The sequence below is a fragment of the Streptomyces sp. yr375 genome (genome assembly GCF_900110755.1).
Lineage (GTDB): Bacteria > Actinomycetota > Actinomycetes > Streptomycetales > Streptomycetaceae > Streptomyces.
In genome coordinates this window covers 57,672-113,985 of sequence record NZ_FOFF01000015.1, presented here as the reverse complement: position 1 = coordinate 113,985, position 56,314 = coordinate 57,672, and the positions used below count along the sequence as shown (strand labels likewise).

Below are 56,314 nucleotides of genomic sequence, written 5' to 3'. Positions count from 1 at the left end.
CGAGCGCGCCGCCGAGGATGCCGAAGACGACGCCCGTCCACGGACCCCACTGGTAGCCGGCCCAGGCGCCGAACCAGGTGCCGAGGATCATCATGCCTTCGAGGCCGATGTTGACGACGCCCGCGCGCTCGGCCCACAGACCGCCGAGACCGGCGAGGCCGATCGGCACGGCGAGGCGCAGCGCGGTGGACATCTGGCCGGTGGAGGTGATGCCGTCGGCGCCGGTGATGAGGCGGACGCCCGAGGTCAGGACCAGGACGCCGGCGATGATCAGCAGGAGGACGGGGAGCGAGAATCGGCGGCCGCCCTTGCCGGGCTGCTTCGCCTTCGGCTTGGCGATGGTCGTGGTGCTCATCAGACCGTCACCTCCTTCTTGGTGTTCTGGGCGGCGGCGGCGAGCTCCGCGCCGACGCGCTTCTGCTGGCGGCGCAGCCCCCACTGGCGTACGGCCTCGTACGAGATGACGACCGCGAAGACGATCAAGCCCTGCATGATCGTGGCGATCTCCTTCTCGTACGCCACCGGGGTGGCGTAGTCGAGGGCGGGAGAGGCCTTGTCGAGGAAGGCGATCAGGAGCGCGGCGAAGGCGATGCCGACCGGGTTGTTGCGGCCGAGCAGGGCGATGGTGATGCCGGTGAAGCCGAGTCCGGTGGGGAAGCTCAGGCTGTAGGTGTGGGCGTCGCCGAGCAGCAGGGGCAGGCCGGACAGGCCCGCGATGCCGCCGGAGATCAGCATGGCGGTGAGGACCATCTTCTTGGCGTCGACGCCGGAGGCCGCGGCGGCGGTCTCGGACTCGCCGGTGGCGCGCAGGTCGAAGCCGAAGCGGGTGCGGTTGAGGACGACCCAGTAGACGATGCCGAGGGCGACGGCGAGGAAGACCAGGCCGTAGATCTCGCCGACGTCCGCGCCGAGGTTGATGCCGGGGACCCAGCCGGAGTCCTTCATGACGCCGGTCGTGTTGTTGTTGCCGACCTGCACGCCCCAGATGTTGTCGAGGGTGAGGTAGCCGATGACGCTGGTGGCGATCGCGTTCAGCATGATCGTCGCGACGACCTCGCTGACGCCCCGGGTGACCTTCAGGACGCCCGCGATGCCGGCCCAGAAAGCGCCGGTGAGGACGCCGACCAGGAGCAGCAGCGGGATCTGGAGGAAGGACGGCAGGGCGATGTTCGCGCCGACGACGGCGGTCATCATCGCGGCGAGGCGGTACTGGCCGTCGACGCCGATGTTGAACAGGTTCATGCGGAAGCCGATGGCGACCGCGAGGGCGGCGACGTAGTACATCGAGGCCTGGTTGACGATCAGGACCTGGACGTCGGAGTAGCCGATCTGCTCCAGCATGAGCGTGTACGGCTCGATCGGGCTCTTGCCGGAGGCGATCAGCACGACCGAGGTCAGCAGGATCGCCGCGACGAGCGCGATGACCGGGCCGGCCACCGCGAGGAGCACGCGCTCCCTGTCGAACTTCTTCATCGGGCCTCGTCCTCCGGACCGGCTTCGGTGCCTTCTTCGGCGCCGGCTTCTTCGACGTGTTCCAGGTGACCGGTCGTGGCGCCGGTCATGGCGGAGCCGAGCTCCTCCGGGGTGATGGTGGCGGGGTCGGCGTCCGCGACCAGCGTGCCGTTGTAGATCACGCGCAGGGTGTCCGACAGGCCGATCAGCTCGTCGAGGTCGGCGGAGATCAGCAGCACGGCCAGGCCCTCGCGGCGGGCCTCGCGGATGCGGTCCCAGATCTGGGCCTGCGCGCCGACGTCCACACCGCGGGTGGGGTGGGCGGCGATCAGGAACTTCGGGCTGTGGCTCATCTCGCGGCCGACGATCAGCTTCTGCTGGTTGCCGCCGGAGAGGGAGGCGGCGGTGACGTCGATACCCGGGGTGCGGACGTCGAACTCCTCGACGATCCGGCGGGTGTCGGCCTGCGCGCCCTTGATGTTCAGCCAGAAGCCCTTGGCGTTGGGGGCCTCGGTGACATGGCCGAGGATGCGGTTCTCCCAGAGGGGGGCCTCCAGGAGCAGGCCCTGGCGGTGCCGGTCCTCGGGGATGTAACCGACGCCGGACTCACGCCGCTTGCGGGTGGACCAGGGGGTGATGTCCTCGCCGAGGAAGGCGATGGTGCCGGAGTCGGCGTTCTTGGTGCCGATCAGGGCGTCGATCAGTTCCGTCTGGCCGTTGCCCTCGACGCCCGCGATGCCCATGATCTCGCCGGCGTGGATGGTGAAGCCGACGTCGTCCAGGGCCTTCTTGACCTCGCCGGCCGCCTCGACCATCGAGCCGGGGCCGACCGGCTCGGCCTCGACACCCAAAGACGCGCCGCCGCTCGCGTACACGGTGAGGTGCGCGACCTGGATGACGGGCCGGTCGGTGACCGTGGACTCGGCGGTCGCCGGGGTGGGCAGCTCGCTGCCGACCATCATCTCGGCGAGCTGACGCGGGGTCGTCTCGGCGGGGACGGCGGTGCCGACGGTCGTGCCGCGCCGGATGACGGTGATGTCGTCGGCGACGGACAGCACCTCGCCCAGCTTGTGCGAGATGAAGATGACGGACAGGCCCTCGGACTTCAGCTCGCGCAGGTTGTCGAACAGCGCGTCGACCTCCTGCGGGACGAGCACCGCGGTCGGCTCGTCGAGGATGAGGGTCTTCGCGCCGCGGAAGAGGACCTTGAGGATCTCCACGCGCTGCCGGTCGGCGACACCGAGGTCCTCGACCAGGGCGTCGGGGCGCACACCGAGCCCGTAGCGGTCGGAGATCTCCCGGATCTTCTTACGGGCGTTGCCGCCGATGCCGTACAGCTTCTCGCTGCCCAGCACCACGTTCTCCAGCACGGTCAGGTTGTCGGCCAGCATGAAGTGCTGGTGGACCATGCCGATGCCGCGCGCGATGGCGTCGGCGGGGCTGGCGAAGGTCACCTGGTCGCCGTCGATCGCGATGGTGCCCTCGTCCGGCTTCTGCATGCCGTAGAGGATCTTCATCAGCGTCGACTTGCCGGCGCCGTTCTCGCCGACGAGGGCGTGCACGGTGCCCTTGCGGACGGCGAGGTGGATGTCGTGGTTGGCGACGACACCAGGGAAGCGCTTGGTGATCCCCGCCAGCTCTACCGCGATCGTCGACTGTGCGGTGAGCGGAGGGCTGCTGGACGCGTCGATGGCGCACTCTCCTTGGGAAAGGGGCCGCTCTACGCGCGTAGCGCCCCTGCTTTAAATAGTGCCCGGATCGAATCGGTCTTCAAATGATCTTGATAGCCGCCGCGAGGGGCGATCCCGATCGGATCTCGATCCGTTCCGAGCATTCTGCCGCGCGAACGGGGCGCGGGGAGACATGCTCTCCGCGCCCCGTTCCGGGGCCGTAACGCTGCCATTACAGCGCACCTTTGGCCAATGCCGCCGACCGGTGCGGCGCCGTACGGTCCGTAGCGGTCCGTACCGTCCGTGCGGTCAGGAGGTCTTCACCTTGATGGTGCCGCTCTTGATGCCCTCTTCGGCCTTCTTGATCGCGTCCTGGATGGCGGCGTTGCTGGCGAAGGCCGGGTTGGAGTCCGACACGCTCACGCCGCCGTTGGCGAGGGAGCCGCGCACGACGCCGGTCTCCGGCTTGCCGTCCTTGACGGACTTGGCCAGCGTGTAGACCGCGCCCTCGACGTTCTTCATGGCCGAGGTCAGGATCGAGGCCTGGTAGGCCTTCAGCGCGTCCTGCTTGTACTGGTCGGAGTCGACGCCGATGGCCCAGACCTTGTGGGCGTTGGCGGCCTTGATGACACCCTGGCCGGACAGACCGGCGGCGGCGTAGACGACGTCCGCACCGGCGTCGATCTGGCCCTCGGCGGCGCTCTCGCCCTTGTCGGGGCTGGAGAAGCCACCCTCGGCGGCGGTCTCGGTCAGGTACTGCGACTTGACCGTGACACCCTTCTTGGTGTCCTCGACGCCCTGCTTGAAGCCGGCCTCGAACTTGTGGATCAGCGGCACGTCCACACCGCCGACGAAGCCCACGGTGTTGGTCTTGGTGGCCTTGGCGGCGGCGACACCGGCGAGGTAGGAGGCCTCCTCCTCGTGGAAGACGAGGTCCGCGACGTTGGCGGCCTGGACCTTGTCGTCGTCGACGATGCCGAAGGTGACCTTCGGGAACTTGGCCGCGACCTCCTTGACGGCCGGCGCGTAGGCGAAGCCGACGCCGATCACCGGGTTGTAGCCCTGCTTGGCAAGGCTCTCCAGGCGCTGCACCTTGTCCGCGTCGGACTCGCCGTCCTGCGGCTCGACCGCGGTCGACTTGTAGCCGAACTCCTTGTCGGCCTTGTCCAGGCCGGCCGTCGCGGCGTCGTTGAAGGACTGGTCGCCCTTGCCGCCGACGTCGTACGCGAGCGCGAGGCCCAGGTTCTTGGCGCTGCTGTTGGAGGAGGAGGACGACGTGGACGAGCTTCCACAAGCGGAAACAGTCACGGCGAGGGCTGCGGTGGCAACACTCGCGACTGCGATTCGGGACACCCGGCGCATGGAACGAGACTCCTTTGTGCAAGCGCCCAAACCAGGCGCTGGTTCCGCCGCAGAGTAACGCGCGTAGACCATGCCGAGGAAGCCACCTCGCCAGAGCGTTATCCGACCGTTTTGAACCCTTGAGGCAAACGACGAAGGGCGGGCGTGCCCCTCCCTCGCCCGACACCCCGAAACCACCCACCGGGTGTCATGTACCGCACATCCATCGAGCGAAGATCAGACTCAAGTTTGATCTTTCCGTCGACGCCTTCCGGAAGACTCTCCCGCGGAATTAGACGTTGCCCCAGGTCAGACCACCCTGCGGCAACTTGCTGATCTTAGGGGAGGATCATTGAAACTCAGTAAGCTCGCTTCTGCCACAGCCGGCATCGGTATCGCCCTTTCGGCAACCGTGGTCGGCATCGCGACGCCCGCCGCGGCGGCGACGACGTGCACCACCTCGATCTCCAGCAACCAGGCGATCGGCTACGCCAAGTGCACGGGCGGCGACACGCGCTTCGCCGTTCACCGCGCCAAGGTGACCTGCGTCGGCCCCCGCGGCACGACGAGCCTCGTCTACGGCAAGTGGGTCAGCACCCGCTCGGGCGAGACCTCGAGGGGCGTGTGCACCACCAACCCGGTCGTGTCCGGTGTCGGCGTGCTCAAGGTTCAGGTCGAGACCGAGGAACCGGTTAGCTGACCCACGGATCCCGCCGGGCGCATCGACGCACGTGACGGGTCCGACGGAAGGAGCTCCCGGCCCATGCGGGCAGGGAGCTCCTTTGTCGCACCGAGTGGACTGGTCAGTCGGATTTGACCGTGACCATGCCGTCGACGATGGCTTTCTTCGCCTTGTCGACGGCGGCGACGACGTCCGGCATGGCCTTGTACTTCGGGTTGGTGTCGGCGAAGCCGACGCCGTCGTTGGAGAGGCTGCCGCGGACCACGCCGGACAGCGGCTTGCCGTCGACGACGGACTTCACGAGGTCGTAGACCGCGCCGCCGACGTTCTTCAGCGCCGAGCCGAGGATGTAGTCCTTGTACGCCGCCAACGAGCTCTGGCTGTACTGGTCGGAGTCGACGCCGATGGCCCACACCTTCTTTGCGGCGGCCTCGGAGATCACGCCCTGCCCGGACAGTCCGGCCGCGTGGTAGAGGACGTCCGCGCCGGCCTCGATCTGGCCGCTCGCCGCGTCCTTGCCCTTGTCGGGGCTGGAGAAACCGCCCTCCTGGGGGGTCTCCGTCAGGTACTGCGACTCGATCTTGATGTTCGGGTTGACCGACTTGGCGCCCTGCACGTACCCGGCCTGGAACTTGTGGATCAGCGGGATGTCCACGCCGCCGATGAAGCCGATGTGCGCCTTCTTGCTCGCCTTGGCGGCGGCGACGCCGGCCAGGTAGGAGGCTTGTTCCTCATGGAAGACCAGGTCGGCGACATTGGCGGCCTTCACATTGTCGTCGTCGATGATCCCGAAGGTGATGTTCGGGAACTTGGCGGCGACCTCCTTGACGGCCGGGCCGTAGACGAAGCCGACGCCGATCACCGGGTTGTGGCCGGACTGGGCGAGCTGGGTCAGGCGCTGCACCTTGTCCGCGTCGGACTCGCCGTCCTGCGGCTCGATGTCCTGGCCGCTGATCTTGAATTCCTTCTCGGCCTTCTGCAGACCGGCGTAGGCGGCGTCGTTGAAGGACTGGTCGCCCTTGCCGCCGATGTCGTACGCGAGGCCGATGCCCTTGCCGGTGTACGTGCCGGACTCCGTGTCACTGGCCTTGGAGTCGGTGCTGGACTTGCCGCAGCCCGCGGCGGCGAGTGCGACGACCGCGACGGTCACCGCGGTCCGGGAGAATCTCGTCCTTCGAGCGATACGACGCATAGCAAGCACCCTTCGTCCCCACGGTGCCGTGACCGGCCCGCTTTCCCCTTTGGTGGCGCCGTTCCGGAAGGCTTCCCCGACGAGCCCTTCCCGGTGGCGATTCCGGCGCACAGTAACGCGCGTAGAAGGGGAGGGGAACGGGGTTGCGCGGCCGTTATCGATTCGTGCCGGGGCTGGGTTACAAGGCGCGGCCCCGGGGTTACGGGCGGGTGACACAAGGGGATGAAGGGGCACCTTTCCGGCACCCCTTCATCGTCACGTTGAGCGAACTCGGTTCACTGGTCGCCGGTCACTGGTCGCGGGTCGCCGCGTCCAGCAGGGCCGCCGCCGTGAAGAGTTCCACGCCTACGGTGATGGCCGACTCGTCGGCGTCGAAGTCGCCCTGGTGGAGGTCGCGGACTGTGCGCTCGCCGGGGGTGCGGACGCCGAGGCGGGCCATCGCGCCGGGCACCCGCTCCAGGTACCAGGAGAAGTCCTCGCCGCCGAGGCTCTGCTCGGTGCCCTCGACGCCCGCCTCGCCGCGCCGGGCGACCATGGCGTCCCGCAGCAGCCCGGTGACGTCGGCGTCGTTGACGACGGGCGGGACGCCGCGCACGTAGTTGATCTCCGACTTGGCCCGGTGCAGGTTGGCGACCTCGTCGATCGCCGCGACGACGATGTCCGGGGCCATCCGCCACGCCTCGAGGTCCAGGCAGCGGACGGTCCCGGACAGCTCGGCGTGCTGCGGGATGACGTTCGGCGCGTGTCCGCTCTCGATCCGGCCCCAGGTGACGGCGAGCCCGGCGCGCGTGTCGACACGCCGTCCGACCAGCGCGGGGACGTCGGTGACGACCCGGGCGGCGGCGGTGACGAGGTCGGTCGTCAGGTGCGGGCGGGCGGTGTGGCCGCCGGGGCCGTCGAGGGAGATCTCCAGCCGGTCGCAGGCGGAGGTGATGGCCCCTTCGCGCAGCCCGATCCGGCCCGCGTCGACGCGCGGGTCGCAGTGCACGGCGATGATCCGCCCGACGCCGTCCAGCGCGCCGCACTCGATGGCGTCGGCTGCGCCGCCGGGCAGCACCTCCTCGGCGGGCTGGAAGATCAGCCGCACGGGCCGGGGCAGCCGCCCCTGCCGGTGCAGTTCCGCGAGGACGAGACCGGCGCCGAGGACGACGGTGGTGTGCACGTCGTGGCCGCAGGCGTGGGCACGGCCGGGCACGGTGGACCGGTACGCGCACTCGGTCTTGGTGTCCGGGATGGGCAGCGCGTCGATATCGGCGCGCATCGCGAGCACGGGAACGCCGTCGGTCTCGCCGCCTGCTCCGCCCTGTCCGCCCACCGCCCCGATGTCGCAGATGAGGCCGGTCCCGATGGCGAGCACACGGGGCTTCAGCCCCGCCTTCTCGAGGCGGGCCTTGATCGCGGCTGTCGTACGGAACTCCTGGTTGCCCAGCTCAGGGTGCATGTGCAGGTCGCGGCGGAAGGCCACGAGCTCTGCGCGCAGCGCCTCGGGCAGGGTGCCGGGAAGGGCAGCCGGCTGGGCACCGGGGAGCGCGTCTTCACCGGAAGGATCGGCCTCGGACTCTCGGGACATGAGTTGCTTCACCCTCTGAAGGGTAGGACGCCGGAGCGGTCAACCGTCCTACGATCAACAAAACTTCAACCCGTCAGGTGAAGAAAAGTTGGCCGCGCGGCGCATGGCTGCTGTTGAGGGTGGGTAAACTCCGCCGGTTTTCCGACCGGCACCCACACTTCTTCCTTCCTTTCACGGATACCACGGACCACACCTGGCACGCCGTGCCTGTCCAAGGGGCGGGACCGGGGGTGCGCCGTGGGTGATCGCCCGGTGGCGGGAGCAGGGGCGGGACCGGGGCGCGAGCAGGGGCGCGCCGAGCCCGGGGAAGGCTTCTTCGCCGGGTTCGGCCGTTGGGAGGAGGGGGAGCCTTTGTGGCTGCTCAGATCGTGGTCACCGTCGCCAGGCGGTGGACGTCCGTCGCTGTTCCCGTCACGCCGGACAGGAAGCCCTGGGCTCTCGGGGAGGCGTGGTCCGTGAGCCAGGCGGGGTCGATGTCGCAGACCGCCACGCGGACGTCCGTACCGGAGAGGGCGAGGGGGAGGGTGTGGACGACGGTGGACGGGAAGCTCAGTACCGTCCGGCCTATGGGGCCTCGGCGGGCGATCAGTTCCAGGGGGAGGTCCGGGCGGACGATCTCCAGGCCCGTCTCGACGGCCAGCCGGTGGAGTTTCTCCGCGCTCTCGCGGCGGTGCGCGAAGTAGCGGGTGGCGCCGTGGGTTGCGGCGAGCGTCTGGACGGCCGTCAGGTAGCGGTCGGCGTCCACCACGCCCGTCTCGACGAGCGAGGTGCCCACCATGTCCGCGGTCTTCGTCACGCGCGGCGGGCCGAAGCGGTCGCGGGTCCAGGCGAAGTCGTTGGCGGTGAGGGTGACGCCGTCGGGGGCCTGGTCTATCGGCATGGCGGAGAAGACCTCCACCCGGCGGTCCGCGTTCGGGGCGAGGCGGCGGCGGGCGGCGGCGGAGACCGGGGCGAAGAGGATGTCGCGGGGGCCGGTCCTGCCGCCCTTGCGGTGCCAGCGTACGAGGCGTTCGCCGCGCGCCAGTTGGCCCACGAACTCCATGGTCGCCGTGCCGTCGTCGACCACGACCAGCTCGCTCGCCCTGGTGATCGTCAGCAGCAGTTGGACGTAACGGGAGAAGGGGTCGCCCATCACCATGCGTTCCGCGCGGCGCAGCAGCCGGGTGAGGCCGCCGATCGTGCGGAAGGGGGCCATGGTGCCGCCGCGGGCCTCCTCCCAGCGGACGGTGTGGCCTTCCTTGCGGGCCAGTTCGGCCATGCGGCGCAGTTGGCCGCGGGTCATCGGGTCGGTCGGGGACAGGACGACGAGTGTGAACCCCGCGCCGGGCTCCGGATTCCGGGCACCCCGAACACTCCGGTGGTCTTCCCGGTCTTCCCAGTCGTCCCGGTCATCCCGGTCATCCCGGTGGAGATTCCGGGAGTGTGCCCACTCCAGGACGTTCAGGAGCTGTACCGGGCTCTCGACGAAGGCGAGGGTGTGGGGGGTGGGGCCGGTGTTGCTCCCGGCGCGAGGATTCATCGTCGGACGACCATCCCGTAAGGCGTATGGCATGAGACGTAAGGCATAAGGCGTGCGGTATGCCGTATGCGGCGTGCAGTGGGGACTGTCCGGTCACACCGCGATCGGTTCGCCCGCTGCCGCCGCGATCTCGGCCGCCGCGACGGCGCCCGGCACGCGGCGCAGCTTCTTCATGGGGCCGAGCTCGGAGTCGTAGACCTTCTTGACGCCGTCGCCGAGGGAGGCCTCGATGGTGCGGATGTCGCGGACGAGGCGGGTGAGGCCGCCCGGCTCGACGGAGGCGGCCTGGTCGGAGCCCCACATCGCGCGGTCGAGGGTGATGTGGCGCTCGACGAAGAGGGCGCCGAGGGCGACGGCGGCGAGGGAGGTCTGGAGGCCCGTCTCGTGGCCGGAGTAGCCGATCGGGACGTTGGGGTACTCCTTCTCCAGCGTGTTGATCACGCGGAGGTTGAGCTCCTCGGCCTTCGCCGGGTAGGTCGACGTGGCGTGGCAGAGCAGGATGTTGTCGCTGCCCAGGACCTCGACCGCGTGGCGGATCTGCTTCGGGGTCGACATGCCGGTGGAGAGGATGATCGTCTTGCCGGTGGCGCGCAGGGCGCGCAGCAGCTCGTCGTCCGTGAGGGAGGCGGAGGCCACCTTGTGCGCGGGGACGTCGAACTTCTCCAGGAAGGCGACCGCCTCGGTGTCCCACGGGGACGCGAACCAGGCGATGTTCCTGGTCTTGCAGTACTCGTCGATCCGGCGGTAGTCGTCCTCGCCGAACTCGACGCGGTGGCGGTAGTCGATGTACGTCATCCGGCCCCAGGGCGTGTCGCGCTCGATGTCCCACTGGTCGCGCGGGGTGCAGATCTCGGGCGTGCGCTTCTGGAACTTGACGGCGTCGCAGCCGGCTTCGGCGGCGGCGTCGATCAGCTTGAAGGCGTTGTCGAGGTCGCCGTTGTGGTTGATGCCGATCTCGCCGGTGACGTAGACCGGGTGGCCGGGGCCGACGGGGCGTGAACCGAGGAAGCGGAGGCGGGAGTTGATGCTGGTGGGCGCGGTGGTGGTGGGAGAGGTGGTGGTGCTCATCGTGGAACGTCCTTACTGGGGGAGGGTGGTGTCGAGGGAGGGGCCGAGGAGCCAGCCGGCGATCTCCCGGATCGCGCCGTCGCCACCGGGGAGGGCGGTGACCGCGCGGGCGGCGCCCCGTACGACGTCGTGGGCGCTCGCGACCGCCACCGGCCAGCCGACGAGGGCGAAGCAGGGGAGGTCGTTGACGTCGTTGCCGACGTAGAGCACGCGCTCCGGCGCGATGCCCTGTTCCTCGCACCACTGCTTGAGTGCGAGGTCCTTGCGGTCGATGCCGTGCAGGACCGGGAGTCTGAGCTTCCGGGCGCGGGCGGCGACGACGGGGTTCTGTTCGGTGGAGAGGATCAGCATCCGCAGGCCGCTGCGGCGCAGGGCGGCGATGCCGAGGCCGTCGCCGCGGTGGACGGAGACGAACTCCCGTCCGTCGGAGTCGATCAGCACCCGGTCGTCGGTCTGGGTGCCGTCGAAGTCGAGGACGACGGCGTCGATGTCGTCGAAGGCCGGGAGGGCGCCGGACCGGTCGGCGTCGAACATCGGGGCCAACGCCCTGGCCCGCGCCAGGTCGTGCGGGTCGTCGATCTCCAACACCCGGGCGGGGTCGGTGCGGACGAGTTCGGTGCGGCCGAAGAAGCGGTGCCGGTGCTCGCGGAAGCCGGCCGCGTCCATCGCGTAGGCGGCGCCGGTCTCCAGGAAGTCCTGGGGACGGTCCTGGCGGCGCGGACGGTACGACTTGTCGTGGTTGACGCCGAAGCCTCCCTCGCCCGCCGCACCTGTCTCGTCCGTCTCGTCCGCGTGGCGCCAGACGAAGCCGTGGAAGGGTGCGACGGTGACGGCGGTGTCGGCGCCCTGCTCGGCGACCGCGCCCGCGACGCCGTCGACGTCCTCGCGGACGAGGAACGGGCTGGTGCACTGGACGAGCAGGACGACGTCCACGGGCGCTCCGTGCAGGGCCTCGTGGGCGTCCATGGCGTGCAGGACGGCCGCCTCGGAGGTCGCGGTGTCACCGGCGATGGCGGCGGGGCGCAGCACGACCTCGGCGCCCGCCTCGCGCGCCGCCGCCGCGATGGCCTGGTCGTCGGTGGACACCACGACGTCCGTGACCAGCCGGGTCGCCCGGCACTCCCGCACCGCCCGGGCGACGAGCGGCACCCCGCTGACGGGGGCGAGGTTCTTCGCGGGGACCCCCTTGGATCCGCCGCGCGCGGGAATCACGGCGAGCACGCGGCGCGCCCCCGCTGATGAGTCGGACATGGGCACCTCTCGTCGGCGCGGAAAGGGACGGTGGCTCACAGTTCGCCCATCCGGCGGATCACCGGAGCGACCCGCTGCACCCCGTGCCGGTAAGCGCCCCGCGCCGCCCGGCGGACCATCTGGCGCACCGGGCCCGGGTCCTTGTCGCCGGTGGGGGCGCCGGGCAGCGGGCTGCCGTCGGTGCCCAGGTGGTGGCGGGCGAGGATGCCGGGGAGGTAGCCGGGGGCGGTGGCGGGGCTGTAGTAGGGGGTCAGGGGCGGCAGACCGCCGGGGCGGGCGAGGAGCTTGGCGATGCGCTCGCCGACCGCGTCCCACGCGGAGGCGTACGAGCCGCCGCCCGCGACGACGCCCTGCCGGGACACCCAGTCCTCGTCGGGGGCCGGGCGGTGGCCGGCGTCGAGCTGGTCCCAGGAGGCCAGGCAGCCGGAGCCGACGAAGTGGTGGTTGCCGAGCGCCTCACGCACCCCGAGGTCGGTCAGGACGACCGTGGGCACGCGCCGGTGCAGGGACTCCAGGGCGGCCGTCGAACTGACCGTGACCATGAGGTCGGTGCGGTCGAGGACCTCGCCCATGTTCCCGTACACCAGGCGGAAGTTGGCCGGCAGCTCATGCTTCTGCGCCAGCTTCTGGTACGGCAACTCCTCGATGTGGGTGGTGTGTTCACCCGGCTTCGAGCGGAGCTTCAGCAGCACCTCGCGCTCGGGGTTCAACCGCGCGTGCTGGATCAGCCGGTTCAGCAGGTACGTACGGTCCCTGCGGCTGTCCGGTACGGAGGGCTGCGCGGCGAAGACGACCGTGTACGGATCGTGTTCGCCCGGGTAAGCGGCCCCGCCGAGGAACGGCAGGGCGACCTCGGTCACCGCCGAGGCGTCGGCGCCCACCCCCTCGTACACGGCGCGGAACCGCTCCGCGTCCTGGCGGGAGTTGGCGAGGACGAGGTCCGCGCCGTGCCGCAGCAGCAGACCGTCGGCGAGCTTCTCGTATACGACGCCGACATAGCCCGTGACGACGACGGGACGGTCCGGCTCGCCCTCCCAGACCCGCTTGAGGCCGTGCAGGATCGCCTGGACGCCGCCGCCGACCAGCGCGAGGACGAGGACGTCGTACGAGGTCCGGGTCATCGCGCGCAGGAACTCGACGGCCGTGACCTCGCGCAGCGAGTCCGCGTGCACGCTCTCCCGCGACCGCGTCCGGGAGGAACTCGCCGCCTCCGACGTCTTCTTCCTGTCCAGCGTCGACGACCCGATGCCGCTGTCGGTGGTCGAGGCGGTGCAGCAGCGGCTGCGGACGGTGACGTATCACCGGGTCGGGTCCCGGGAGGTGCTGGAGGGCGTCGCCGGGTACCGCTCGTTCGCCGAGTACACGCCCGAGGCGGCCCTCGACGCGCTGCGCCGGGTGCTGGACGAGGAGGTCTCGGAGACCGACTACCGGGACGTCCAGGAACTGTTCGACATCCCCGCGTTCGCCGCCCGGATGACGGCGGCACTGGGCCTGGAGACGAGGGGCGGCCGGCCGGACGGGGATGGTACGGGCTCCGGGTCCCCGAACGAGCGGTTCTCCGCCGTCCTCGCCCGGCACGGCACGTACCTCGCCGAGGACTTCGTCCGGCACTTCACGGCGGGCCGGCACGACGACGCGCTGCGGGTCGGCACCGAGATCCTGCGCCGCCGGCAGCCGGTGGACGTCCTCGTCGGGATGGCGGAGATACGGGCCCGGCGCGGCGAGCCGGAGGAGGCGTGCCGGCTGCTCGCCGCGGCGGCGATCGCGGGCGGCGACCGCGCCCGGGTCTGGACCGAGGTCGCGCGCGTCGCGGACCTGCTCGGCGCGCGGGGCCGGTCGATCCGGCAGCTCGCACGCAAGGAGGCGGTCCGCGTCCAACTCGGCAACCACTCGTCCCGGCTCCTGAAGTCGGACTAGACGTACGAGAAGGGTTACCACCATGACCGAGACGGTCGTGAGCACGTCCGAGGCACCAGCGCACCGGGAAGACCGCGAGGTCGGTGAGGTCCATGGAGTCCCTGAGGTCCGTGAGGTCCGTGAGGTCCGTGAGGTCCGGCTTCGGGCGCTGGACGGGCTGCGGCTGCTCGCCGCGCTGATGGTGGCGGTGTACCACTACGCGGGCCGCGGCGGCGACGTCACCCGGGCGTGGGGCAGCTCGCCGCGGCTCCAGTTCCCGACGCTGCACCAGTTCGCCGCCTACGGCTGCCTCGGCTTCCAGGTCTTCTTCGTGATCAGCGGGTTCGTGATCTGCATGAGCGGCTGGGGCCGGACCCTCCAGTCGTTCGTCGCGTCCCGGGTGTCCCGGCTGATGCCGGCGTACTGGGTCGCCGTCCTGCTCGTGACGGCGGTGTTCGCCCTGCCCTCGGTCGTCTACGAGGCCGTCGCGCCGAGCGACGCGCTGGTGAACCTGACCCTGCTCCAGCAGCCGCTGGGCGCGGACCGGGTGCTCGGCGTGTGCTGGACGCTGTGGGTGGAGATCCGCTTCTACGCGCTGTTCGCGGTGTGCGTCGTCCTGCCGGGGGCGAACCGCCGGCGGGTCGTGATGTTCTGCGCGGGCTGGACGCTGGCGGCGGCACTCGCGCAGGCGGCGCACGAGCCGCTGCTCGACCTGGTGCTGATGCCCGAGTACGCGGCGTTCTTCATCGGCGGCATCGGCCTCTATCTCGTCCACCGCGACCGCCGGGACGCCTACGCCTGGGCCATCGTCGTCGTCAGCTTCCTGATCGGCCAGCACTACGCGGTGCGCGACCTGTGGAACGCGTCGGACCCGGACGCCTTCGCCCACCGCACCACGCTCGGCATCGTCGGCGTGGTCGCCTTCGGCTTCGTGGCCGTGGCGGCGATCGCGCTCGGCCGGCTGAACCGCGACAACCGCCCGAACTGGCGCCGGCTGACGGTCGCCGGGGCCCTGACCTACCCCTTCTACCTGGTCCACGAGCATCTCGGCTGGGTGGTCATCCGCTCCCTGCACCGCGGCCTGCACCTGCCGTCGGCGGCGACCTTCGCCCTGACCCTCACGTCGATGCTGCTGCTGGCCTGGCTCCTGAACCGCTTCGTGGAGAAGCCGCTGACCCCCCGCCTACGGACGGCCCTGTCCCGCACCAAGTAAGGCTCACGACCCCCCGAAACGCACGGCGATCCCAGCCAGGACAAGCTCCAGCCCCTCCTCGAAGTGCCGGTCGTAGTCGGCGAAGATCTCCGCGCCCGCCCGTGCGGCCAGCGGGAAGTCACTCATCCGCCGGGCCCGTTCCGCGACGTCGTACCCCTCGCGCCGCTCGTCGGGCAGCGGCTCGACGCCCTGTTCCTCGGTGACGAAGCCGAGCGTGTAGAGGTACGTCGTCGCGGTCGCGCGGACCGCCTGGGCGAGGGTGAAACCGGCGGCCGTGAACAGGCGCAGGGTGTCCTCCATCTGCTCGGCGTGCTCGATCCCCGTGAAGCGCGAGCCGCTGAACACCTTCGCGCCGTCGCGGTAGCCGCGCAGCTCCCCGCGCAGGCCGTGGCTGGACTTGCGCAACCGCTCCTGCCAGGTGTCACCGGGGTCGAGAGCGGTCCCGGCGACCATGCGCCGGTACATCTCGGTCGCCATCTCGTCGAGCAGGGCCTGTTTGTCCTTGAAGTGCCAGTACAGGGCGGGTGCCTTGACGTCCAGCTCACGGGCGATGGCCCGCAGGCTCAGCCCGTCCAGACCGACGTCGTTCAGCAGCTTCAGGGCGGTGTCCGCGACCCGCTTGCGGTCGAGGGGCGCACGTCGTTCGGTACTCACACTTGACAGCTTAACGCCGTTAAGTCCACTGTCATGAGAGACGGAACTTAACGACGTTAAGGAGCGGCTGATGAATTCAGAGACAGACGTACTGATCGTCGGCGCGGGCCCCACCGGACTGACCCTCGGCATCGACCTGGCCCGGCGCGGTGTGCCGGCGCTGGTGGTGGAACGCGGCGAGACCCTCACCCCCGGCTCCCGAGGCAAGGGCCTCCAGCCGCGCACCCTGGAGGTCTACGAGGATCTCGGCGTCCTGGACGAGACCCTCGCCGCCGGCGGCCCGTACCCGGCGGGCATGATCTGGGCGGACGGCAGGCAGCGCGGCGAGCAGGCGATGTTCGACCCTGCGCGGGACGGCGAGGAGGGCTCCCGCTTCACCGCCCCCTGGATGGTCCCGCAGTGGCGCAACCAGGAGATCCTGCGGGCGCGGCTGGAAGAGCTGGGCGGCACGGTCGCCTTCGGCCGGGAGGTCGTACGCGTCGACCAGGACCCGGACGGCGTGACGGCGCACTTCGCCACCGGCGAGCCCGTCCGCGCGCGGTACGCCGTGGCGGCCGACGGTGGCCGCTCGACGATCCGCCGGGCGCTCGGCATCGCCATGACGGGCGAACCGGTCGACCCGAACCCACTCCTGGTGGCGGACGTACGAATCACCGGACTGCCCCGGACCTGGTGGCACATCTTCCCTACGACCGGCACCGACACCGGCACCGGATTCCTGGCGATCTGCCCCCTGGCGGGCACGGCGGACTTCCAGTTGGTGGCGCAGTTCCCGGAGGGCACGGACATCGACCTCTCCCTCGCGGGCGTCCGGAAGGTGGTCGCCGAGCGCACGCACCTCGCGCCCGAGGACGTCACCGAGGTCCGCTGGTCCTCGGACTTCCGCCCCCGCGCCGCCCTGGCGGACCGCTACCGCGCCGGCCGCGTCTTCCTCGCCGGCGACGCCGCCCACGTCCACTCCCCCGCCGGCGGCCAGGGCCTCAACACCGGCGTCCAGGACGCCTACAACCTGGGCTGGAAACTGGGCGCGGTACTGACGGGCCGGGCACCGAAAGCCCTGCTGGACACCTACGAGGAGGAGCGCCGCCCGGTGGCCGCGTACGTCCTCGGACTGTCGACGGCGATCCACCACCAGCGGGCCCGCCGCGGCCCGACCACCCGCCAACTGGGCCTGAACTACCGCGAGTCGTCACTCACCCAGGAAACAAGGCCGACCCCGGCCACCCTGCACACCGGCGACCGCGTCCCCGACCTGACAACCAACGGCACCCGCCTCTTCGACCACCTCAAGGGCCCGAACTGGACCGAACTAACCCTGGAGGACGACTTGTTCCTGATCCGCCCGGACGGCTACGTGGGCTGGGCAGGCAAGCCAGGAATGGCAACCGAGCTGCTGGAGGAGTACAAGGCACGCGTCGGCTTCTAACCGGCCCCTCAGGCGCTCGCCAACGTCAGCTTCACCGCGAAGCCGAGGAAGAGCGCCCCCGCGGCGGAGGTGGCGCCGGCCGCCAGGCGGGTGCGGCGGCGGAAGGCGCCCGCCAGGCGGGTGCCGCCGAATATCAGCGCGGTGAGATAGAGGAAGCTCGCGAGCTGCGCGAACGCGCCCAGTACGACGAACGAGACCGCTGGGTACGCGTACCCCGGGTCGACGAACTGCACGAAGAAGGCGACGAAGAACAGGATCGCCTTGGGGTTGAACAGGCTGATGACGAGGGCCCGCCGAAACGGCCGCTCCACAGCCCCGGCACCGGACCCGGCACCCGGCGTCTCCTCGGCACCGCCCCGCTCCCCGTGCTCACCCCGAGACCGCCACATCCCCCACGCGGCCCGCAGCATCCCGATCGCCAGCCAGGTCAGATAGCCGGCCCCCGCGTACTTCACGACCCCGAACAGCAGGGCGTTGCCCTGGAGCAGGGAGGCGACGCCGGCGGCGGACAGGGTCATCAGTACGGCGTCCCCGCACCACACTCCGGCCGCGGCGGTGTACCCGGCCCGTATCCCGCGCCGGGCGGCGACGGAGAGCACGTACAGCGAGTTGGGCCCGGGGAGCAGGACGATCAGGACGAGCCCTGCGAGATAGGTGGGGAGATCGATGACGCCGAACATGGAAACGAGTGTCGCACGGGGGTACGACAGTCAGTCGTCGCCGTCCAGGAGGGTGTCCACGGAGAGATCGAGGGCGACGCCGACGGACTCGGGGACGGGGACGTCCTGACCGCGCTTGAAACGCTGGGGTACGTCGTACTTCCCGTCGGTCGGGTTCTGGTAGACCAGCACTTCGTCGTGCTTCCGGTCGACCACGATGTAGACGGGGACCCCGGCCTCGGCGTAGCACTCGGCCTTGGGGCCGAGATCGTCGGACCAGTTCGAGGACGTCACTTCCACGACCAGGCGGAAGACGTTCGGGGCGTAGCAGTTCTTCTGGACCAGGGCGTCACGGAAGTCGTCGTCCACGACGGAGAAGTCGGGGATCGCGTAGTCCTCGGCCAGCGTGGGCAGCCACAGGCCGATGCCCTGGACGTACCTGAGCCCGGCTTTCCGGGCCCCAGCCCCCCCGAATGCTTCGACGAGCCAAGTCAACGACAGCGCATGCGAGCCGTCCGGTGGCGGTGTCACAGTGAGCCTCCCCTGGAGAATCTCCACGCGGTGCCCAGGCAGTGCACGGGAGAGCAGGTCGGCGGCTTCGCCCAACGTCAGCTCGTGTTGCAGTACAGCCACGGCTCCTCCTTTTCAGGGGTCACTCTTCATGAGCGTAACCGGGGGCGGGCGATTTCCGCCCCCGATCACCCGTACGGAGGAATTGCCCAGGTCAGAATATGTCCGACGGCTCATAGACCCCCCAAACCGCCCGCAACGCGTCGCACACCTCGCCCACCGTCGCCCGGGCCCGTAGGGCGGTCTTCATCGGGTACAGGACGTTGGCCTCGCCCTCCGCGGTCTTCTTCAGGGCGTCCAAGGCGGTGGTCACCGTCGGCTGGTGGCGTGTCGCGCGTAGGTCGGTGAGACGTTGTGTCTGGCGGGCCTCGATGGCCGGGTCCACGCGGAGCGGCTCGTACGGTTCCTCCGTGTCGAGGCGGTAGCGGTTGACGCCGACGACGACCCGCTCGCCTGAGTCGGTCTCGCGGGCGATCCGGTACGCGCTGTGCTCGATCTCGTTCTTCTGGAAGCCGTGCTCGATGGCCGCCACCGCGCCGCCGAGTTCCTCCACCTTCCGCATCAGCGCCAGGGCCGCCGCCTCGACCTCGTCGGTCAGCCGCTCCACCGCGTACGAACCGGCGAAGGGGTCGACGGTCGCCGTCACGTCCGTCTCGTGGGCGAGCACCTGCTGTGTGCGCAGGGCGAGGCGCGCGCTCTTGTCCGTGGGCAGCGCGATCGCCTCGTCGAAGGAGTTCGTGTGCAGGGACTGGGTGCCGCCGAGGACCGCCGCGAGACCCTGGACGGCGACCCGGACCAGGTTCACCTCCGGCTGCTGGGCCGTCAGTTGGACGCCCGCCGTCTGCGTGTGGAAGCGCAGCATCAGCGACCTGGGGTTTCGCGCGCCGAACTCGTCCCGCATCACCCGCGCCCACATCCGCCTGGCCGCACGGAACTTGGCGACCTCCTCGAGGATCGTCGTGCGCGCCACGAAGAAGAAGGACAGCCGGGGCGCGAAGTCGTCCACGTCCATCCCCGCCGCCACCGCCGTACGGACGTACTCGATGCCGTCCGCCAGCGTGAAGGCGATCTCCTGCGCGGGGGACGCGCCCGCCTCCGCCATGTGGTAGCCGGAGATCGAGATCGTGTTCCACCTCGGGATCTCGGCCCGGCAGTACTTGAAGATGTCGGCGGTCAGCCGCAGCGAGGGCTTCGGCGGGAAGATGTACGTCCCGCGCGCGATGTACTCCTTCAGGACGTCGTTCTGGATCGTGCCGGTCAACTCGCCCGCGCCGACGCCCTGTTCCTCGCCGACCAGTTGGTACATCAGCAGCAGCGGAGCGGCGGGCGCGTTGATCGTCATGGACGTCGACACCGTGCCCAGCGGGATCCCGCCGAACAGCGCCCGCATGTCCTCGACCGAGTCGACGGCGACGCCCACCTTGCCGACCTCGCCGTGCGCGATCGGGGCGTCGGAGTCGTGGCCCATCTGGGTGGGCAGGTCGAAGGCGACCGACAGTCCCGTCGTACCGTCGGCGATGAGCTGCTGGTAGCGGGCGTTGGACTCCGTCGCCGTACCGAAGCCCGCGTACTGGCGCATGGTCCAGGGCCGGCCGGTGTACATCGACGGGTGGACGCCCCGGGTGTACGGGTACGCGCCCGGCTCGCCCAGTTTCTCGGCCGGGTCCCAGCCCGCCAAATCCGCCGGCCCGTACACGGGCTGGATGGGCGGTCCGGACTCCGACTCACGTGCCATGGGTGTCATGCCTCCTGCCTCCCGCCGGGCGAACCTGTGGTCACGGTCCCGCTCACCACCATGCCGGTCCGTTCGCGAAGCGTCATCCGGGGGGAACATCTCAGGCATGCGGATGCGGAGATCGATCGCCGTCCCGGCCACTGCGGCGGCCCTGGTGGCAGCCCTGGTGGCGGTGTGCGGCGGCTGTAGCGTGCAGGCCCCCACGACGGACGGCACGAACGGGTACCTACGCCCGCCGGGCGGGAGCGTCACCCGGGCCACCACCGACGACCGGCCCAGCAGCCCCCCGGCGGCCGCCGTGCTGTGGTCCCGTGGCGACACCGGGCGCGCGGTCCGTGAGCTCCAGGCCCGGCTGCGGCAGGTCGCCTGGCTCTACGCCGGCCCCACGGGCGCGTACGACGGCCCCACCGAGGAGGCGGTCAAGGGCTTCCAGGGCAAGCGCGGGCTGCCGCGAACCGGGCAGGCGGACACCGTCACCTGGCAGCGGCTGCTGGCGATGACGCGTGAACCGGGCGAGTGGGAGCTGTATCTGATGGGTGGTCAGCCGGCCGCCGCGCCCGATCCCCGGTGTCTGACCGGGCGGGTGCTGTGCATCGACAAGACGACCCGGACCCTGCGCTGGATGATCGACGGCCGGACGGTGTCGACGGTCTCGGTCCGCTTCGGCTCGCAGTACACGCCGACCCGGGAGGGCGTGTTCCACGTCTACTGGAAGTCCCGCGACCACGTGTCGACGCTGTACCACTCGCGGATGCCGTACGCGATGTTCTTCAGCGGCGGGCAGGCGGTGCACTACTCGGCGGACTTCGCGGCCCGCGGCTACGCCGGCGCGTCGCACGGCTGCGTCAACGTCCGGGACGAGACGGCGATCGCGGATCTCTTCGCACAGGTGAGGAACGGCGACAAGGTCGTCGTGTCCTGGTAGCCGCCGATTCGGCGGTCGGAGCTCAAGGGCGCGGGCGGGACCGGGGGAACGTGTCCCGCCCGCGCCGAGCGCACGAGCCGTGGGTACGGGGGGAACCCCGGCTCAGTGCAAGGGCCGATGACCAGTCGGCTCACTTGTTACTGCGCCCCGGCCCCCGAAAACGTCACACCCGCCCCGAAAAAACTTCGGCGGGACCGAGTTGCAGGCCCCCGGGGGCTACGACACGCTGAGGGAAAAGGCTGGTCGGGCTCCTGTTGAACTCCCGCGAGGAGGCGGCGCATGGCTACGGTCTCGGCAACCCTGGCGAACAACGTGACTGTTCAACCGGTCGGCGGCACCAGTTCCACCGGGCTCGGAAGTTCCTTCAACGTCGGGAGCCTGGCTCCGGTGGAGGATCTGCCCCTGTCCAGCCCCGGTGCGCCGGGGCTGACCGTCGACATCCAGGTCGAGAACCCCAAGGGCACGGCCAACACACTGACGGCCACCGTGGAGGACACGTCGGGAAGCGGCGCGTTCATCGGACAGGGCACGATCACCTGGGCGGACGGGGACAGCGGCGTCGCCTGGATCGAGTTCACGAACTTCCCGCTCCAGGGGGACCAGGTGACCCCCACCGACCGCTGCAAGCTCACGCTTCAGACGTCGGGCGACGACGTCTCGGTTCGGTGGTTCACCATCTGACGCCTGACGACGTCTCAAGACGCCTGGCGGGGTCCTGGTGACGGGGTCCTAGTGACGGCGGTACCCGCCGCTGCTCCCTCCGGCTCCGGTTCCGGAGGCACCACCGTGACGTCCGCCTCGGTCACCGCCTCGGTCACCGCCTCGGTCACCGCCTCGGTCACCGCCGCTGTCGTCGTCGCTGTCGCCGCTGCCGCCCCGCCCGGACTGGCCGCCCTGGCCCGTCCCGGTGCCCCCGTCGGAGGTGTCTCTCCCGGAGCCGGTCCCCGAGCTGCTCCCGGAGTTCTTCCCGGTGCGGTCGTCGCCGCGGGAACGTCCGGGGAGGGTGGTGCCGTCGAGGACGCCCGCGCAGTACTTCGGTACGCGTTTCGAGCCGCCCGCCAGGTTGTCCAGGACGCGGCGGCGCTCCGTGTCCAGGGTCCGGCCGGCGCCCAGGGCGCGGCAGGACGAGGTCACGCCGGCCGGCCAGGTGCCGCTGGGGTCCGGGGAGGCGGAGGCACCGTCGTCCGCCTTCCTCTTCCCGGCCTCGCTGCCGGTGTCGCCGGTGCCGGTGTCCTCCGGTGCCGGCGAGGGTGTGTCGTCGCCCGAGGCGTCCGGCGCGGGGGAGACGAGCGGACGCTCGGGAAGCGCGGGCGCGGACACCGCGGGGGACACCGGTTCCGTGTCGTCGAACGGGGTCGGCAGCACCCCGGTACCGGCCGCGACCGCCACCCCGCCGACCATCCCGACGGCCAGCACGGCGGCCAGCCCGAGCTGCGCGGGCCGACTCCACCGGGGACGCCTCCCGGCCCCCGCCGACCCCCGGCCCCCGCCGATCCGCACGAGCCCGGCATCCACGACATGCGCCGCCCCCGAAGCGGGACGGACGGAGTCGACAGGAGCGGTGCGGTCCGCGTGGGCCTTGCGGAAGGCGGCCAGGGCGGCGGCCTCGCCGGGGAGTTCCTCGTCGGCGGGCAGGGGCTCGGCGGCGAGCGCGGCCAGCGCGCCCAGCGTCCTCGCGAGCCGCTCGGCCTGTTCGGCGGCGGCGCCGTCAACGACGTGTCCCGACCGACCGGGTCGGCCGGGTGATTCACCGCACAGCAGACGCTCCGCCGTCTCGCGGTCGAGCCATCTGTCCTGCTTGTCGGCCATCACATGTCCTTCTGCGTCCGCGTGCGCACATGCGTCACACCTGGGGACGTCACCGCGCGCGAGCGCGTTCCACGCTGCGGCGGCAGTGCGTCGAGCACGCCTGCCGTCTCCGGATCCTCGCCGAGCAGTTCGGCGAGCTTCTTCAGGCCGCGGTGCGCGGCCGTACGGACCGCGCCGGGCCGTTTGCCGAGCGTCTCGGCGGCCGTCTTGGCGTCCAGTCCCATGACCACCCGCAGTACGACGGCCTCGGCCTGGTCCTGCGGCAGCCGGGCGATGAGGTCGAGGGTGCGGCCGGTGGCCAGCGCCTCGATGGCCTCGCCCGCGGTGTCGGACTCGGCGGGCCGGCCGGTCAGCTCGGTCTCGTCGCCGCCGATCGCGGGACGCCGGCCGCGCATGCGTATCAGGTCCAGGGCGCGGTTGCGGGCGATCCGGGCGGCCCAGCCGCGGAAACGGTCCGCGTCCCCGCTGAAGCGTTCCAGGTCACGGGCGATCTGCAGCCAGGCCTCGGAGGTGACGTCCTCGGCGTCGAGATCGCCGACGAGTGTGCGTACGTACCCGAGCAGCCGCGGGTGCACCGTGCGGTACACGGTCCGGAACGCGGTCTCGTCCCCGTCCTGTGCCGCGAGCACCGCGGCTGTCAGCTCCGCGTCGTCCCCCACGTCGTGGTTCCTCGGTCGATGGTTCGCGGTTCGTGGACCGCAGGTCGTTGCGGTGGTCTGCCGCTTGGCCGCCCGGCGCGAAAGGCACGTTACGACCTGAAACCGTCGCTCGTCCATGTCCATAGGACATGCAACCGACTCGTGACGCACTCCGGTGTGACAGAAAGCGCACGCCCGGCGCTGTAGAGAATACGGGCCGCCGCGCGGCCCGTGCCGCGCGACGGCCGGGGCCTCTCCTGTGGGGGGTGGCGGCCCCGGCCGTTGCTTCGGTCCTCACCGCTCCCCCCTCACCCACGCCCACGAGCCCGTCGTGACACCACCGCGCGCAGGACCCGGCGGCCCTGTGTGGTGACCTCCAGCGCCCGGCGCAGGCCGCCCGTGCCGTGGGCGGCGAGGAGTTCCAGGACGGTGATCTGGTGGCGCAGTTCGGCGGCGACGAGCGGGGACATGCCCTCCGTACGGCCCTCGCGGCGGGCGTCGACCTCGGAGGCGTCCTTGATCGGGTCGAGGAGCCGGTGGATCTGGAGGGCGGCGACGGAACAGGCGTCCGCCCAGCGGCGGGCCTCGGCGGTGGAGCGGGCGGGCGGGGCGTCGGCCAGCATCCGGCGCGCCAGAAGCACCGCCGCGCCGTAGCTCCCCTGTCCCCCGGCGTCCCCCTCTTCCGTCTTTTCTCCCTCACCGGGCTCCAGCTTGTCGCGTGCCTGTTGGAGTAGTTCGGGCCAGGCGGCGGGGTCGGAGGTGTCCGTGAGGTTGCCCCACAGGGGGCGTAGGGCCTCGTCGTCGCCGTCGAGCAGGGATACACAGCGGTCCAAACAGGCCAAGGCGGCGGCAGTCAGTCCGCGTTCGTCGGCCTGTGCGATCAGTTCCACCAGGCTCATCCACGTCCCCCTCACCAGGGCGCCTACCTTACGGAGCCCGCACTTCCCCTTACTGCGTGCGACGGGCCAGGAGTGTCACAGGCAGCGTCTTGGGAAAGGTTTCAGCCAATTCCGGCGGCCGATCCAGCCGCTCCGGCCGTCGGTCCCTGCAACGCCTTCTCGTGTTGCATCCGGGTCAGCCGCAGCACGAAGGCGATCGCGAGAGCCGCGGCCAGGATGTCGAGCGCGTCCGCGAACATCACCTGGCCGGTGGCGGCATGGATCTCCTCGGCCGTGTCGGCCTTGCGGTACGCCTGCCAGCCCGCCCGGTCGGCGACGAGCGAGACGACCCACGCCGTCCACCAGGCGTTGACCGGGCCGTGCGGGCGGGGCGGGCCCCAGGGGGTGCCGGGGCTGCTGGCGTCCCAGATGTCCAGGGCGATCCGGCGCGGGTACCAGAAGTTCACGACCGGCGTGAACCACGCGCCGATCGTCCAACCGCGCGACTTGGCGTGCCCGTCCGGCCGGAACACCTCGGCGTTGACCCGCACCCGGTGGAACCAGCACAGGAACACGGCGGCGCAGCCGAGCAGCGCCGCCGACTGCGCGTACCCGGCGGAGTTGTAGAGCCGGTCCGCGTCGCCGGCCCGTTCCACCTCGCCGAGCGAGCCGGCGGCGAGGTCGCCCGTGACGTCGTACATGACGTAGTCGGCCCAGAGGGCGAACAGGTCGGCGGCGATGACCAGGCCGAGCAGCACGGCGGTGGCCTGCCCGAGCCCGACGGGCGAGCGCAGCCGGCCCGTGGCGGGCAGGGCGTTGTACTGGTGTGTCGACTGCATGAAAGTCCCCCGAGAGCGAAGAAAGCTCCCGGAACATACGGTTCACCGGTGCCGTGAGTCCACCGGAAATCAGCCCAGTTGGTTGGCCAGCGCCTTGAACTGGGTCCACGTCAGCGGTGGCGTCCCCGCGTCCCACAGTTTCTGGGCCGTCGCGTTCAGCGGCATCCGGATGCCCGCCGCGACCTGCGCCTGCGTCTGGGAGTTGGCGAGGTCGCACCACACGGCGAAGGAGCCGCCGAGGATCTGGGCGTCGTACCGCGCGCTCACCGGCGTCGTACCGCGCAGGACGCGCGGGGTCCACTGCTCGTAGATGCGCTTGCCGGTCGGGTAGACGAAGGTCTGCGGTTCGCCGAGGACGTAGTACAGGTACTCGTCGTTGTAGTTGAGCACCTTGCGCCCGGCGCTCAGGTACTCCACCGGCGTCCGCGCCCCGATCTCCTTGCCCGTCCAGTACGCGACGACGAGGTCGGAGGCGGGCTTGACCGACGTGTTCCGGAAGAAGCCGTCGTTCCACACGCGCATGGTGCGGTCGTGGGCGCGGACGGTGTCGGCGCGGTCGTCGAGCCACCCGGTGGCGAGGTCGGCGACGCCCGCGCCGGAGCCGTAGCGGGCCACGGCGGCGGAGGCGAGCTGCGGGAAGGAGGTGGCCGGGCTCGACACCGTCAGGGCCTGGTACTCGTCGCCGCCGAGGTGCCAGTACGCGCCGGGGAACAGGCCCGCGTACTCGTTCAGCAGGTCGTCGAGGAGGCTCGCGGAGGCGTCCTTGGAGATGTCGATCGCCCCGCGGGTCGCCACCCCGTTCACGTTGCGCAACTGGAGCTCGGGGTGGGCGGCGAGGACCGCGCCCAGGTGTCCCGGCGAGTCGATCTCGGGGACGACGGTGATGTGGCGGCTCGCCGCTAGGGCGACGATCTTCCTCACCTCGGCCTTGGTGAGGTGCTGCTGCGCGACGATCTCCGGGTGCGAGTCGGACTCGATCCGGAACGACTGGTCGTCGGAGAAGTGCAGCCCGAGCTGGTTGAACTTCAGATCGCCCAGCTCGCGCACCCGGTCCTCGATCCAGGACGGGCTGAAGTACTTGCGGGCGATGTCCAGCATGAACCCGCGCTGCGGCTTGGCCGGCGCGTCCTTCACGACACCCTCCGGCGCCGTGGCACCGCCGTGCACCTCCTGCTTGAGCGTGCGGGTCCCGTAGAACACGCCGGTGTCGGAGGGGCCGCTGATCGTGACACGTCCACCACGAACCGTCATGGCGTACGACTCGGGGTTCGCGCCGGAGCCGCGGTTCAGCGTCAGCCGCAGGTCACCGGCCTTCGCGTCGCCCTTGTTCCCCGCGTACGTCATGCCCAGCTCGCCCGCGATCAGTTGCCCCTCGTCGGCGAGGCTCGCGTCGTTCACGACCACCCGGTGTCCGGCGGCCGGACGCCAGCCCGGACCGCGCGCCGGGGTGTGGGAGCTGACCGAGGGGATGGTGCGGGGGGCGGTGGACAGGGCGTAGGAGCGGCTGGGCGTCGGGCTCGCGGCCTGCGCGGCGGCCTCGTCTGCGGCGATCCCGGCGGCGGCCTGCTGGGAGGCGACCGACCCGGCCGGCGTCCCGTCCGCGCCGTCGTCTCCCGACGAGGCCCACAGCCCCGTCCCGACGCCGAGCGCGGCGACCAGCCCGCCCGCCGTCAGCGCCCGCAGCACCACCTGCTGCTGCGGCTTCCTCTGCGGCGCCCGGCGCCGATGCCTGTGCCTGCTCACTCGGCCAACCGTACGACCCTCTCGCACCCTCGGCGCGCCGAAAACAGCACGTTGGTGTCTACGGCACATTCCGAAACTCTCTCGTTCGAGTGAAATTCGGGCATCGGTCGTACACCTGCTGACCACTCTCGATAACGTTGCCACCACATCCTTCACCGCATCCCCAGCCACCCCACGTGACGCGAGGATCCACGCTGCCTGCGCACCGCCCCTCCCACCTCTCCGGCTGCCTCGCCATACCGGCGCAGACCCGGACCTCGGTCACACCCGCGCTGGAGGGCTTCAACACCGCCCCCGCCGAAGAGGCCCACCACACCCTCCTCACCTGCCTCCGCAGCCTCCGCTGGGCGCGCCGTATCGCCGACCACCGCCCGTACCCGACCCTCGACGCCCTGCTGGCCGCGTCGGACGAGGCCGCGTACGACCTGACCTCGGCCGACCTGGCGGAGGCCCTGGCCGGCGAAACCCTCCCGCCGCTCCCCCCGGACGCCTACGGCGCGGCCCACATGGCCCTCAGCGCGGCCCAAGCCGCCTACGAGGCCCGCTTCGGCCACACCTTCGTCATCTGCCTCGACACCGTCCCGGCCGCCGAATCCCTGGACCACGTCCTGGCAGCCATCCGATCACGATTGACAAACGATCCAGAAGACGAACGGGTGACAGCAGCAGAAGAGCTACGACGCCTTGCAAGGCAACGGCTACTCCAGCTCCTTTAAGGGGCGCGGGGCTGTGACATTTGCGGCTCCGCCGCGGGGCGCGACCAGCCACAACGCGCCCGCACCCGGCGCATAACCGCACAACCCACCCCAGATGCCGCCGCCGCTCACCCAAACGCGTGCCACTTTGATCACACAGGTAGGCCCGGCTTAAGCCCAGCGCCAGCGCCTCGCTACGATGCTGGGGGCCGGTGGACCGTACCCGGCCGGGCCGAACCGACAGCACAAGCCGGCGGCCCCAATCCCCGCTCCCGGAGGGCTTCCGTGCCGGCTGGAACGCTGTACCGCGGCCGGGAAGGAATGTGGTCCTGGGTGGCTCATCGAGTCACCGGCGTCCTCATCTTCTTCTTCCTGTTCGTTCACGTGCTGGACACCGCGCTCGTGCGTGTCTCCCCCGAGGACTACGACAAGGTCGTAGCCACCTACAAGACCCCGATCGTCGCGCTGCTGGAGTACGGCCTCGTCGCCGCCATCCTCTTCCACGCGCTCAACGGTCTGCGCGTCATCGCCGTCGACTTCTGGTCGAAGGGCCCGCGCTACCAGAAGCAGATGCTCTGGAGCGTCGTGGGCCTGTGGCTCGTGCTGATGCTCGGGGCCATCTACCCCGTCCTCGGGCACGCCGCTCGTGAACTGTTCGGGAGCTGACACCGATGGCCACCACTGAAACCCCCGCTGCCGGCATCGGCCCCGTCGAGGGCGGCTCGCTCTACGACGTGGACAACCCGGCGCCCCTCATCGAGGCCCCGCGCCAGCGCACCCGGAAGACCCCGAAGTCCACCCGGGGCAACTTCGAGATGGCCGCGTGGCTGTTCATGCGGCTGTCCGGCGTCGTGCTGGTCGTGCTGGTCCTCGGCCACCTGCTGATCCAGCTCGTGCTGGACGGCGGCGTCTCGAAGATCGGCTTCGCCTTCGTGGCCGGCCGCTGGGCGTCCCCGTTCTGGCAGGTCTGGGACCTGCTGATGCTGTGGCTCGCGATGCTGCACGGGGCGAACGGCCTGCGTACGGTCATCAACGACTACGCGGAGCGCGCGAACACCCGGCTGTGGCTGAAGGGCCTGCTCTACACCGCCACGGTGTTCACCATCCTGCTGGGCACGCTGGTGATCTTCACCTTCGACCCGAACATCCGCTAGGCGCACGGGACCGAGGGACTGAGAGAGCCACTCATGAAGATCCACAAGTACGACACCGTCATCGTCGGCGCGGGCGGCGCCGGTATGCGCGCCGCGATCGAGTCGACGAAGCGCAGCCGCACCGCCGTGCTGACCAAGCTCTACCCCACCCGCTCCCACACGGGCGCGGCGCAGGGCGGCATGGCCGCCGCGCTCGCCAACGTGGAGGAGGACAACTGGGAGTGGCACACCTTCGACACGGTCAAGGGCGGTGACTACCTGGTCGACCAGGACGCCGCCGAGATCCTGGCGAAGGAGGCCATCGACTCCGTCCTCGACCTGGAGAAGATGGGCCTGCCGTTCAACCGGACGCCCGACGGGACGATCGACCAGCGCCGCTTCGGCGGGCACAGCCGCAACCACGGCGAGGCCCCGGTCCGCCGGTCCTGCTACGCGGCCGACCGCACCGGTCACATGATCCTCCAGACGCTGTACCAGAACTGCGTGAAGGAGGGCGTGGAGTTCTTCAACGAGTTCTACGTCCTCGACCAGCTCATCACCGAGGTCGACGGCGTCAAGCGGTCCGCCGGCGTCGTCGCGTACGAGCTGGCCACCGGCGAGATCCACGTCTTCCAGGCGAAGGCCGTGATCTACGCGTCCGGCGGCTGCGGCAAGTTCTTCAAGGTGACGTCGAACGCGCACACCCTGACCGGTGACGGCCAGGCGGCCGTGTACCGGCGCGGGCTGCCGCTGGAGGACATGGAGTTCTTCCAGTTCCACCCGACCGGCATCTGGCGCATGGGCATCCTGCTGACGGAGGGCGCCCGCGGTGAGGGCGGCATCCTGCGCAACAAGGACGGCGAGCGCTTCATGGAGAAGTACGCGCCGGTGATGAAGGACCTCGCGTCGCGTGACGTCGTGTCGCGGTCCATCTACACGGAGATCCGGGAGGGCCGCGGCTGCGGTCCCGAGGGCGACCACGTCTACCTCGACCTCACCCACCTCCCGCCGGAGCAGTTGGACGCCAAGCTGCCCGACATCACCGAGTTCGCGCGCACCTACCTGGGCATCGAGCCGTACACCGACCCGATCCCGATCCAGCCCACCGCGCACTACGCGATGGGCGGCATCCCGACGAACGTCGAGGGTGAGGTGCTGCTCGACAACACCACGGTCGTCCCGGGCCTGTACGCGGCCGGCGAGGTCGCGTGCGTGTCGGTGCACGGCGCGAACCGGCTGGGCACCAACAGCCTTCTGGACATCAACGTGTTCGGCAAGCGCGCGGGCATCGCCGCCGCCGAGTACTCCCAGAAGGCGGCGTACGTCGAGCTGCCGGAGAACCCCGCGCAGCAGGTGATCGACCAGGTGGAGCACCTGCGGTCGGCCACCGGCACCGAGCGGGTGGCGGAGCTGCGGCGCGAGTTGCAGGAGACCATGGACGCGAACGTCATGGTGTTCCGCACCGAGCAGACGATCAAGACGGCCGTCGAGAAGATCGCCGAGCTGCGCGAGCGCTACCGGAACGTCTCGATCCAGGACAAGGGCCGGCGGTTCAACACGGACCTGCTGGAGGCGATCGAGCTGGGCAACCTGCTCGACCTGGCCGAGGTCATGGCCGTGTCCGCGCTGGCCCGCAAGGAGTCCCGCGGCGGTCACTACCGCGAGGACTACCCCAACCGCGACGACGTCAACTTCATGCGCCACACCATGGCGTACCGCGAGGTCGGCGCCGACGGGACGGATTCCATCCGTCTCGACTACAAGCCGGTCGTCCAGACCCGCTACCAGCCGATGGAGCGTAAGTACTGATGGCAACCCCCGTTCTGGACAAGGTCGAGGCGGAGGCCGCGGCCTCCCCGTACATCACCGTCGCCTTCCGGATCCGCCGGTTCAACCCGGAGGTCTCGGCGGAGGCGGTCTGGGAAGACTTCCACCTGGAGATCGACCCCAAGGAGCGCGTCCTCGACGGTCTCCACAAGATCAAGTGGGACCTCGACGGCACGCTGACGTTCCGCCGTTCCTGCGCGCACGGCATCTGCGGCTCGGACGCGATGCGGATCAACGGCAAGAACCGCCTGGCGTGCAAGACGCTGATCAAGGACCTGAACCCCGAGAAGCCGATCACGGTCGAGCCCATCAAGGGTCTGACGGTCCTGAAGGACCTGGTCGTCGACATGGACCCGTTCTTCCAGGCGTACCGCGACGTCATGCCCTTCCTGATCACGAAGGACACGAACGAGCCGACCCGTGAACGCCTCCAGACGGCGGAGGACCGCGAGCGCTTCGACGACACGACGAAGTGCATCCTGTGCGCGGCCTGCACGTCCTCGTGCCCGGTCTTCTGGAACGACGGCCAGTACTTCGGTCCGGCCGCGATCGTCAACGCGCACCGCTTCATCTTCGACTCGCGTGACGACGCGGCCGAGCAGCGTCTGGAGATCCTGAACGACAAGGACGGCGTCTGGCGCTGCCGCACCACGTTCAACTGCACGGACGCCTGCCCGCGTGGCATCGAGGTCACGAAGGCGATCCAGGAGGTCAAGCGAGCGCTGATCACGCGTCGCTTCTGACCTCTCCCCTGTACGTCCCTGAGGGCCCCGTCTCCGAGTGGAGGCGGGGCCTTCTGGCGTGCGCCCAGGCCCGGACTCCAGCACCGTCGCCAACCCGCTGGTGGCACTGACGTTCCATCAGCGTGGCACCCGTGTTCGCCCCTTCGCTCCTGCCCGCCCCCTAGGTTGGCGAGCAGACCCGATTCCATCAAGTTGCGAGGAACGATGCTTCAATACAGGCAACCCATGCGGTTCGGTCGCGCAACGCGCACCGTTACCACAATGATCACAGTCCTGCTTCTGGCAATCGCCGCGTGCATTTCAGGTTCTGGTCCGGCGAAAGCCGACGTCCCGGCCTACAGGATCGCGCATGTCTGGTTGAATATTTCGGAACCCGGTGCCGGTGCCCAGTCTCAGTATCTCGGCTTCATGGACAGCATCCGAAGGGCTGCAGGACACCCATACAGGAACGGAATCTACCTGACGGGTTCCCAGTCGACCATAAATCTCATGCGGGTGGACTTGAACGCCGGCAACACTACGCTGAGGCTATGGATAACACCCGGCGACATGTATTTGCGCGGATTTACCACTCAGGCGGGTGCCACATATTACTTCAATGACTTCAACCTGCGGCAGCGCTTTTTCGAGCTCTCAGACAGTCCAGATGCAGGACTCTTGCCTCTGCCCCTCTCCAACGTGAATGAACTGCCCTTTGGTGGCAATTACATCTCACTGGAGGGAGCCACCAACAGGAACCGTTTGCACATGCCCATCTCCTTCAACGACCTCTGGAATTCACTGTTCAATCTGGCTTACGCGCAGGGCAGTACGTCAGGCCAAGACCTGGCCAGGTCTCTCCTGTTCATGATCCAGTACGTCTCGGAAGCGTCTCGCCTTACCGATTTGAACGGCACCATGTCTGCGATCATGCTCAACAGGGCCACCCACTATGCAGGCCTAACCGAAGCGCATGCGGAGGTGGAAAACCATTGGACTCAAATTTCCGAATTTTTGATCGCTTTCACGAATGGCTCAAATCCGCCACCGGTCGATTCCGGACCCCACGCCGGATGGGTCAGGAATATTAACGACGTACAAAGGTACGTGCTATTGGGGAAAAATCGGTAAATACGCCCAGCTATTCCTGGTGGCGGTATCAATGCTATTCGATACCGCCACCAGAAGCTTTTGAGCATGAGGATCCTTGCGAGCGGGTGCAGCTCGGCGAGATCGGCCTCGAGCAGGTGACCTGGCCTTGTCGAGGCGGCAGGCCGAGCCGGGGAGGCGGCGCCGGCCACCAGGCGCCGGTTGAACGTGTTCAAAAACAGCGCTACAGTCATCCCTGTCGGCGTTTTGAACGCGTTCAAGTGAACGCAAGCAGAGGTGGGGAACATGGACCGTACGGTGATCGCCTACGTCGTCTACCTGGTCGTCAGCATCGGTCTGACGGTCTGGGTGGCCCGGACTCTCAGCAGCAACGGGCGGGTGTTCCTCGCCGATGTGCTCCAGGGCAACGAGAAGCTCGCCGACGCCGTCAACCACCTGCTGGTGGTCGGCTTCTACCTCGTGAACCTCGGGTTCGTCGCCCTCTACCTCAGCGGCGACGACACCATCGAGGACACGCGGGGCATCTTCGAGGCCCTGTCGACCAAGCTGGGGGTGGTGCTGCTGGTGCTCGGCGCGATGCACCTGGCCAACGTGTACGTGCTCAGCCGGATCCGGCGGCGCGGGATCATGGAGCGGGAGCAGGTCCCGCCGGTCGCGCCGCAGGGCTGGGCCGGGGCCTGAGCACGATGACAGCCGAACCGGCCACCGCCGACCGGGACGCCCGCCGCGTCCCGGTCCGCCGGCTCACCGTCCTCTACGACGCCCAGTGCGCCCTGTGCCGCTTCCTGCGCACCCGGCTGGCGCGGCAGCCGCAGCTCGTGCCGCTGGAGTTCGTCCCGGCGGCCTCCGCCGAGGCCCGCGCCCGCTTCCCCGGCCTCGACCATCGCGCCACCCTCGACGAGATCACCGTCGTCGGCGACGCCGGGCAGGTCTACCAGGCCGCCGCCGCCTGGATCGTCGTCCTGTGGGCGCTGCGCGAGCACCGCCCGCTGTCGTACCGGCTCAGCACGCCCGCCGGGGCGAAGCTCGCGCGGGCCGCCGTGCTCGCCGCCGCCAAGTGGCGCGGCGGGCAGGGCGGCGGGCAGGGCGCAGCGGGCTGGGGCGGCGGCGTCTACCGGCGGGGCGACGGATGGTCGTACGACCCGCGCCAGGGGTGGAGCTACGCTCCGCCCACCTGTGCCGACGGCACCTGCTCCACTCGTTAGGCTCCTTCCGTGCCCGCGAACAACGACGGTCCAGCCGAGGCCGAACCCCCGACGTCCCCCTCTCCCGCGTCCAAGTCCGAGCAGACCCGGGCCCTGATCCTGGAGACGGCCATGCGGCTGTTCCAGGAGCGCGGTTACGACAAGACGACGATGCGGGCCATCGCCCAGGAGGCCGGGGTCTCGGTCGGCAACGCGTACTACTACTTCGCCGGCAAGGAACACCTGATCCAGGGCTTCTACGACCGGCTCGCGGCCGAGCACCGGGAGGCGGCGCGGGACATCCTGGCGCGGGAGACCAGCCTGGAGGCGCGGCTCGCGGGCGTGCTGCGCACCTGGCTGGACGTGGCGACGCCGTACCACGAGTTCGCGGTGCAGTTCTTCAAGACCGCCGCCGATCCGGACAGCCCGCTGAGCCCCTTCTCCACCGAGTCGGAGCACGCGCGCGTGGAGGCCATCGCCGTCCACAAGGAGGTGCTCGCGGGGTCGAAGGCGAAGGTGCCGGAGGAACTGCGGGAGGTGCTGCCCGAGTTGATGTGGCTCTCCCAGATGGGCCTGGTCATGTACTGGATCTACGACCGTACGGAGGGCCGCGAGCGCAGCTACCGGCTGGCCGGACGCGGCGCGCGCCTCACCGCGCGGGGCGTGGCGCTGGCCCGGTTCCGGGTGCTGCGGCCGCTCGTCCTGGAGGTCCACGACCTGTTCACGGACTTCCTGCCCGGCATGACCAACGCCCTGCCGGACCCCAAGAAGAAGGCCGCGCCTACTGATCCGCCGGCTTCTCCCCCGCCGTCCTCCCGCACGTAGCCTCTTCCGGCGGCGGGGCGTGGCCCGAGCGGCGGCCGCTCAGGCAGGTGACGACGAGCGGGGCGCCCTTGGCCGACTGGGTGACCTCGTAAAGGCCGATGCCGTGGCCGCGCCGGTCCGGGTGGCGGTCGTCGGCGTTGCGGAAGCTGATGTTCCCGGTGAAGACGTCGGTCAGCTCGACCGAGTGCAGGGCCGCCAGCACCGCGACGGCGCCGCCGTTGGCGCGGGCGTCGGACTGCTGGGCGGCCTCGTGCAGGGCGAACACGGCGTCGTAGGAGAGGGCGGCGAAGCCGTCGGTGAACAGGCCGTCGTTCCAGACGGGTTGGTGCTTCATGCCGAACACGCTCTTCGCGGCGCGGTACACGGACCCGGACTCGAGCGCCTCCCCGTACGTCAGGGAGGCGTAGCGCAGCGTGGTGCCCGCCGGGAACTCCATGCTCTTGTCCGTGAAGCGGATCTTCGTCATGTCGTCCCCGGACAGGACGGTCACCGGGTTCTTCGGCCCGCAGCCGTTGTGCAGCAGCGCCGACATCAGGGACTCGATGTCGGTCGACCGGCCGGCCAGATAGACGACGTGGATCTCGGCGTCGCAGATCTTCTGCGCGGCCCCGGTGAAGTCGCCGCCGCCGCCGTAGGTCGGGTACCTCTCCGTCTCCACCCGGAACTTCGCGCCGTCCAGCGCGGTGCGCGCGGACTCCGCCTGGTCGGCGCTGTAGGACGAGTCCGCGCCGCCCTCCTCGGTGGGCCGCAGGACGACGGCGCGCGCGTTCGCAGGCGTCGGCGGCGGCAGGGTGGCCACCAGGGCCGACGCCTGTTCGCTGTTGGTGGGGGCCAGGCTCACGTAGTTGTAGAACTCCTCGGCCAGGTGGGTGGCCGAGTTGGTGGTGGCGACGACCGGCAGGCCCGCCCTGCTCAGGGTGCGCAGCGCTGCCTCGCTGCTCTTCTCGTGGATGCCCATGCCGACCACGCCGACGACGCTGGGGTCCCGGCGGGCGTACTCGACGATCTTGTCGGCCATCTCCGCCTGGGCGGCCATGCCCTGCGCGCCGTTGGCGATCCGGACCCGCATCCGCAGCGCGTCGTGGGAGTCGTTGAAGTGGCGCTGGGCCAGATACACACCGGCGAGCTGGCGCAGCACGTCGTCCGCGCCCTCCGCCGTCGAGCGGGCCGTGAGCGCGCCCGCGAAGACGACGGTGATGTACGGCTGCCGGGTGTCCACGGCGTCGTTGGCCTCGGTGATCCGGTCCTGGAGGACCGCCAGGCCGATCCGCAGGCCGCCGCTGCCGAGCGTGGGGGCGTCGGCGGCGACCTTCAGCGGGTAGTCCGTGAACACGCCGACGCACTCGTCGTCCGGGGTGAGCACGAGGTCGCGGCTCAGCAAAGTCGCCGGATCGCCGCAGTAGTTGCGGTGCAGATAGCCGTAGTAGCCGCCTGCGGTGGTGGTGGCCAGGACGCAGGCGGCGACCAGGGTCCAGCGCGACCAGAGCAGCCAGGGGCTGCGCCGGACGCGGTAGGTGCTGCGTTCGTTGATCTCGGCGTCGGAGTCGTACCGCCTGAGGAGGGAGCCGGGCAGGGCCACCGGCAGCAGCCAGGGCAGGGCCGCGTCCATGCTCGGGGCCTGGCCGGTGCGCAGGCTGCGGGTCACCCACGCCTCGTACAGCAGGGCGGGCTCGCGGTAGCCGCCCCGCACGGGCAGCGGCAGCGGGGTGCGCTCGCGCAGGTCGGCCAGGTCCGCGTGGGCGACGCCGGCGACGACCAGCAGCGGATCCTGCTCGCTGCGCCGGCTGCGTACGTCGCTGATGGCCCGCAGGAAGGGCAGCGCGCCGTTGGCCCGGGTGGCGCGGGGGATCAGCAGCAGCGGGGGGACGGTGCGTTTGCGGTGCCGGAAGTCCCAGGCGGGGCGGTGGTTCTCGCGCAGGTCCTCCAGGAGGGCCAGGGTGCGCAGTTGGAGGCAGAACTGCCGGGCCGACTCCCGGGTACCGGACGCCTCCCCGGCGTCATCGGTCGCGGCGGCGGCGAGCAGTTGGCGGACCACGTCGGCGGCCCGTTCCTCCAGCGTGTCGCCGGACAGCCGGGGCCGCCACAGCGACCAGACCGGGGCGACGTCGGTGCTGCGCGTCACCGGGAACGTGGTGGTGGCGAACCAGCGGCAGCCCGAGCCCAGCCACAGCGGCGGCAGCCGACGCCGGATCAGATGCCCGGCCACGGGCAGCAGGATCGCCAGCGCCATGCCCGCGAGCGCCCACGCGCCGAGCTTGGAGGCGAGGACGCCGAGGACGGCGACGGCCGCCGCGCCCAGCACCGTCGCCGGGCTGAGGGTCGCGCCCAGGGTGCGCCAGAAGCCGTCCGACTCGCTGCGGGCGGGCTGCCAGCGGCGGCGCGCCAGCCGGGCCACGACGGCCCTCGGGTCCGGCGGCGGGGGCGGCGCCGGTGTCGCGTCGGTGTCGGCGGGCGGGGCGGGGGCCTGCTCCAGCGCCTGCGCGAGGGCCTGGTCGAGGGCCTGGTCCAGGGCGGCCATCAGCCGTGACCTGGGCATCCGGTACGGGCGGTACTGGCAGCGGTGGTGGTTCTCCCACGGGCCCTCGGCCACGTCCTTGACCAGCGCCGTCGTCGCCGCGTACGTCCGGTCGTCCAGGCGGGTGCCGTCGCCGGGCGGGCGGCCCGGCGGGGCGTCGGGACCGACGGGCGGGTCGACGCTGCGGCACAGCAGCCAGCGGGGTTTCTGGGCGCGGTGCACCAGCTCGATCAGCTCCCGCACCGCGCCGTCGTACTGCCCGTCCGACTCCTCCCGGGCCGCGTGCACGACGACCACGGGCATCGGGCCCCGCCGCCGCGCGTGCCCGTCGATCAGCTCGTCGCACACGGCCAGGACCAGCCCGCCGGCGGCGCTCGGCACCGAGTCCCGCCAGACTTCCTTCCCCCGCAGGCCCATGGGCCCCTCCCCCGGTCCGCCCCGGCCGCACGGTGCGACCGGGATCACGAGGGACCGTAGAACCGCGCCCGGTCCCCGGTGGCGGGATCCCCGCACCGGTCACCCGATCGGCGGACCGGCGCGAGGGCGTGCCCGGGGGTCAGTTCACGGCGTCCACATCTCCCTCCGCGAGTTCCACGTCGAACACCAGCGGATCGTCCGCGATCGTCACCTGCCGGGCGCGCGAGGCGTACGCGGGTGCCGTCGTCGACAGGAGGTACGTCCCCGGGGCCGGGACCGAGACGATGTAGGAGCCGTCCGCGAGGGAGGTGACGCGGTCCAGTGGACGGCCGCCCTTCGTCAGGAGGCTCACCGTGGCGCCCTCGACCGGGTCGCCGGTCGTGTCCCGTACGAAGCCGTGGACGACCGAGGCGGGACCCTCGCCGTCCGCGCCGACCGGCCCCGGTGCCGCCTCCTTCGGCTCGACCGCGAGATGCGGCAGCCGCTTCTCCAGCCCCGCCGGCAGCCACCAGTTGGAGTCGCCGAGGAGGTGCATCGCGGCCGGTACGAGGGCGGTGCGCAGGATGAACGCGTCCAGCGCGACCGCCGCCGCGAGGCCGACGCCCGCCATCGCCGCGCCCGAGTCGCCGCTGAGGACGAACGCGAGGAACACGCAGACCATGATCAGGGCGGCGGAGTTGATGACCCGGCCGGTCTCCGCCAGGCCGACCCGGACCGCTCGGGCGTTGTCCTTGGTGTGCACCCACTCCTCGTGCATCCGGCTGACCAGGAACACCTGGTAGTCCATCGACAGGCCGAAGAGCAGCGACAGCATGATGACCGGCAGGAAGGCGTTGATCGGGCCCTCCTTGCCGAGGCCGAGCAGGTCCAGGCCCCAGCCCCACTGGAAGACGGCGGTGAGGACGCCGAAGGAGGCCGCCGCCGCGATCAGGTTCATGACGGCCGCGGTGAGCGGTACGACCAGGGAGCGGAAGGCGACCATGAGGAGCAGGAAGCCGAGGCCGATGATGGTCGCGATGAACAGCGGGAGGCGGTCGCCGGTGACCGTCGCGAAGTCCTTGGAGACGGCCGTGACCCCGCCGACGTGCGCGCTGACCCCGGCCTTCGGGACGACGTCGTCGCGCAGCCGGTCGATCAGGGTGTCCGTCGCCTCGGACTGCGGTGAGGTGGTGGGGACCACCTGGATGATGGTGACGCCCTGCGCGGGCGGCAGCGCGGCGACCTGGGCGACGCCGGGGGTGGCCTTGATGCCCCGCACCAGCGCCGTGGTGTCGCCGTCGGCCGCGACCACCTGGAGGGGGCCGTTGAAGCCCGGTCCGAAGCCCTCGGCGAGCAGGTCGTAGGCCTTGCGGGTGGTGGTCGCAGCGTCGTCGTTGCCCTGGTCGGTGGCGCCGAGGCGGAGCGACAGCATGGGCAGGGCGAGGACGGCCATGACGACGAGCGCGAGCGCGGCGATCCGGCGGGGGCGGTGCTGCACGGTCACCGACCAGCGGGCCGTGAGGCTGCTCGCCCTCTCCGGCTCGGGGCCGGTCGCGGCCAGCCGCCTGCGCTGCTTGCGGCTGAGGACGCGCACGCCGAGGAAGCCGAGCAGGGCGGGCAGCAGGGTCGTCGCGGCGAGGACGCTCAGCACCACGGTCACGGACGTGCCGATGACGACGCCGTCCAGGAAGCGCAGGTTCGTCACCAGCATGCCGGCGAGCGCGATGCACACCGTGCCGCCCGCGAACAGCACAGCCCGGCCCGAGGTGTTGAGGGCGGTGACCGCCGACTCCTCGGGGTCCTCGCCGCGCAGGACGCCCTTGCGGTGCCGGGTGACGATGAACAGGGCGTAGTCGATGCCGACGCCGAGGCCGATCAGGGAGGAGAGCAGCGGGGCCAGGTCGGGGATGTCGGTGACGTGGCGTGGTCCGGGCCCACGACGGCGAGGTGAGCGTGCGGACCACGCCGGGCGAGGGGCTGGCGGTGACGGTGGAACTGCCCACGCGGGGCGCGTCCGCCGAGAACTCCCGCTAGATCCAGTCCAGTTTCCAGAGGCGGAACACGCCGTTGCCGTCCGCCAGGTACTGGCCGCCGCCGACGTCCGCGCTGGTGACGACGTACTCCTTGCGCTGCCACAGCGGGATGACCGGCACCTCGTCGGCGATGATCCGCTGGAGGTCGCGGAAGTCGTCGTCGACGCGGCTGCGGTCGGCGAACTGCCGGCTCTGCGCGATGTACTTGTCGACGTCCTTGTCGCTGAAGCCGGTGTTCATGGTGGAGCCGGTGCCGACGAGCGGGGCGGCGAAGGTGTCCGGGTCGGGGTAGTCGGCGACCCAGCCGACGGCGTACGCGTCGAGTTTGCCGGTGGCCCACCGCTTCTGGAAGTCGGTCCACTCGTAACCCTTGACGTCCACCTTGAACAGGCCGCCGGCCTCCAACTGCCGCTTGATCTCCTTGGCTTCGTCGGCCGCCGCGCCGCTGCCCAGGCCGTACCCGTAGGTGAAGGTCACCGGGGTGCTGACACCGGCCTCCTCCAGCAGCTTGCGGGCCTTCTTGAGGCTCTGGTCGGGGTAGTTGTCGAAGAAGGAGGTGCTGTGGCCGGTGATGCCGGTCGGGACGAGCGCGTACAGCGGTTCCACGGTCCCGTCGTACACCGTCGACGCGAGCTGCTCGCGGTCGATCAGCCAGGCCATCGCCTTGCGGACGTCCGTGTCGTGCAGCGGTGAGCCGGAGCGGGTGTTCAGGTACAGGTTGCGGGTCTCGGCGCTGTCGGCCACCGTGACGCGCTGGTTCGGGTCGCTGGTGCTGAGGGCGGCGAGCGTCGCGGGCGGCAACTGCCGGGTGGCGGCCTCGATCTGCTTGCCCTTCCACGCCTTCTCGAGGGCGTCGGGGTCGGCGTAGTAGCGCAGCTCGATGGGCGCGCCGGTGGAAACAGCGCCCTTGTAGCGGGAGTTGGGCGCGAGGAGGACCTTCTTGCCCTTCGTGTACCCGGTCAGCTCGTACGGTCCGGTGCCGTCGACATCGTTGCCTTTACGCAGCGCGTCTGCCGGGTAGCGGGTGTGGTCGACGATCGAACCGGCCCCGGTGGCCACCTTGAACGGGAAGGTGGCGTCGGGCGCGGACAGGTGGAAGGTGACGGTCAGGCCCTTGGCGTCCACCGACTTCAGGGTGGAGAACAGGGCCGCCGGGCCGACGTCCGCGTTGATCTTCTTGACCCGGTCGAAGGAGAACTTGACGTCCTTGGCGGTGACTTTGCCGCCGCCGGGGAAGGTGAGGTCGTCGCGCAGCGCGCAGGTGTACGTGACCAGGCCGCCCTTGGCGAAGGAACACTCCTTGGCCGCGTCCGGCACCGGTGAGACGCCGCCCGGCTGGTAGGTCAGCAGCGACTGGAAGACGTTGCTGAACAGGGCCCAGGAACCGGCGTCGTAGGCCCCGGCCGGGTCGAGCGAGGTGACGGTGTCCGTCGTGCCCACGGTGATGGTCGCGGCGCTGTTGTCCTGCGACGGCAGCAACTGCCAGCCGCCCACTCCGGCGACCGCGAGAACCAGCAGCGCCACGAGGATCCGCGTGCGAGCCGATCGCATGCTGATGCCCTGCCTCCCCAGGCCCGTGCGCCGGGCCCAGTCCACAAAAAACGCCACTCCCCTGGCGGCCGGCTCACCTAATCACACGTGTTTCACCTGGGGGAAGAGGAATCTGACGAGTTGTGAAAGATCTTACCGACGGGTGTTTTCGCCGGGTTTCACAGGTTCTTCACAGTGTCAGTCAGGCCTGGGCGGAGGCGAGTTGGACGACGGTGATGTCGGAGGGGGCGCCCACGCGGGTGGGCGGGCCCCAGGCACCGGCGCCCCGGGACACGTACAACTGGGTGTCCCCGTAACGCTCCAGGCCCGCCAGGGTCGGATTAGCGGCGGCGGCGACGTAGTTGCCGGGCCAGAGCTGGCCGCCGTGGGTGTGGCCGGAGAGCTGGAGGTCGACGCCGTGCGCGACGGCGTCGTGGATCTGGACCGGCTGGTGGGCGAGGAGCACGCACGCGCGCGTGGTGTCGCGGTCGCCGAGCGCCCGGGTGAAGTCGGGGCCCTGGCCCTCGCTCTCGCCCGCGAGGTCGTTGACGCCGGCCAGGTCGAACCAGGGGAGTTCGGTGCGGGCGTTCTCCAGCGGGTCCAGGCCGAGCCGCCGCACCTCCTCGACCCACTGTGCGGCACCCGAGAAGTACTCGTGGTTGCCGGTGACGAAGAAACTGCCGTGCCGGGCCTTGAGCCCCGCGAGCGGCGCGGCGGCCGGGCCGAGGTCCTTGACGCTGCCGTCGACCAGGTCGCCGACGACGGCGATCAGGTCGGGCTGCGTCGCGTTGATCGTGTCGACGACCTTCTGCGCGAAGCCCCGGCCGAGGACCGGCCCGAGGTGGATGTCGCTGACGACGGCGATCCGGTAGCCGTGGGCGGCGCGCGGCAGCTTGGCGAGCGGGACGGTGACCCGCTTGACCGTGGGACCGCGCAGGACGCCGTAGGTGCCGTACCCGACCGTCCCGACGGCGGCCGCGACGGCCGCGCCGCCCACCACCCGCGAGACGAACAGCCGCCGCGAGGGAGCCGCCGGCCCGCGCGACACCGGCTCCTCGGGCTGCTCCGGGGAGCGCGCGCCCGCGGGAACCGGCTGCGGTACGGGCGTCTCGACGGCCGGGGTCCGGTCGTGGGCGCGGCGGTCCAGGAAGCGGCGCAGCAGGGGCCGTACGGCCTCGCCTGCGAGGACGGCCAGCAGCAGGTAGATCGACAGGGCCAGCCACAGGAAGCCGGGCCAGGCCAGGGCGCGCTGGAGCCAGAAGGGGGCGCCGGTGCGTTCGGCGACCAGCGCGCCGACCGCCAGCAGCCAGCCGCCCGCGAGGGCCACCGCACCGGCGCGGCGCACCGGGCCGGGGCCGCTGGTCGTGTCGCGGAAGAGGCGACGCCACAGGTACCAGGTCGCGGCGACCACGACGGTCAGCGCGAGCAGGGCGATCACCGCGAAGAGGATCACCATCGTCATGACGTCCGACGCAGTGCGCGCAGCCCACGCAACCCGATGGCCCCGACGACCGTCCCCAATACGAAGGAGACGACGGCCAGCGTCAGGTGCACCCAGAAGTACGCCGTGGGGTCGCCGTTGTCGAAGGCGAGCCCGCTGCTGTCCTTGACCAGGTTCTTGACGAAAGTGACCCAGATGACCCAGCTCCACACCCCGAAGGCGAGCAGGAACCAGGAGACGGGGCGGCTGAGCTTCATGGGTTCAGTATCGCCGCCTGGTGTCCGGTTCCGTGAGCGGGGTGGGGAAGGCGGCGGGACTTCCCGTCGTGTGCCGGGTACGTTCTCCGTCGTGCCCGCACCCATGAAGCAGACTGTCAGGCGATCCCTGCTGGTCACCTCCGCGACCCTCGCCTCCCTCGCGTCCCTCGCGCTGACCGCGCCCGCCTCGCTGGCGGCGCCGGGCCCGACGCCGTCGCCGTCGGCCGGCAAGTCGGCGTCGGCGTCGGCGTCACCGACGGCCGGCAAGTCGCCGTCGCCGTCCGCCAGTGGCTCGCCGTCGGCAACTCCCCCGGCGAACATGTCGAGCGTGGGCGGTACGCGGCTCGGGATGGCCGGGACGCAGGTGGCGATCGCGGGCGGCGCGCCGGTGCTGCCGAAGGAGCTCACCGCGCGGTCGTGGATCGTCGCGGACGCCGAGTCGGGGGCCGTGCTGGCCTCGCACAACGCGCACTGGCGGCTGCCCCCGGCGAGCACGATGAAGATGCTGTTCGCGGACACCGTGCTGCCGAGGTTCCCCAAGAGCACCGTGCACAAGGTCGACCCGAAGGATCTCGCGGGCATGGGGGCGGGTTCCAGCCTCGTCGGGATAAAGGAGGGCGAGACGTATACGGTCCACGATCTGTGGCTCGGCGTCTTCCTGCGCTCCGGGAACGACGCCGTGCACGTGCTGTCGGCGATGAACGGCGGCGTCGCCGGCACGGTGACGGAGATGAACGAGCACGCCGAGGAGCTCCAGGCCCTCGACACGCACGTCGTCTCCCCGGACGGCTACGACGCCCCCGGCCAGGTCTCCTCCGCCTACGACCTGACCCTGTTCGCCCGTTCGGGCCTGCAGAAGAAGGACTTCCGGGAGTACTGCTCGACCGTCTCGGCCAAGTTCCCGGGCGAGACGACGAAGAACAAGAAGGGCAAGACCAGCCGGGGGACCTTCGAGATCCAGAACACCAACCGGCTGCTCAGCGGCGACTACGACATCTCGCAGTACCCGGGCATCGCGGGCGTCAAGAACGGCAACACGACCAACGCGGGCGCCACCTTCACCGGCGTCGCCGAGCGGGCCGGCAAGGTGCTCCTTGTGACGGTCATGAACCCGTCGAAGACCGACCACAACGAGGTCTACAAGGAGGCCGCCACGCTCTTCGACTGGGGCTTCCAGGCAGCCGGCAAGGTGACGCCGGTGGGTGAGCTGGTCGCGCCCAAGGGCGCCGCGCAGGCCAGTGCGCAGCCCGCCGGGAACCCGTCCTCCGGCGCGGGCGCCAGGCAGGCAGGCGGGGCCGGGAACGGGTCGGCGAAGCCGGTGGCGAGCGCGGTGACCGACGGCGGCTCTCGCGGGGTGTGGATCGCGCTGGCGATCACCGGCGGGCTGCTGGTGCTGCTCGCGGGCGGCGCGTTCCTCGTCAACCGCCGCTGGCCGCTGCCGGACCTGGTACGCCGCCGCCGCTGACGCCGTCGTCGTCACCGTCGCCGTCGTCGCTGACGTCGAGGTCGAGCGGGTTGTTCGGGGCGGTGCCGGTCGCCGTCCAGGACGCGCAGTACAGGACGAGTTTCGCGGTGAAGTTGATCCACAGCAGCAGGGCGATGGGCACGCCGAACGCGCCGTACATGCTCTTCGCTGCCACGCCCTGCATATAGCCGCTGAGCAGCAGTTTCAGCAGTTCGAAGCCGACGGCGCCGAGGAGTGCGGCGACGATGAGGCGGCGGCGGGGCGGTTCGACGCCGGGCAGCAGGGTGAGGACGTACAGCAGGAGCAGGAAGTCGGCGAGGACGGCGATGGTGAAGGCGGCGACGCGCAGCAGGATGCCGCCCCAGCCGTCCTTGTCGATGCCGAGCTGGTCGGTGAGCCAGCCGACCAGCGCCGACGCGACGGTGGAGATGGCGAGGGTGAGCAGCACGGCCCCGCCGAAGCCGACGAGGACGCCCGCGTCCTTGGCCTTGCGCAGGACGGGGTTCTCGTCCGGGTCGGGCCGCTCCCACACCGCGCGCAGACAGTCCCGCATCTGACCGACCCAGCCGATGCCGGTGAACAGCAGGGCCGCGCCCGCGATGAGGCCGATGGCGCCCGCGTTCTGGACCAGGTTGTGGATGTCGAGCTGGTCGGAGATGCCGGGGACCTGGTCGGCGATCTTGTTCTGGAGTTCCTGCTGCCGGGAGGTGCTCAGGGTGGCGGCGGCGATGGCGGCGGCCACGGTCAGCAGTGGGAACAGCGCGATGAAGCTGACGAACGTCATGGCGGCGGCCAGCCGCGTCCACTTGACCCGGTCCAGGCGCTCGTACGACCGCCACGCGTGCGTGGCCATCAGGCGCGTCACCAACGGCCCGACGCCGGGAAGTCTGCTCAGCCAGTCCATGATCCGAACTCTGCCCCAAAAGCGATCGCCCATTTCGGGTAGGGGGCGAATGTTGGACAACCAGGAGGACTAACAGGATATAGCCGGGCGATACGGTCGCCTGCATGCCCCCATCCTCTGGCCCCCGTCTCCCCCACTCCTCCGCCGAACGTCTCCCCCAGTCGCTGCTCGTGCTCGGCGGTACGTCCGGGATCGCGCTCGCCACCGCCCGCCGGCTGATCGCCCGCCGCACCCGCACGGTGTGGCTGGCCGGACGGCCCTCGCCCGCCCTGGAGTCGGCGGCGGCCGAGCTGCGCGCTCTGGGGGCGGACGTCCACACGGTGCCCTTCGACGCGCTGGACCCGCAGTCCCACGAGGCGGTGCTCGGCAAGGTCTTCGCCGAGGGGGACGTCGATCTGGTGCTGCTCGCCTTCGGCGTCCTCGGCGACCAGGCGACCGACGAGCGCGATCCCGCGGCGGCGGTGCGGGTCGCGCAGACCAACTACACCGGGGCGGTGTCGGCGGGGCTGATCGCCGCGCGGTCGCTTCAGACGCAGGGGCACGGCTCCCTGGTCGTCCTGTCCTCGGTCGCCGGTGAGCGGGCCCGCCGCTCGGACTTCATCTACGGCTCCAGCAAGGCCGGCCTCGACGCCTTCACCCAGGGCCTGGGCGACGCGCTGCACGGCACGGGCGTCCACGTCATGGTCGTACGCCCCGGGTCCGTCCGGCCGAGGACGGCCGCCGGGCCGGCGCGGTCGCTGCTGGCGACGACCCCGGAGGCGGTCGCGACGGCCGTCGAGCTGGGACTGCGGAGGCGCTCGGAGACGGTGTGGGTGCCGGGGCTGCTGCGGGTCGTGATGGCGGCGCTGCGGCACGCGCCACGGGCGGCCTTCCGGCGGCTGCCGATCTAGCGGGTGCCGGTCTAGCGGGTCGGGAGGGTGCCGCGGTCGACGTGGGCGGCCTGCGGCGGGACGACCGCGCTGCCGAAGGGGTACTCGCGCAGTTTGCGCCAGACGCCGTCGGGGCCCTGCTCGTGGAGGGAGAAGCCGGCGCAGGACCACTCGGCCTCGTAGTGCGAGAGCTCCTCGAAGGCCCGGTCCAGCGCCGCTTCGTCGATGCCGTGCGCGACGGTGACATGCGGGTGGTAGGGGAACTGGAGCTCGCGGATCAGCGGCCCGGAGGTGTCGCGGACCCGGTGCTGAAGCCAGGCGCAGACCTCGGCGCCCTCGACGACCTTCATGTAGACCACCGGCGACAGGGGCCGGAAGGTGCCGGTGCCGGACAGCCGCATCGGGAAGGGCCGGCCGGCCGCGGCGACCTCGACGAGGTGCGCCTCTACGGCCGGGAGCGCTCCCGCGTCGATCTCGGTCGGCGGCAGCAGCGTGACGTGGGTGGGGATGCCGTGAGCGGCGGCGTCGCCGAAGCCCGTGCGCCGCTCCTGGAGCAGGCTGCCGTGGGGCTCCGGGACCGCGATCGACACACCGATCGTTACGGTCCCCACATCTTCTCCTCTGCTGTCAGGCCTGGTTCGTACTGAGTCGTACGGCTATCGACTGTACGGGCACGGCTGTGCTCTGGGCAGGCGCAGGGGAAGTGATGTGCAGCGCTCTGCCCGGTGAACGTGTGTACGGTGCGCCCTCGGTGCTGCCGAGCGCCGTCGGTGCTTCGTGCCGGTGCTTGGTGTCAGTGCTTGGTGTCAGTGCTTCGCGGGGAGGAAGCCGACCCGCTGGTAGGTCTGCGCGAGGGTCTCGGCGGCGACCGCGCGAGCCTTCTCGGCGCCCTTGGCCAGGATCGAGTCCAGCGTCTCCGGGTCGTCCAGGTACTGCTGGGTGCGGTCGCGGAACGGCGTCACGAAGTCGACGACGATGTCGGCGAGGTCCGTCTTGAGCGCGCCGTAGAGCTTGCCCTCGTAGCGCTGCTCCAGCTCCGGGATGCTGGTGCCGGTCAGCGTGGAGTAGATGGTGAGCAGGTTGCTGACGCCGGGCTTCTCGACGGCGTCGTACCGGACGACGGTGTCGGTGTCGGTGACCGCGCTCTTGACCTTCTTGGCCGTGGTCTTCGGCTCGTCCAGCAGGTTGACGAGGCCCTTCGGCGTGGACGCCGACTTGCTCATCTTGATCGACGGGTCCTGGAGGTCGTAGATCTTCGCCGTCTCCTTGAGGATGTACGGCTTGGGGATCTCGAAGGTCTCGCCGAAGCGGCCGTTGAAGCGCTCGGCGAGGTCGCGGGTCAGCTCGATGTGCTGGCGCTGGTCCTCGCCGACGGGGACCTCGTTGGCCTGGTAGAGCAGGATGTCCGCGACCTGGAGGATCGGGTACGTGAAGAGGCCGACGCTCGCGCGGTCGGCGCCCTGCTTCGCGGACTTGTCCTTGAACTGCGTCATCCGGGCCGCCTCGCCGAAGCCGGTGAGGCAGTTCATGACCCAGGCGAGCTGCGCGTGCTCCGGGACGTGGCTCTGGACGAAGAGCGTGCAGCGCTCGGGGTCGAGCCCGGCTGCGAGGAGCTGCGCCGCCGCCAGGCGGGTGTTGGCCGTCAGCTCCTTCGGGTCCTGCGGGACCGTGATCGCGTGCAGGTCCACGACCATGTAGAACGCGTCGTGCGACTCCTGGAGGGCCACCCACTGGCGGACGGCGCCGAGGTAGTTGCCGAGGTGGAACGAGCCTGCGGTGGGCTGGATTCCGGAGAGCACGCGGGGTCGGTCTGAGGCCATGTTCCTTATTGTCTCAGAGCGTGGGGACCACCAGGAACGGGTCCCCACGCCCATCGGGGTCGGCTCAGCCGAGGTCGATCTCCGGGTACAGCGGGAAGCCCGCCACCAGGTCAGTCGCCCTGGTCGCGATCTCCTCGGCCACCTTCTCGTCCAGGACGTGGGAGGCCTTGCTCGTGGCGCCGGACTTGGTCGTGCCGGGCTCGGCGGTCGTCAGGACCCGGTCGATGAGGGCCGCGACCTCGTCCATCTCCGCCGTGCCGAGGCCCCGCGTCGTCAGGGCCGGGGTGCCGATGCGGATGCCGGACGTGTACCAGGCGCCGTTCGGGTCGGCGGGGATGGCGTTGCGGTTGGTGACGATGCCGGAGTCGAGGAGCGCGGCCTCGGCCTGGCGGCCGGTGAGGCCGTAGGAGGAGGCCACGTCGATCAGGTTGAGGTGGTTGTCCGTGCCGCCGGTGACGAGGGTCGCGCCGCGCCGCATCAGGCCGTCGGCCAGCGCGCGGGAGTTGTCGACGATGCGCTGGGCGTAGTCCTGGAACGAGGGCTGACGGGCCTCCGCGAGGGCGACCGCCTTCGCCGCCATGACGTGCGGGAGCGGGCCGCCGAGGACCATCGGGCAGCCCCGGTCGACCTGGTCCTTGAGGGAGTCGTCGCACAGGACCATGCCGCCGCGCGGCCCGCGCAGCGACTTGTGGGTGGTCGTGGTGACGATCTGGGCGTGCGGGACCGGGTCGAAGTCGCCGGTCAGGACCTTGCCGGCGACGAGGCCCGCGAAGTGCGCCATGTCGACCATGAGGGTCGCGCCGACCTCGTCGGCGATCTCGCGCATGATCCGGAAGTTCACCAGCCGGGGGTACGCGGAGTACCCGGCGACGAGGATCAGCGGCTTGAAGTCACGGGCGCTCGCGCGCAGGGCCTCGTAGTCGATGAGGCCGGTGGCGGGGTCGGTGCCGTAGGAGCGCTGGTCGAACATCTTGCCGGAGATGTTGGGGCGGAAGCCGTGGGTGAGGTGGCCGCCGGCGTCCAGGGACATGCCCAGCATGCGCTGGTTGCCGAAGGCCTGGCGCAGCTCGGCCCAGTCGGCCTCGGTGAGGTCGTTGACCTGGCGGGCGCCGGCCTTCGCGAGGAACGGCACCTCCACGCGGTCGGCGAGGACGGACCAGAAGGCGACGAGGTTGGCGTCGATGCCGGAGTGCGGCTGGACGTAGGCGTGCCGGGCGCCGAACAGTTCGCGGGCGTGCTCGGCGGCCAGCGACTCGACGGTGTCCACGTTGCGGCAGCCCGCGTAGAAGCGGCGGCCGACGGTGCCCTCGGCGTACTTGTCGCTGAACCAGTTGCCCATCGCGAGGAGGGTCGCCGGGGAGGCGTAGTTCTCGGAGGCGATCAGCTTGAGCATCTCGCGCTGGTCGTGGACCTCCTGGCCGATGGCGTCGGCGACGCGCGGCTCGACGGCGCGGATCACGTCGAGGGCGGCACGGAAGGCCGTGGACTCGGTGGAGAGGGGCTGCTGCTCGGACATGCGTCGGCCTCCGGGTGGCGTGGTGCTGGGAAAGCGGTCACGGTTTCACGGTTCGGCCCAGGCGCACGGCACTCGTACTGCTCCCGGGCCGCTCCCCGATGGTCCGTCCCATCCCAGCGCGCCAGTCACGGCCCTACGGCCACCCTACCGGCCGTTCCCCGGGCCGACCTGGCCCGGTCCACCATGCGAGCGGGGGGTGTGGTGAGGCCGAGTGCTCCTTCACCACCCTGGTGCGCGCCTGCACGCGCCCCCACCCGGGGAGTGTCATGAGCGGGTGACCCAGCTCGTCCTGCCCCCGCTGACGCTGCCGTTCCCCCAGCGGCTCCACCCCCACGCGGCCGAGGCCGCCGCAGTGGCCCGCGCGTGGGCCGCCCGTACCGGTCTCTACGCCGCCCCGCAGGTCGCCGACCGCGCCTACGCCCAGCAGTGCGACCGGTTCGCCGCCTGGCTCTACCCCACGGCGCCCCGCGACCGGCTGGACGCGCTCGCCTGCGTGGACCTGATGATGTTCCTCGACGACGACCACTCCGACGAGGACGCCCCCCGGCCCCACGCCCTCCTGGCGTCCCCGCTGCTGGACGTCGTCGAGGAGCCCATGAGCCGGGCTTGGCGGGCCCGCTTCCGCGCCCACCTCGCCGACTGGAACCGCGTCAACGAGCAGATCGGCTCGGCCCGCACCGATTCCGGCGCCCCGCCCCCGCCGGAGGAGTACGTCCCCTGGCGGCGCGTCTCCTCGACCCTGTACTGGCACTTCGACCTGATCGAGTACGCCCACCGCCACGAACTGTCGGACGTCTTCGTCTCCGGCGACCTGTACCGGCGGCTGGTCGAGTGCGCCGTCGACATCGGCGCGTGGACGAACGACCTGTTCTCCGCCCCCAAGGAACTCTCCCAGGGATAGCGGTACAACCTGCTGGCCGTGCTGCCCCGTCACCGTCAAGTCAGCGCGCAGGAAGCCGCGTTGCTGACCAGGGACTGGATCACCGACCGGACCCGGGACTTCCTGAACCGCCCGCGCCGAACTCGCCTCGGCGACCACCGCGGGCCCCCTGCTGGACTGGGCCGACGGCCTCGCCCACGCAGCCGGCGGCAACCTCGCCTTCTGCCTGGCTTCCGGCCGCTGTCCGTCCCGGGTCGGCTGAGTACGTCAGTCGGCTGAGTACGTCAGAGGATCACGTGCGGTACGAAGCGGGCGTACTCGTCCGTGATGAGGCCGGTCGACTCGCGGATGCCCAGGCCCGCCGGTTCGTCGTCCACCACCCAGGCGCCGAGGACGACGTGGTTGTCGTCGAAGGCGGGGAGGGGGGACAACTCCTGGTAGCAGCAAGGGTCTTCGCGTACGGCGGGGGCGTTGCCCGGTGGGTGGATGGTGACGCCCGCGCCTTCGCGGCCCAGGAGGGGCTTGGCGACGTAGCCGGTGGTGGTCGGCAGGTCGCGGGGGCCGTCCAGATAGGCCGGGAGGAGGTTGGGGTGGCCGGGGTACAGCTCCCAGAGGACGGCGAGGAGTGCCTTGTTGCTGAGCAGCATCTTCCAGGCCGGTTCGATCCACATCGTGGTGCCGGTGCCGCCGCCGTTGTCGAGGGTGTCCAGGACGTGGCCGGCGAAGCGGTCGGTGGTCAGCCACTCCCAGGGGTAGAGCTTGAAGCAACTGCGGATGAAGCGGAGCCGGGCGTCGACGAAGCGGCCGGACAGGGGGTCCCAGCCGATCTCCTCCATGGAGATCCAGTCGGTGTCCAGGCCGGCCTGTTCGGCGGTCTCCTTGAGGTAGGCGACCGTCATGAGGTCCTCGCCGAGTTCGTCGGCGGAGGAGTGCGCGAAGTGGAGCGGGTTGCCGGGCGGGAGGAGGGGGGCCTGTTTCTTCCAGGCGGCGACCAGGCGTTCGTGGAGGGAGTTCCACTGGTCGGCGTCGGGGAAGCGGTCCTCCATCCAGAACCACTGGGGGGAGGCCGCCTCCACGAGTGAGGTGGGGGTGTCGGCGTTGTACTCCAGGAGTTTCGCCGGGCCGGTGCCGTCGTAGCGGAGGTCGAAACGGCCGTAGACGGAGGGGAGTTCGGCGCGCCGGTGCCAGGCCTCGGTGACCGCCGCCGCGACGCGCGGGTCGGTGATGCCGAGGTCGGCGAGGCGGTCGGACTCGACGAGGTGGGCGGCGGCCGTCAGGCACATCTCGTGCAGTTCCCCGACGGTCTCCTCCAGCGCCTCGACCTCGTCGAGGGAGAACGCGTAGTACGCGCTCTCGTCCCAGTAGGGGCGCAGGGTGTCGTCGGGGTGGCGGGTGAGGGGGTAGACAAGCCCCTGTTCCTCGACGGTCCGCTGCCAGTCGGGACGGGGTTCGATGGTGTGACGTCGCATCGGCGTGTCCGGCTTCCTTCGGTCTGTCCGGTTCGTTCAGTTCGTCCGGTTCCCTCAGCCGCCCGAGCTGCCCTTGTGACTGCCGCTGCCGCTGTCGCCATCGCTGCCGAAGCCGCCTCGGTGGACACCATTGCCGCCGCTGCTGCTCGAACCGCCGGACCCGGACGACCCGGACCCCTTGCTCGGCTTGCTGAAGGAGCCGCCGGTGACGTACGAGCCCTTCTTCTTGCCGCCGTAGTACCAGGCGCCGTTCGCCGTGGTCTTGGTCGACTTGCAGCTCTTGTCGGCGACGACCTTGTAGCCCTTGGTGAGGTGGTAGCTGTCGCGGTCGACACAGCGCTTGTCGGGGTCGGAGGAGCAGGCGGTGAGGGCCACCGCGAGCAGTCCCATGCCGCCGAGTACGACCGTGCCCGAGCGCAGCTTTCGACGCGTGTCCGCCATGTTCTTCTCTCCCCGTGTCCCCGTTGTCGTATCGCCGCTACGGCGATTACCGGCCGTCAGCCTAGACAACCGGCCGTCGGGCACCCGCAGGCGGCCCGCCCGACCGCCGCTCCCCTACAGTCCTTGCGTGCTCTTCGGAATGGTGTGCGCGCTCGGCGCGGCGGTCTGCTTCGGTACGGCGACGGTGTTGCAGGCGGTGGCGGCCCGCGCCGCCGCCGACAGCGGCACCGGTGAACGTGGTGGGGACGCGGCGTTGCTGCTGCGCGCGGTACGGCAGTGGCGGTATCTCGCGGGGCTGGGGCTGGACGGGCTCGGGTTCCTCTTCCAGATCGCCGCGCTGCGTTCGGTGCCGATCTACGCCGTCGGCGCGGCCCTCGCGGCCAGTCTGGCGGTGACTGCGGTGGTCGCGGCGCGGCTGCTGCGGGTGCGGCTGAGCCGCATGGAGTGGCTGGCGGTGGGGGTGGTGTGCGCGGGGCTGGCGATGCTGGCGCTGGCCTCGGGAACGGAGGGCGAGGAGAGCGGCCCTGCGGCGTTGCCGTGGGCGATGCTCGGCGCGGCGGTCGGCGTGCTGCTGCTCGGCCTGGTCGGCGGACGGCTCACCGGGCGCGGGCGGGCACTGGTGCTGGGACTGGGCGCCGGATGCGGTTTCGGCGTGGTGGAGGTGGCGGTACGCCTGATCAACTCACTCGCCCCGTCCCACCTGCTCACCAACCCGGCGACGTACGCCCTGCTGCTGGGCGGCGCGTCCGCATTCATCCTGCTGACAACAGCACTGCAACGGGGCTCGGTGACGACCGCCACGGCGGGCATAGTGCTCGGCGAAACGATCGGCCCGGCCCTGGTGGGCGTGATCTGGCTCGGCGACCACACCCGCGAGGGCCTCGCCTGGCTGGCCGTCCTCGGCTTCGCGGTCGCCGTGGCGGGGGCGCTGGCGCTGGCCCGCTTCGGGGAGGCTCCGGAGCCGGTGGCGGCGCCTGTGGCGCAGGTGCAGGGGCAGGGGTAGGTACGGGGGCGGGGGTAGGGACGAGTGCCGGCCGGCGCCCAGGTCAGGACATCGCCTCGGTGATGCCGTTCCACAGGTGGGTGCGGGCCTCCAGGGCCAGGGTTGCCGTGTCGACCGCTTCCTGCCAGCGGGTGGTGTCCGTGCCGCAGAGGTCGGCGACCATTTGCATGGCCATGGGGGTGTGCTCCTCGCCGTCGACCTCGATGTGGCGGGCCAGGTAGTCGCAGAAGAGGGGGAAACGGTCGGTGCCCTCCTTCTTGATCACCTGGTCGAACATGTCCGGGATGAGGTCCTCGCGGGAGAAGGCGAAGGCGGCGGCCCGGCAGTGCAGCGGACGGTCGGCGATGATCCCGAACGTCGTGCGCACGAACTCGGCGGCGGGGGCAGGGACTTGGGCGACCCGTAGCGCCGAGGGCACGTCGTGGCCCTCCGCTGTCAGCGCTACGAACGTGTCGATGCGCGACGTGTCGGCGCCCGCCTCGTCCATGCCCGCGCGGTACAGCTCGAAGTGGCTGGTGAAGCCGCCGTTCAGTTCGTCGCTCTCCTCGACGAGGACGATGTCGTTGATGAGCCGCCGGCTCACCTCCGAGCCGCGCGGCACCCAGGGGACGTCGACGCAGGTGAGGTCCCGCTGGAGCGACTTGAGCAGGGACATGAAATCCCAGACGGCGAACACGTGGTGCGCCATGAACGTCGCCATGTCCTCCCGGCTGCCGATCCGCTGGTAAATCGCGTGGGCGGTCACTTCTTTCCGGGCGGATTCGATCGCGGACCGGGCCCGGTCGATTCCCGCATGGGACATATCCCAGTCGTACCTGGACATGTTTTCTCCTTCGGCTCGAGAACCCGATCGTGCACTTGTCCCGACTTACCGGCAACCACTTCCGCGAATTCCGAAAAGTTACCCGCAGTACCCATCGACAGAAGCTGCCAAGGTCACCGAAAAACCATCAAGAGGTAACGTTTCGGGCAAGTCGAAGGCGGTCGTAAAAGTTTGAAGAACCTGTGAACACCGGAGCCCTCCGCTCCGTACTCGACACCGTGACCAGTAATCCCGTCACCGTCACCTCGGCTTATCGCGTGGTGCCGGGCCGAGAGGGCGACTTTCATTCCTGGGGGTGGGCCATGCTGGGCGCGAGTGCACAGCAGCCCGGCTTCCTCGGCGGTGGCGTGCTGGTCGACGGAGAGGCGGAGTGGCATGTCGTCTATCGCTTCGCCAGCGAAGGCACGGCCCGGGCCTGGGAGGACTCGGCAGCCCGTGCGGAGTGGGACGTCCGGGCGGCGGGCGTCGCCGTGCAGACGGACCGCAAGAGCGTGCGCGGCTCCAAGGCGTGGTTCGAATCACAGACCCCCGCCCCGAAACCGCCGGCCCCTCCGTCGAAATGGAAGTTATGGTTCGTGAATATGAGCGCGGTTTTCCCGCCGGTGCTCCTCTTCAATCTGATCGCCCTTCCTTATCTCGGCGGCCTCAATCCGATCGTTCGCACGCTGCTGCTCTGTCTGTGTGTGACGGCTCTCGTCACCTGGATTCTCATGCCCCGCCTTCAGCGTTTCTTCAAGAAATGGCTGTATCCACCGCTCCAGGCGCTCCGCGGACGGCACAAACGACGGACCGCGTAGTCCCGAGAACGACCCTAGGGAGGTGGGCGGGTGAAGACCCTGCTCATCGACAATTACGACTCGTACACGTACAACCTGTTCCAGCTCATCGCCGAGGTCAACGGCGAGGAACCGGTGGTGATCGTCAACGACGCCCCTGCGGACGTCATTGACGATCTTGCGAAATTCGACAACGTGGTGGTGTCGCCGGGTCCGGGGCACCCGGCGAAGGCGCGGGACTTCGGCATCAGTGCCCGGGTGCTCGCCGAGTCGACGGTGCCGGTGCTCGGCGTCTGCCTCGGTCACCAGGGCATCGCGCACGGGGAGGGCGCCCGGGTGTCACCCGCGCCGCAGCCCCGGCACGGGTATCTGTCGGCCGTCCGCCACGACGGGCGCGACCTGTTCCAGGGGCTGCCGCAGAACTTCACCGCCGTCCGCTACCACTCGCTGTCCGTGCGCGAGCCGCTGCCCGCCTCCCTGGAGGCCACCGCCTGGGCGGAGGACGGCGTCCTGATGGGGCTGCGCCATCGCCAACGGCCCCTGTGGGGCGTGCAGTTCCACCCGGAGTCGGTGCTCACCGAGTACGGCCACCGGATGCTGGTGAACTTCCGCAACCTCACCGCCGACCGGGCCCGCAAGCTCCGGACGAAGAACACCGCGGTCCCGGCGCCCGAGACGACCCTCCCGAGCCGCACACCCACGGCGACCGGTCCTACCGGTGTGGCCGACCCCACCAGCCCCTCGGCGGCCCTCACCCTCCCCCGCCCCCGCACCGGCGGCCCCGCGCACCGGCTGCACACCCGCCGCATCGCCGGGGCGATCGACGCGGAGGCCGCCTTCACCCGGCTGTACGCCGACTCGCCGCGCGCGTTCTGGCTGGACAGCTCCCGGGTCGAGCGCGGCCTCTCCCGCTTCTCGTTCTTCGGTGACGACAGCGGTCCGCTCGCCGAGTTCGTCCGGTACGACGTCGAGGCCGGCCAGTGCGAGATCGAGCGCGCGGGGCGGCCCGCCCGCAAGGTCCGGACGAGCGTATTCGACTATCTCAAGCGGCAGTTGGCCAACCGCAGAGTCGACGCCACCGGCCTGCCCTTCGACTTCACCGGCGGCTACGTCGGCTACTTCGGCTACGAGACGAAGGCCGACTGCGGCTCCCCCAACCGGCACCGCGCCACCACCCCGGACGCCTGCTGGCTGTTCGCCGACCGGCTGATCGCGGTCGACCACCAGCAGGGCTTCACCTACGCGGTCTGCGTCGCCGAGGACACCCCGCACGCCGGCCGGGAGGCCACGGAGTGGCTGGAGAGCACGCTCGCCCAGCTCACCTCACTGCCCGAGGAGACCGACCGCGCGCCGGTGCCGGTGCCAGTGCCAGTCCCAGTGCCAACCGATCCGGCCGGGTCCGGCCTCGGAACCGATCTCGGTTCCGTCGAACCGTGGCTGGTGCGCGACCGGGCGACGTATCTCGCGGACATCGCGGCCTGCCAGGGCGAACTCGCGGCGGGCACCAGCTACGAGATCTGCCTCACCGACGCCGCGCGGTTACCCGCCCCGGACGACTCCTACGCGTTCTACCGGGCGCTGCGCCGCGTCAACCCCGCCCCGTACGCCTCGTATCTGAGATTCGGCGACCTCGACGTCGTCGGCTCCTCGCCCGAGCGGTTCCTGCGGATCACCCGGGACGGCATCGCCGAGGCCAAGCCCATCAAGGGCACCGCACCGCGCGGCGCCGGTCCCCTGGAGGACGCCCGGCTCCGCGACGAGCTGGCGGCGGACGCCAAGACCCGCGCCGAGAACCTGATGATCGTCGACCTGCTCCGCAACGACCTGGGCCGGGTCTGCCGTACCGGGACCGTACGCGTCACCCGGCTGATGGCCACCGAGTCGTACGCCACGCTGCACCAGCTCGTGTCCACCGTCGAGGGGCGGCTGCGCGCCGACACCGACGCCGTG

General features: G+C 70.6%; 51 protein-coding genes and 1 pseudogene (2 of these 52 only partly in view). 21 read left to right on the top strand and 31 right to left on the bottom strand.

What is annotated here, in order from left to right:
- From BMZ82_RS17665 to BMZ82_RS17650, 4 genes are all read right to left on the bottom strand, one after another.
- A protein-coding gene (locus tag BMZ82_RS17665; protein WP_093776795.1) for an ABC transporter permease crosses the window boundary here: on the bottom strand, nt 1–355 show its beginning. The gene continues 908 nt to the left of window position 1, outside the view; 355 of the gene's 1,263 nt are visible here — the first part of the coding sequence; its start codon is at nt 353–355; its stop codon lies off the left edge, out of view.
- Nucleotides 355–1,473 (bottom strand): ABC transporter permease, encoded by a 1,119-nt coding sequence (locus BMZ82_RS17660; RefSeq protein WP_093776793.1) that lies wholly within the window; start codon nt 1,471–1,473, stop codon nt 355–357. The genes BMZ82_RS17665 and BMZ82_RS17660 overlap by 1 nt, the downstream gene beginning before the upstream one ends.
- Nucleotides 1,470–3,143, bottom strand: coding sequence for an ABC transporter ATP-binding protein (locus tag BMZ82_RS17655; protein ID WP_177244535.1), 1,674 nt, complete (start codon nt 3,141–3,143; stop codon nt 1,470–1,472). The genes BMZ82_RS17660 and BMZ82_RS17655 overlap by 4 nt, the downstream gene beginning before the upstream one ends.
- Before the next feature lie 288 nt (nt 3,144–3,431).
- A complete protein-coding gene (locus tag BMZ82_RS17650; RefSeq protein ID WP_093776790.1) occupies nt 3,432–4,484 on the bottom strand; it encodes a BMP family lipoprotein in 1,053 nt (350 codons plus the stop codon).
- Nucleotides 4,485–4,815: 331 nt separating this feature from the next.
- Here BMZ82_RS17650 and BMZ82_RS17645 point away from each other — a divergent pair, with 331 nt between their 5' ends.
- On the top strand, nt 4,816–5,163 hold the full coding sequence (locus tag BMZ82_RS17645; protein ID WP_143098870.1) for a hypothetical protein: 348 nt from the start codon (nt 4,816–4,818) through the stop codon (nt 5,161–5,163).
- A 103-nt stretch (nt 5,164–5,266) separates the two neighbouring features.
- On the opposite strand, the gene BMZ82_RS17640 is transcribed toward BMZ82_RS17645, so the two are convergent.
- The 6 genes from BMZ82_RS17640 to BMZ82_RS17615 form a co-directional block, all read right to left on the bottom strand.
- Nucleotides 5,267–6,337 carry a BMP family lipoprotein gene (locus BMZ82_RS17640; RefSeq protein ID WP_177244533.1) on the bottom strand — a complete coding sequence of 357 codons (1,071 nt, stop codon included), beginning with the start codon at nt 6,335–6,337 and terminating at the stop codon, nt 5,267–5,269.
- 289 nt (nt 6,338–6,626) lie between these two features.
- Nucleotides 6,627–7,907 (bottom strand): amidohydrolase, encoded by a 1,281-nt coding sequence (locus BMZ82_RS17635; RefSeq protein ID WP_093776784.1) that lies wholly within the window; start codon nt 7,905–7,907, stop codon nt 6,627–6,629.
- Nucleotides 7,908–8,268: 361 nt separating this feature from the next.
- On the bottom strand, nt 8,269–9,426 hold the full coding sequence (locus tag BMZ82_RS17630) for a hypothetical protein (protein ID WP_093776782.1): 1,158 nt from the start codon (nt 9,424–9,426) through the stop codon (nt 8,269–8,271).
- A gap of 93 nt (nt 9,427–9,519) precedes the next feature.
- Nucleotides 9,520–10,494, bottom strand: a complete 975-nt coding sequence (locus BMZ82_RS17625; protein WP_093776780.1) for an N-acetylneuraminate synthase family protein — start codon at nt 10,492–10,494, stop codon at nt 9,520–9,522.
- 12 nt (nt 10,495–10,506) lie between these two features.
- Nucleotides 10,507–11,745: an N-acylneuraminate cytidylyltransferase gene (locus BMZ82_RS17620; protein WP_093776778.1), complete on the bottom strand. Its 1,239-nt coding sequence runs from the start codon at nt 11,743–11,745 to the stop codon at nt 10,507–10,509.
- A gap of 35 nt (nt 11,746–11,780) precedes the next feature.
- Nucleotides 11,781–12,917, bottom strand: coding sequence for a DUF6716 putative glycosyltransferase (locus tag BMZ82_RS17615; protein ID WP_177244532.1), 1,137 nt, complete (start codon nt 12,915–12,917; stop codon nt 11,781–11,783).
- Here BMZ82_RS17615 and BMZ82_RS17610 point away from each other — a divergent pair.
- Nucleotides 12,889–13,662: a glycosyltransferase gene (locus tag BMZ82_RS17610; RefSeq protein WP_143098869.1), complete on the top strand. Its 774-nt coding sequence runs from the start codon at nt 12,889–12,891 to the stop codon at nt 13,660–13,662. The two genes, BMZ82_RS17615 and BMZ82_RS17610, sit on opposite strands and share 29 nt — an antisense overlap.
- Before the next feature lie 22 nt (nt 13,663–13,684).
- Nucleotides 13,685–14,854, top strand: coding sequence for an acyltransferase family protein (locus BMZ82_RS17605; RefSeq protein WP_093776774.1), 1,170 nt, complete (start codon nt 13,685–13,687; stop codon nt 14,852–14,854).
- A 3-nt stretch (nt 14,855–14,857) separates the two neighbouring features.
- Here the strand turns inward: BMZ82_RS17605 and BMZ82_RS17600 are convergent, their stop codons facing one another.
- On the bottom strand, nt 14,858–15,508 hold the full coding sequence (locus tag BMZ82_RS17600) for a TetR/AcrR family transcriptional regulator C-terminal domain-containing protein (RefSeq protein ID WP_093776772.1): 651 nt from the start codon (nt 15,506–15,508) through the stop codon (nt 14,858–14,860).
- Between the two features lie 70 nt (nt 15,509–15,578).
- Here BMZ82_RS17600 and BMZ82_RS17595 point away from each other — a divergent pair, with 70 nt between their 5' ends.
- The gene (locus BMZ82_RS17595; RefSeq protein ID WP_093776770.1) at nt 15,579–16,934 is read left to right on the top strand and encodes an FAD-dependent monooxygenase; all 1,356 of its coding nucleotides are present in this window, start codon (nt 15,579–15,581) and stop codon (nt 16,932–16,934) included.
- Between the two features lie 8 nt (nt 16,935–16,942).
- Here the strand turns inward: BMZ82_RS17595 and leuE are convergent, their stop codons facing one another.
- The 3 genes from leuE to BMZ82_RS17580 form a co-directional block, all read right to left on the bottom strand.
- Entirely contained in the window at nt 16,943–17,614 is a 672-nt protein-coding gene (leuE, locus tag BMZ82_RS17590) for a leucine efflux protein LeuE (RefSeq protein WP_093776768.1), read from the bottom strand.
- Between the two features lie 30 nt (nt 17,615–17,644).
- Complete coding sequence (locus BMZ82_RS17585) at nt 17,645–18,226, bottom strand: Uma2 family endonuclease (RefSeq protein ID WP_093776766.1); 582 nt, start codon at nt 18,224–18,226, stop codon at nt 17,645–17,647.
- A gap of 91 nt (nt 18,227–18,317) precedes the next feature.
- Complete coding sequence (locus BMZ82_RS17580; RefSeq protein WP_093776764.1) at nt 18,318–19,898, bottom strand: acyl-CoA mutase large subunit family protein; 1,581 nt, start codon at nt 19,896–19,898, stop codon at nt 18,318–18,320.
- 106 nt (nt 19,899–20,004) lie between these two features.
- On the opposite strand from BMZ82_RS17580, the gene BMZ82_RS17575 reads away from it, so the two are divergent.
- Both BMZ82_RS17575 and BMZ82_RS17570 read left to right on the top strand, forming a co-directional pair.
- A complete protein-coding gene (locus BMZ82_RS17575; RefSeq protein ID WP_093776762.1) occupies nt 20,005–20,823 on the top strand; it encodes a L,D-transpeptidase family protein in 819 nt (272 codons plus the stop codon).
- Between the two features lie 279 nt (nt 20,824–21,102).
- The gene (locus tag BMZ82_RS17570; RefSeq protein WP_093776760.1) at nt 21,103–21,504 is read left to right on the top strand and encodes a hypothetical protein; all 402 of its coding nucleotides are present in this window, start codon (nt 21,103–21,105) and stop codon (nt 21,502–21,504) included.
- A 48-nt stretch (nt 21,505–21,552) separates the two neighbouring features.
- On the opposite strand, the gene BMZ82_RS17565 is transcribed toward BMZ82_RS17570, so the two are convergent.
- From BMZ82_RS17565 to BMZ82_RS17545, 5 genes are all read right to left on the bottom strand, one after another.
- Nucleotides 21,553–22,632, bottom strand: coding sequence for a hypothetical protein (locus BMZ82_RS17565; protein ID WP_093776758.1), 1,080 nt, complete (start codon nt 22,630–22,632; stop codon nt 21,553–21,555).
- Nucleotides 22,632–23,291, bottom strand: coding sequence for an RNA polymerase sigma factor (locus BMZ82_RS17560; protein ID WP_093776756.1), 660 nt, complete (start codon nt 23,289–23,291; stop codon nt 22,632–22,634). Before BMZ82_RS17560 ends, BMZ82_RS17565 begins: the two co-directional genes overlap by 1 nt.
- A gap of 287 nt (nt 23,292–23,578) precedes the next feature.
- Nucleotides 23,579–24,169 carry a hypothetical protein gene (locus tag BMZ82_RS17555; RefSeq protein ID WP_093776754.1) on the bottom strand — a complete coding sequence of 197 codons (591 nt, stop codon included), beginning with the start codon at nt 24,167–24,169 and terminating at the stop codon, nt 23,579–23,581.
- Between the two features lie 101 nt (nt 24,170–24,270).
- Complete coding sequence (locus tag BMZ82_RS17550; protein ID WP_093776752.1) at nt 24,271–24,987, bottom strand: DUF4328 domain-containing protein; 717 nt, start codon at nt 24,985–24,987, stop codon at nt 24,271–24,273.
- A gap of 69 nt (nt 24,988–25,056) precedes the next feature.
- Nucleotides 25,057–26,676, bottom strand: a complete 1,620-nt coding sequence (locus BMZ82_RS17545) for a beta-N-acetylhexosaminidase (RefSeq protein WP_371271247.1) — start codon at nt 26,674–26,676, stop codon at nt 25,057–25,059.
- Between the two features lie 230 nt (nt 26,677–26,906).
- Here BMZ82_RS17545 and BMZ82_RS17540 point away from each other — a divergent pair, with 230 nt between their 5' ends.
- From BMZ82_RS17540 to BMZ82_RS17500, 9 genes are all read left to right on the top strand, one after another.
- Nucleotides 26,907–27,446, top strand: coding sequence for a 2-oxo-4-hydroxy-4-carboxy-5-ureidoimidazoline decarboxylase (locus BMZ82_RS17540; protein WP_093776748.1), 540 nt, complete (start codon nt 26,907–26,909; stop codon nt 27,444–27,446).
- An 18-nt stretch (nt 27,447–27,464) separates the two neighbouring features.
- Nucleotides 27,465–28,091, top strand: coding sequence for a succinate dehydrogenase, cytochrome b556 subunit (gene sdhC / locus BMZ82_RS17535; RefSeq protein ID WP_371271246.1), 627 nt, complete (start codon nt 27,465–27,467; stop codon nt 28,089–28,091).
- Nucleotides 28,092–28,096: 5 nt separating this feature from the next.
- A complete protein-coding gene (locus BMZ82_RS17530) occupies nt 28,097–28,579 on the top strand; it encodes a succinate dehydrogenase hydrophobic membrane anchor subunit (protein WP_093776746.1) in 483 nt (160 codons plus the stop codon).
- Nucleotides 28,580–28,612: 33 nt separating this feature from the next.
- Nucleotides 28,613–30,367, top strand: a complete 1,755-nt coding sequence (gene sdhA / locus BMZ82_RS17525; protein WP_093776744.1) for a succinate dehydrogenase flavoprotein subunit — start codon at nt 28,613–28,615, stop codon at nt 30,365–30,367.
- Nucleotides 30,367–31,128: a succinate dehydrogenase iron-sulfur subunit gene (locus BMZ82_RS17520; protein ID WP_093776742.1), complete on the top strand. Its 762-nt coding sequence runs from the start codon at nt 30,367–30,369 to the stop codon at nt 31,126–31,128. Before sdhA ends, BMZ82_RS17520 begins: the two co-directional genes overlap by 1 nt.
- A gap of 261 nt (nt 31,129–31,389) precedes the next feature.
- Nucleotides 31,390–32,238, top strand: a complete 849-nt coding sequence (locus BMZ82_RS17515) for a ribosome-inactivating family protein (RefSeq protein ID WP_177244531.1) — start codon at nt 31,390–31,392, stop codon at nt 32,236–32,238.
- Nucleotides 32,239–32,502: 264 nt separating this feature from the next.
- A complete protein-coding gene (locus tag BMZ82_RS17510) occupies nt 32,503–32,898 on the top strand; it encodes a hypothetical protein (protein ID WP_093776738.1) in 396 nt (131 codons plus the stop codon).
- Between the two features lie 5 nt (nt 32,899–32,903).
- A complete protein-coding gene (locus tag BMZ82_RS17505; protein WP_093776736.1) occupies nt 32,904–33,422 on the top strand; it encodes a thiol-disulfide oxidoreductase DCC family protein in 519 nt (172 codons plus the stop codon).
- A 9-nt stretch (nt 33,423–33,431) separates the two neighbouring features.
- Complete coding sequence (locus BMZ82_RS17500; protein ID WP_093776734.1) at nt 33,432–34,226, top strand: TetR/AcrR family transcriptional regulator; 795 nt, start codon at nt 33,432–33,434, stop codon at nt 34,224–34,226.
- On the opposite strand, the gene BMZ82_RS17495 is transcribed toward BMZ82_RS17500, so the two are convergent.
- The 5 genes and pseudogenes from BMZ82_RS17495 to BMZ82_RS17470 form a co-directional block, all read right to left on the bottom strand.
- Nucleotides 34,183–37,158 carry a type 1 periplasmic-binding domain-containing protein gene (locus BMZ82_RS17495; RefSeq protein ID WP_093776732.1) on the bottom strand — a complete coding sequence of 992 codons (2,976 nt, stop codon included), beginning with the start codon at nt 37,156–37,158 and terminating at the stop codon, nt 34,183–34,185. The two genes, BMZ82_RS17500 and BMZ82_RS17495, sit on opposite strands and share 44 nt — an antisense overlap.
- 139 nt (nt 37,159–37,297) lie before the next feature.
- A pseudogene (locus BMZ82_RS17490) lies at nt 37,298–39,058 on the bottom strand (MMPL family transporter); the annotation flags it as partial.
- A 109-nt stretch (nt 39,059–39,167) separates the two neighbouring features.
- Complete coding sequence (locus BMZ82_RS17480; RefSeq protein WP_093776891.1) at nt 39,168–40,721, bottom strand: ABC transporter substrate-binding protein; 1,554 nt, start codon at nt 40,719–40,721, stop codon at nt 39,168–39,170.
- Between the two features lie 181 nt (nt 40,722–40,902).
- On the bottom strand, nt 40,903–42,156 hold the full coding sequence (locus tag BMZ82_RS17475; RefSeq protein ID WP_093776730.1) for a metallophosphoesterase: 1,254 nt from the start codon (nt 42,154–42,156) through the stop codon (nt 40,903–40,905).
- Nucleotides 42,157–42,158: 2 nt separating this feature from the next.
- Nucleotides 42,159–42,398 carry an SCO4848 family membrane protein gene (locus BMZ82_RS17470; protein WP_093776728.1) on the bottom strand — a complete coding sequence of 80 codons (240 nt, stop codon included), beginning with the start codon at nt 42,396–42,398 and terminating at the stop codon, nt 42,159–42,161.
- Between the two features lie 91 nt (nt 42,399–42,489).
- On the opposite strand from BMZ82_RS17470, the gene BMZ82_RS17465 reads away from it, so the two are divergent.
- Complete coding sequence (locus BMZ82_RS17465) at nt 42,490–43,863, top strand: D-alanyl-D-alanine carboxypeptidase family protein (RefSeq protein WP_256251962.1); 1,374 nt, start codon at nt 42,490–42,492, stop codon at nt 43,861–43,863.
- Here the strand turns inward: BMZ82_RS17465 and BMZ82_RS17460 are convergent.
- A complete protein-coding gene (locus BMZ82_RS17460) occupies nt 43,817–44,767 on the bottom strand; it encodes a YihY/virulence factor BrkB family protein (RefSeq protein ID WP_093776724.1) in 951 nt (316 codons plus the stop codon). The genes BMZ82_RS17465 and BMZ82_RS17460 overlap by 47 nt on opposite strands.
- Before the next feature lie 104 nt (nt 44,768–44,871).
- Here BMZ82_RS17460 and BMZ82_RS17455 point away from each other — a divergent pair, with 104 nt between their 5' ends.
- Entirely contained in the window at nt 44,872–45,657 is a 786-nt protein-coding gene (locus tag BMZ82_RS17455; RefSeq protein ID WP_093776722.1) for a decaprenylphospho-beta-D-erythro-pentofuranosid-2-ulose 2-reductase, read from the top strand.
- A gap of 11 nt (nt 45,658–45,668) precedes the next feature.
- On the opposite strand, the gene BMZ82_RS17450 is transcribed toward BMZ82_RS17455, so the two are convergent.
- From BMZ82_RS17450 to BMZ82_RS17440, 3 genes are all read right to left on the bottom strand, one after another.
- Complete coding sequence (locus tag BMZ82_RS17450; protein WP_093776720.1) at nt 45,669–46,247, bottom strand: 2'-5' RNA ligase family protein; 579 nt, start codon at nt 46,245–46,247, stop codon at nt 45,669–45,671.
- A 195-nt stretch (nt 46,248–46,442) separates the two neighbouring features.
- Nucleotides 46,443–47,456, bottom strand: a complete 1,014-nt coding sequence (gene trpS, locus BMZ82_RS17445) for a tryptophan--tRNA ligase (RefSeq protein WP_093776718.1) — start codon at nt 47,454–47,456, stop codon at nt 46,443–46,445.
- A gap of 64 nt (nt 47,457–47,520) precedes the next feature.
- Nucleotides 47,521–48,972: a glycine hydroxymethyltransferase gene (locus tag BMZ82_RS17440; protein ID WP_093776716.1), complete on the bottom strand. Its 1,452-nt coding sequence runs from the start codon at nt 48,970–48,972 to the stop codon at nt 47,521–47,523.
- A 274-nt stretch (nt 48,973–49,246) separates the two neighbouring features.
- On the opposite strand from BMZ82_RS17440, the gene BMZ82_RS17435 reads away from it, so the two are divergent.
- The gene (locus BMZ82_RS17435) at nt 49,247–49,873 is read left to right on the top strand and encodes a terpene synthase family protein (protein WP_093776714.1); all 627 of its coding nucleotides are present in this window, start codon (nt 49,247–49,249) and stop codon (nt 49,871–49,873) included.
- A 263-nt stretch (nt 49,874–50,136) separates the two neighbouring features.
- On the opposite strand, the gene BMZ82_RS17430 is transcribed toward BMZ82_RS17435, so the two are convergent.
- The gene (locus tag BMZ82_RS17430) at nt 50,137–51,321 is read right to left on the bottom strand and encodes a glutathionylspermidine synthase family protein (protein WP_093776712.1); all 1,185 of its coding nucleotides are present in this window, start codon (nt 51,319–51,321) and stop codon (nt 50,137–50,139) included.
- 54 nt (nt 51,322–51,375) lie between these two features.
- Nucleotides 51,376–51,762: a hypothetical protein gene (locus tag BMZ82_RS17425; protein WP_093776710.1), complete on the bottom strand. Its 387-nt coding sequence runs from the start codon at nt 51,760–51,762 to the stop codon at nt 51,376–51,378.
- A gap of 139 nt (nt 51,763–51,901) precedes the next feature.
- Here BMZ82_RS17425 and BMZ82_RS17420 point away from each other — a divergent pair, with 139 nt between their 5' ends.
- Complete coding sequence (locus BMZ82_RS17420) at nt 51,902–52,765, top strand: DMT family protein (protein WP_093776889.1); 864 nt, start codon at nt 51,902–51,904, stop codon at nt 52,763–52,765.
- A gap of 43 nt (nt 52,766–52,808) precedes the next feature.
- On the opposite strand, the gene BMZ82_RS17415 is transcribed toward BMZ82_RS17420, so the two are convergent.
- The gene (locus tag BMZ82_RS17415; protein ID WP_177244530.1) at nt 52,809–53,588 is read right to left on the bottom strand and encodes a DUF3050 domain-containing protein; all 780 of its coding nucleotides are present in this window, start codon (nt 53,586–53,588) and stop codon (nt 52,809–52,811) included.
- A 218-nt stretch (nt 53,589–53,806) separates the two neighbouring features.
- Here BMZ82_RS17415 and BMZ82_RS17410 point away from each other — a divergent pair, with 218 nt between their 5' ends.
- Both BMZ82_RS17410 and BMZ82_RS17405 read left to right on the top strand, forming a co-directional pair.
- Nucleotides 53,807–54,385 (top strand): putative antibiotic biosynthesis monooxygenase, encoded by a 579-nt coding sequence (locus tag BMZ82_RS17410; protein WP_256251961.1) that lies wholly within the window; start codon nt 53,807–53,809, stop codon nt 54,383–54,385.
- 30 nt (nt 54,386–54,415) lie between these two features.
- A protein-coding gene (locus tag BMZ82_RS17405) for a chorismate-binding protein (RefSeq protein ID WP_093776704.1) crosses the window boundary here: on the top strand, nt 54,416–56,314 show its 5' portion. It continues 393 nt past the right edge of the window; 1,899 of the gene's 2,292 nt are visible here — the first part of the coding sequence; its start codon is at nt 54,416–54,418; its stop codon lies beyond the right edge, outside the window.

Excerpts from the sequence above, each read along its gene's own strand:
- BMZ82_RS17425 (WP_093776710.1), bottom strand. The coding sequence starts at position 51,762 with ATGGCGGACACGCGTCGAAAGCTGCGCTCGGGCACGGTCGTACTCGGC.
- BMZ82_RS17460 (WP_093776724.1), bottom strand. The coding sequence starts at position 44,767 with ATGGACTGGCTGAGCAGACTTCCCGGCGTCGGGCCGTTGGTGACGCGC.
- leuE (WP_093776768.1), bottom strand. The coding sequence starts at position 17,614 with ATGTTCGGCGTCATCGATCTCCCCACCTATCTCGCAGGGCTCGTCCTG.
- BMZ82_RS17570 (WP_093776760.1), top strand. The coding sequence starts at position 21,103 with ATGGCTACGGTCTCGGCAACCCTGGCGAACAACGTGACTGTTCAACCG.
- BMZ82_RS17440 (WP_093776716.1), bottom strand. The coding sequence starts at position 48,972 with ATGTCCGAGCAGCAGCCCCTCTCCACCGAGTCCACGGCCTTCCGTGCC.
- BMZ82_RS17520 (WP_093776742.1), top strand. The coding sequence starts at position 30,367 with ATGGCAACCCCCGTTCTGGACAAGGTCGAGGCGGAGGCCGCGGCCTCC.
- BMZ82_RS17575 (WP_093776762.1), top strand. The coding sequence starts at position 20,005 with ATGCGGATGCGGAGATCGATCGCCGTCCCGGCCACTGCGGCGGCCCTG.
- BMZ82_RS17550 (WP_093776752.1), bottom strand. The coding sequence starts at position 24,987 with ATGCAGTCGACACACCAGTACAACGCCCTGCCCGCCACGGGCCGGCTG.
- BMZ82_RS17515 (WP_177244531.1), top strand. The coding sequence starts at position 31,390 with ATGATCACAGTCCTGCTTCTGGCAATCGCCGCGTGCATTTCAGGTTCT.
- BMZ82_RS17630 (WP_093776782.1), bottom strand. The coding sequence starts at position 9,426 with ATGAATCCTCGCGCCGGGAGCAACACCGGCCCCACCCCCCACACCCTC.
- BMZ82_RS17430 (WP_093776712.1), bottom strand. The coding sequence starts at position 51,321 with ATGCGACGTCACACCATCGAACCCCGTCCCGACTGGCAGCGGACCGTC.
- BMZ82_RS17495 (WP_093776732.1), bottom strand. The coding sequence starts at position 37,158 with ATGGGCCTGCGGGGGAAGGAAGTCTGGCGGGACTCGGTGCCGAGCGCC.
- BMZ82_RS17625 (WP_093776780.1), bottom strand. The coding sequence starts at position 10,494 with ATGAGCACCACCACCTCTCCCACCACCACCGCGCCCACCAGCATCAAC.
- BMZ82_RS17415 (WP_177244530.1), bottom strand. The coding sequence starts at position 53,588 with ATGTCCAGGTACGACTGGGATATGTCCCATGCGGGAATCGACCGGGCC.
- BMZ82_RS17420 (WP_093776889.1), top strand. The coding sequence starts at position 51,902 with ATGGTGTGCGCGCTCGGCGCGGCGGTCTGCTTCGGTACGGCGACGGTG.
- BMZ82_RS17510 (WP_093776738.1), top strand. The coding sequence starts at position 32,503 with ATGGACCGTACGGTGATCGCCTACGTCGTCTACCTGGTCGTCAGCATC.
- trpS (WP_093776718.1), bottom strand. The coding sequence starts at position 47,456 with ATGGCCTCAGACCGACCCCGCGTGCTCTCCGGAATCCAGCCCACCGCA.
- BMZ82_RS17650 (WP_093776790.1), bottom strand. The coding sequence starts at position 4,484 with ATGCGCCGGGTGTCCCGAATCGCAGTCGCGAGTGTTGCCACCGCAGCC.
- BMZ82_RS17595 (WP_093776770.1), top strand. The coding sequence starts at position 15,579 with ATGAATTCAGAGACAGACGTACTGATCGTCGGCGCGGGCCCCACCGGA.
- BMZ82_RS17480 (WP_093776891.1), bottom strand. The coding sequence starts at position 40,721 with ATGCGATCGGCTCGCACGCGGATCCTCGTGGCGCTGCTGGTTCTCGCG.
- BMZ82_RS17640 (WP_177244533.1), bottom strand. The coding sequence starts at position 6,337 with ATGCGTCGTATCGCTCGAAGGACGAGATTCTCCCGGACCGCGGTGACC.
- BMZ82_RS17530 (WP_093776746.1), top strand. The coding sequence starts at position 28,097 with ATGGCCACCACTGAAACCCCCGCTGCCGGCATCGGCCCCGTCGAGGGC.
- BMZ82_RS17470 (WP_093776728.1), bottom strand. The coding sequence starts at position 42,398 with ATGAAGCTCAGCCGCCCCGTCTCCTGGTTCCTGCTCGCCTTCGGGGTG.
- BMZ82_RS17555 (WP_093776754.1), bottom strand. The coding sequence starts at position 24,169 with ATGAGCCTGGTGGAACTGATCGCACAGGCCGACGAACGCGGACTGACT.
- sdhA (WP_093776744.1), top strand. The coding sequence starts at position 28,613 with ATGAAGATCCACAAGTACGACACCGTCATCGTCGGCGCGGGCGGCGCC.
- BMZ82_RS17605 (WP_093776774.1), top strand. The coding sequence starts at position 13,685 with ATGACCGAGACGGTCGTGAGCACGTCCGAGGCACCAGCGCACCGGGAA.
- BMZ82_RS17565 (WP_093776758.1), bottom strand. The coding sequence starts at position 22,632 with ATGGCCGACAAGCAGGACAGATGGCTCGACCGCGAGACGGCGGAGCGT.
- BMZ82_RS17455 (WP_093776722.1), top strand. The coding sequence starts at position 44,872 with ATGCCCCCATCCTCTGGCCCCCGTCTCCCCCACTCCTCCGCCGAACGT.
- BMZ82_RS17580 (WP_093776764.1), bottom strand. The coding sequence starts at position 19,898 with ATGGCACGTGAGTCGGAGTCCGGACCGCCCATCCAGCCCGTGTACGGG.
- BMZ82_RS17620 (WP_093776778.1), bottom strand. The coding sequence starts at position 11,745 with ATGTCCGACTCATCAGCGGGGGCGCGCCGCGTGCTCGCCGTGATTCCC.
- BMZ82_RS17475 (WP_093776730.1), bottom strand. The coding sequence starts at position 42,156 with ATGGTGATCCTCTTCGCGGTGATCGCCCTGCTCGCGCTGACCGTCGTG.
- BMZ82_RS17660 (WP_093776793.1), bottom strand. The coding sequence starts at position 1,473 with ATGAAGAAGTTCGACAGGGAGCGCGTGCTCCTCGCGGTGGCCGGCCCG.
- BMZ82_RS17505 (WP_093776736.1), top strand. The coding sequence starts at position 32,904 with ATGACAGCCGAACCGGCCACCGCCGACCGGGACGCCCGCCGCGTCCCG.
- BMZ82_RS17635 (WP_093776784.1), bottom strand. The coding sequence starts at position 7,907 with ATGTCCCGAGAGTCCGAGGCCGATCCTTCCGGTGAAGACGCGCTCCCC.